The organism is Corynebacterium sp. KPL1814 (assembly GCF_000478175.1).
GTDB lineage: Bacteria > Actinomycetota > Actinomycetes > Mycobacteriales > Mycobacteriaceae > Corynebacterium.
The window spans coordinates 57223-114214 of sequence record NZ_KI515777.1 but is presented as its reverse complement, the minus strand read 5'-3'; the positions used below and the strand labels follow the sequence as shown (position 1 = coordinate 114214).

Below are 56992 nucleotides of genomic sequence, written 5' to 3'. Positions count from 1 at the left end.
AATAAACTCCTTCGCTACGGCGGCATTGCGGCGCTGATCCTCGTAGCGCTGTATGCCTTTACGTTCTTTAGCAACGAGACCCGCGGATATGTGGACACGGATACCTCCGTGGCCCTGAAACAGCTGCAGGATAAAAACGTTGACGAGGTAGAAATTGATGACCGCGAGCAGCGCCTGCGCATCAAGCTCAAGGACGAAATCACGGTAGAAGAGCGCGAGGGCGTACAAGAGATCGTGTCTCAGTACCCCGCGCGCGCCTCCGAGCAGGTCTTTGATGCGGTCAAGGATTCGGGTGCGGAGAAGTATCAGACCAATGTCACCCAGGATTCCTTCTTGGGCTCCATGCTCAGCTTCCTGCTGCCGATGGTCATCCTCTTCGCCCTGCTGTTCTGGCTCATGTCCCGCATGCAGCAGGGTGCAGGCGGCATGTTCGGCATCGGCAGCTCCAAGGCCAAGGAGCTGACCAAGGATATGCCGACCAATACCTTCGAGGACGTTGCCGGCGCCGATGAAGCCGTGGATGAGCTGCAGGAAATCAAGGACTTCCTTGATGATCCTTCCCGTTATTACGAGCTCGGCGCGAAGATTCCGCGTGGCGTGCTGCTTTATGGCCCTCCGGGTACCGGTAAGACCCTGTTGGCCCGCGCCGTTGCGGGCGAGGCCGGCGTGCCTTTTTATTCCATCTCCGGTTCGGACTTCGTGGAGATGTTCGTCGGTGTCGGTGCCTCCCGCGTGCGTGACCTGTTCAAACAGGCCAAAGAGCACAGCCCGTGCATCATCTTCGTGGACGAGATCGACGCCGTGGGGCGCCAGCGCGGATCCGGTACCGGCGGCGGGCACGATGAGCGCGAGCAGACCCTGAACCAGCTGCTGGTGGAGATGGACGGCTTTGGCGATCGCGAGGGCGTTATCCTCATCGCGGCCACCAACCGCCCAGATATTTTGGACCCCGCATTGCTGCGCCCGGGCCGTTTCGACCGCCAGATTCCGGTCACCAACCCGGATCTGGCCGGCCGTGAGCAGATCCTGCGCGTCCACGCCAAGGACAAGCCTTTGGCGGAAGAGGTCGATGTGGCGCAGCTGGCCAAGCGCACCACCGGCATGTCCGGTGCGGACCTTGCCAATGTGCTTAACGAGGCCGCGCTTCTCACCGCCCGCATCGGCGGCAATGTCATTACCTATGACGCGCTGGAAGAGGCCACCGACCGCGTGGTGGGCGGTCCACGGCGCCAGGGCAAGATCATCTCCGAGCACGAGAAGAAGGTCACCGCCTACCACGAGGGCGGCCACACCCTGTCCGCGTGGGCGCTCAAGGATATCGAGCGCGTGTACAAGGTCACCATCCTGGCCCGCGGCCGCACTGGTGGCCACGCCATGACCTCGCAGGAAGACGACAAGGGTATGTACACCCGCGACGAGCTGTTTTCCCGCTTGGTCTTTGCCATGGGTGGCCGCGCCGCCGAGGAATTGGTCTTCGGCGCTCCCACCACGGGTGCGTCCTCCGATATCGAGAACGCCACCAAGATCGCCCGCGCGATGCTGACCGAATACGGCTTTTCTCCTGACTTGGGCACCGTCAAGTACGGCCAGGAGCAGGGCGATCCGTTCAGCCAGATGGGCGGGGGTGGCGGCTCCATCGATTACTCGGATGACCTTGCCTCCAAGATCGACCAGCAGATGCGCTACCTCCTCGAGCGCGCGCACGAGCAGGCCTACGACATCCTGCGCACCAACCGCGAGTTCTTGGACAAGCTGGCCGAGGCCCTCCTGGAGAAGGAGACCCTGCGCCGACCGGATCTGGAGAGCATCTTCGACGGCATTGAGCCGCGCGATGCCTATGATGTCTTCCCCGGCGAAGACGATCGCTTCCCGCGCCAGATTGGTTACGCGCCGGTCAAGACCCCGGTTGAGCTGGCCAAGGAGCGCGGCGAGGAACTTCCCAAACGCATGACGCTTCTCGATGCCTCCCGGGCCGCCCGCAAGCGCCGCCTCGCCGGCGAAAAGATCGAGGGCGAGGTTGGCTTTAACTTTGGCCAGCACGCCGGCGACTACGTGAACCCCGAAACGGTGCGCGAGCTGCACGGCGGTGGCAGCAGCCACCGCGAAGACCGAACTGACCAGAGCGGCCGCAGCGATGGACGCAGCGGCCGAAACGACCAGAACGACCGCGCGGACCAGAGCGACCGCGGCGACCGCGCCGACCAGAGCGACCACGGCAGCAGCGACGGTGGGGAAGGGCGATCGGATTCGGCATCGGAAAGCAGGGGCAAGCACCACAAGCCAGAGGGAGAAACCAGCCAATGGTTCACCCCAGGCTGGAATGAGTCTTCCCGCCGCGATAACCCCTACGCGCGCGATGCGGAAAAACCGCGCGATGATAAAGAGTAAGAAGTACGTGCATGTCTGAAAATCACACTGATAACCAGCAGGTGCCCGCCCGCGCACCGTATGACCAGGAGCGGGCGGAGGCGGCCGTCCGCGAGCTACTCTTTGCCGTGGGCGAGGACCCTGATCGCGAAGGACTGCGCGAAACCCCGGCCCGTGTGGCCCGCGCTTACCGTGAGGTCTTCGCCGGCCTGCACGAGGACCCGACGGAGGTGCTGCACAAGACCTTCGCCGAGGACCACCAGGAACTGGTCTTGGTGCGCGATATTCCTATCTATTCCACCTGCGAGCACCACCTCGTGCCGTTTTATGGGGTGGCGCATATTGGCTATATCCCCGGCAAGGACGGTCACGTCACCGGGCTGAGCAAGCTGGCGCGCCTGGCGGATATGTACGCCAAGCGTCCGCAGGTCCAGGAACGCCTGACCCAGCAGATTGCCGATGCACTCGTGGATGTCCTCGAGGCCCAATCCGTCATCGTGGTCATCGAGTGTGAGCACCTGTGCATGGCCATGCGGGGCATCCGCAAGCCGGGCGCGACCACAACGACTTCCGCGGTGCGCGGCGGGTTTAAAAATAACGCCGCCTCCCGCGCGGAAGTGCTCAGCTTCATTCGTACGTAGCGCGTACGCAGTCGAGTTTGTCGAGCGAAAAGGAGAACGCAGTGCACCCGGCTTCCTCAGTTGGAGAATTGACCATCCCGAAGCGCACGCTCGTCATGGGCATCGTGAATGTTACGAAGGATTCCTTTTCCGATGGCGGGCGGTGGCTCGACTTCGACGCCGCCACCACTCATGCCCGTGAGCTGGTGGAACAGGGTGCGGACATGATCGATGTGGGCGGCGAATCCACCCGCCCGGGTGCGGTGCGCGTGGAGGCGCAGGAAGAGGCCGACCGCGTGGTCCCGGTCATCCAGGCGCTGCACGAGCAGGGCATTCGCACCTCGGTGGATACGATGCGCGCCTCGGTTGCCGCCGCGGCGGCTGCGGCCGGGGTGGACATGATTAACGATGTCTCCGGCGGCCTTGCCGATCCTGAAATGTATGCCGCCATGGCTGATGCCGGCGTGCCCGTTTGCCTCATGCACTGGCGCACTCTCCAGGAAGGCGCGTTCGGATCCGCGGCGGGCACGGCCGATCACGGCGGCGATGTGGTCCGCGACGTGCACGAGACCCTCGCCCAGCTGAGCCAAAACGCCCTGGATGCAGGCGTGAAAAAGGACAATATCGTGCTGGATCCGGGCCTCGGCTTTGCCAAGAGCCCACAGGATAACTGGGCGCTGCTTAAGGCCCTGCCCGAGTTCCTGGACGGCGAGTTCCCCATCCTGGTGGGCGCCTCGCGCAAGCGCTTCCTCGCCGCTATCCGGGAAGACCGCGGGGTAGAGGCGAGCCCTTTGCTTGCCGATCCCGCCACCGCCGCCGTGACCGCCATTTCCGCCCAGATGGGCGCGTGGGGCGTGCGCGTGCACGAGGTGGGCGTATCCCGCGATGCCGTCGACGTGGCCGCCGCGTGGAACGCCGGCGAGTCCTATGTAGGCGGCGCCAATGCCACCGGCAGCTACCGCAATGCCGCCACCGGCACGGGCACAGTGACCTCTACCGCGATGGGTACGGAAAGGAATTAACCATGGCAGATCGCATCGAATTAACCGGCCTGGAGTGCTTTGGCTACCACGGCGTCTTTGATGAGGAAAAGCGCACCGGCCAGCCCTTCATCGTCGATATCACCTGCTGGTCCGAGTTTGCCGAGGCCGCAGCTCACGATGATCTGACCAAGACCATCAATTACGCAGAGCTTGCCGATGTCACCGCCAGCATCGTCGAAGGCCCCTCCCGCGACCTCATTGAGACCGTCGCCAGCGAGGTGGCCGATACCATCATGGAATCCTTCGCCGACCTGCACGCGGTGGAAGTGACCGTGCACAAGCCCAAGGCGCCGATCCCGCGCACTTTTGCCGATGTCGCCGTCGTCGCCCGCCGCTCCCGCAAGCACGCGCGCACCGGAGCCCCACGGCCCGCTCCGCAGGTGGGAACTCCGCAGGGAGCCGACGCGCAGCGCCCCGGCACGAACCCCGGGAGTCAGTAATGCGCGCGGTACTATCCATCGGCTCCAATATGGATGACCGCGTGGAGCTTTTGCGCACGGTATTTACCGAGTTCCGCGAGGACATCGTGGCGGCCTCGCCCGTCTATGCCACCCCGCCGTGGGGAGTAACGGACCAGGATGAATTCTTGAATGCGGTGCTCATCGTGGACGTCGAGGAGAGCCCGCTGGAGCTCTTACGGCGCGGCCAGAAGCTGGAAGAGGCGGCTGAGCGCGTGCGCGTGCGCCACTGGGGCCCGCGCACCCTGGACGTGGACATCGTCGATATCGAGGGCTATAGCTCCTCCGATGCGGAACTTATCGTCCCGCATCCCTATGCCCACGAGCGCGCATTCGTGCTTATACCCTGGTTGGCCGCCGAGCCGGCTGCTAAGTTGAAGGGACAGGATGTCTCCGCGCTGGTTGCCGCGTTGGACCCGCAGGAAACCGTCAATATCCACCGCTTGGGCCTGATGGAGGAGTTATGAAACGGACCTCGCTCGGTGCGCTTATCGGTGTTGGGATATTCATGGCAGCCGCGGCGGCCATCCTCACCACGCGCTTTTATGGCTCCATGATGTCCATCCCGGTTACGGTATCTGCCACGCTATGGCTCATGGTGGTGGTGTGCTTGGGGCTTACCTGGAAAGTGGATAAGGCCACCGATGAGGATCACGGCATCGGGCTAGATAATTCGCAGCTTAATCCGATGACCATCGCGCAGTTCATGCTGGTGGGCAAGGCTTCGGCGTGGACGGGTGCGATCGTCGGCGGGCTCTATGCAGGGGTGGCGGTGTATGTCATCCCGAATGCGGGCACCCTTGTCGCGGCTTCCGATGATCTGGTGGGAGTGCTCGCATCCGCGATTGGCGGCATCGCCATGTCTGCGGCTGGCCTGCGATTGGAGCGACACTGTGAGACCCCGCCGCCACCGGACGGGCTTCAAGCGGTACATTAGGGAACATGACTCAGCCGCGCTCTTCTTCCAAAAACTCGTCGTCCTCGCCAGATTGGGGACAAATTGGGATTATCGCCCTCGTCATCTTGGCCGTTATCGCCAGCATCGTCATGCTCATTTCCGGCTCCGCAGCGGCGCTCAAGATTGCGCTGATTGCCGCCCTGTGGGCCGCAGTGGTGGGCTTTTTCTTGGTGATGCGCTACCGCCGCCAGGCCGAGGAATCCGTGACCAAGCTGGAGCTGCAGGAGCGCGCCCACCGCGCGGAGCTCAAGCAGGCCCGCGCAGCCGAAGGCAAGGAGCTGCCGGATCAGCAAATCCTCGATGAGATCCGCACCGAGCTGGCCTCTATCCGGAAGCAGATCGAGGATTTGTCCGGCCACGATTTCACCTACGAGCCAGCCGCCTTGCACGCGGAGGCGCGCCGCATCATGGAGCTGGAGGCGCAGACCGCCGCGGCGTCCCACCACAGGGAAGAAAACGTCGACTTTGAGCAAACGTCTACCGGCGCGCCGTCTGCCGATGCCATCGCTGGCCGCCTGGGCAATCAACCCTCCGGCGAGCACGCGGACTCTAACCCGCTCAATGACATCATCAGCGAAAACACCCGCGCGCAGCGCAGCTCTTCCCGGACCGATAATGCCGCTAAGCCCGCCCACTCCGAGCAGCTTGCCGATGCCCCCAAGCCCGCCACGTCCAGCGAGGCCGCGGGGGCGAAGGAGCCGAAGGACGTTTCCTTCGATACCGGCAGCTTCCAGGCCGTGCGCTGGGATTCGGGTGGGGACTCCAATATCAAGCGCCAAGGCTCTCGGCAGTCGGGCTCTGGCAACGCAGCTCACTCTGGCGCACGAGGTAGCCACCGCAAGCCAGAGGCTGATACCGCAGCCGAGCCCGCTTCCGATGCGGTGACCCAGAACATCCCGCAGCAAACCACAGGCAAGGATGCGCGCGAGGAATATAAGGGCTCGGGACACCACGTGGCCGCCGAGCAGAAGCAATCGGCCTCGCGCCGCCAGCAGCAGACCCGCGGCCGCCGCCGCAGCGATGAACAGCGCGATGGTTCCGTGTCCGTGTCGGAGCTATTGGCACAGATGAAGAAGGATAAATAAATGCGTCCACCGCGCATGCGCGTTGCCCTTTTCGGGCGCAGCCTCGCCGGGATCTCCCTGGCCACTGCCATGGAGCGCGCCGGCCATACCGTGGAGATGCTTGATGATCCGGCCGAGCTTGGCTCCTTCCAGGCACTGATTCTTGCCGTGGGTGAGGCACGGCTGGATGCTGCTGTAGAGCTTGTTGAGGACCACGTACACAAGGGTCTCATCGCTTTCCACACGTGCCTGTCCCGAGGCGTGCAAGGCCTTGACCCGCTGGAGACCCACGGCTGCATCGTGGCGTCCGTCGCACCCATGGCGGGCGGGCGCTGGGCAGTATCCACGCTAGATGAGCTGGGAGAAAACATCGCTGACTTCGTAGTGAGCGAATTCCGGGGGCAGGCAGTGCCGCTTTCCGATGCCGAACGTCCCGCCTTCGCCGCCCGCTCCTACTACATAGAAATGCTTAGCCGCCTGCACCTAGCAGCTGCCGTAGAAGCCAATTTCTTTGCCGAGTTTGATGAGATCCCACCGTCTGAATTCGACATCGATTCAGAAGACATCATCGCAGCCTATCGCGGTGCCACGGATCCCGGAATGCGCCGCCACTACTTAGAAACCGCTCGGCGCTTGGGTGAAGTAGAAGATCGCACCGAATTGGAAATGTGGGCCTTGCAGGAGGAATCCCGATGAGCTTGAAGATGGGACAAGCCACCGTCATCAGCGAGGTCGACCGCATCCGCATGGTGGGTAGCGCGCTGCGCAAGACCGGCCGCCCTGTGGCCTTCGTGCCATTGACCACCGGCGTGCATGCTGGGCATATCGCGCTGGTGCGTGCGGCCCGCCGCATCCGCGGCGCGGTGACTGTCGTGGCGCTCCAAGAACCTCGCGCCGAAGATGTAGACCTCCTGCGCGCCGAGGGCGTGGATGTCATCTGGGATTACACTCCCGAGAAGCTCTGGCCTCATGGTCGCCGGATTACTATCTCGGCTCGCGGCGTCGCCGTCGAACGCGACGCCGCGAACTCCGCCGCTGCCGAGCAGACGCCTGATGCTGAATCTGCACCTGAAGGCTTAGAGCCCGATCTATCAGGCGAGCTCACCCTCTACCTCACGCTGATGATGGCACTGTCGCCCACCGATGTCCTCATCGGGGAAAAAGACTACGAGCTGCTCTTGGCCATTCACCACGCGGTGCAGGACTGGCACCTCGGGGTTCGCGTGCAGGGCGTTCCCGCCGTGCGCATGCCCGATGGTGTGGTGATGAGCCTGCGCAATACGCGCGTGCCCGAAGATAAGCGCGAAGACGTAGCCGCCCTGTCCGCCGCACTCACCGCTGGTGCACACGCCGCAGAGGCAGGCGCGGATAAGGTTCGTGAGGTTGCCGCAGGTGTCCTAGAAGCCGCCGGCGTTGAACCCGAATACCTAGAAGTGCGCGGCCGCGATTTGGGTGAGCCGCCTGCCGAGGGCGATGCCCGCCTGCTGGTCGCTGCCACCATTGGCAGGGTCAGATTAATTGACAACGTTGGCCTGCCGCTGGGAATTGGTTTCACTAATATTGAAGAGCACGAGGCTAAGGCCGAACTCGAGCGCGAAAAGCAGCGCGAACAAGACCAATCCCCGGAGGACTAATGACCGAAATCCACATCCGCGACCTCGACCCGCGCGATGAGCCCAAGGCGATTGAGTTTGCCATCGAAGGCATGCACCTGCACTGGTTTGTAAAGAACCCGCGCTTCGAGCATGCCTACGGCCGCTACTTTTGGGATTTAGAGCGCGCCCAGGCCACCGATATCTTGGCAGCCTATGCCGATGATGGTCGTTTCCTCGGCGTGATTCTGGCATCGATTAAAGGCGAACCAGCGCTGCCGTATCCGTGGTGGCGCAAGGCCTATGTCAAGGCCGTGGATCTCTTCAACAGCCTGCGCCCTGGCGGTCACCGCGGTGACTACGATGCCGCGAACGAGGACATGTTGTTAAGCTACCTGGCTGAGAACACCGTGGACGGTGAAATCGGCTTCCTCGTCGCGGACCCAAACTCGGGTGTGAAGGGCGTGGGCACGGCGCTCATTGAGGCCTTTGAGGAGCGCCACCCCGGCAAGGATATTTACCTCTACACCGACGATGGCTGCACCTATCAGTTCTACGATTCCCGCGGTTTTGAGCGGGTGGGGGAGAAGGAAATCTCCATCGATAAGGACCGCGACCTTACCTGCATGCTGTACGTCCGCCACGTGGCGTGAGGCTACCGCGTCACGCCACGCAAACGAGCGCAGCTTCACGCTACGCAAACGAACGCCGCGTCACGCCACGCAATCGAACGCCGCTTCTCGTGGCGTGGGTCCTCCCGGCGCCGCGCCACATTAGTTCGCCAGTGCGCCCATCGGATCCCACGCCGGCAGGGTGGTGATCTCGGTGGACTTCAGCGCCTCCTGGTATTGCTCAGGCAGGCGGGACGGGTGGACGGCGATTTCGAAGACGTACTCGTCAAACCAGTCATCGGCCATGGTCCAAAAGCCCTTATCGCCCTTCTCGGTGCCCCAGGAATTTTCCACGCGCCAGCGGGTGACGTCGCCGCCCTCGGCAATGTCAGCGCCGGTAAAGACCATCGCGTGCGTCATCAGGGACTCGTGCAGGCGGAGGCGGTCCGGCTTCTCGATGCCCATTTCTACCCCATACAGTCCCTCATAATCGTGCAGGCGCTTGGCCCAGACGCCGCTATCGGCATCGGATTGCTGGCTGGTATCGCAGCCGAACCAGACGGGCTGGCCATCCTCGATGGCAGAGCGGGTGGCATCGCGCAATACCTCAACCGGGGCGTTGAGGTAGGTGACCTTTTCACCGGCGACGTTGCCTAGGTAGTCCACGGTATAGAGCTCACCGTAGGAATTGCGCGGGTCATTGACCACGCAGACATACTCGCCCAGGTCCTTGGGGAGGTACTCGCGGGCGAAGTCCTGCGGGGTAAAAGTGCCCTCGCGGTGGAAGTTATCGTCCTTATCGCGGTACTGCCACTGGAACTCTGTGGGCGGGAGGCCGAGGTTGGCGGTGAGGATGCGGTAGACATCGGCAAGCGCTTGCTCCTGCGCCCCAGATTTGCCCGCGCGGATCTGGTGGGCGGCGCGGCGCAGGACGGTCTGCAGGTTGCGGTTGAGCATGGCGCTGGACTCGGAGGATGCGGTCTCCGGCATGGCGTACTTGGGCACCACACCGTACTTTTCCACCAGCGAGACGAACATGGACCACTGGCCGCCATCGCCAATGGGGTCATCCATGAGCTTGGTCAAGGTGCGGTCCGTAATATCGCGGTCCTTGAGCTCATCTACCGCGGTGAGGAACCAATTGGCCTTTTCCAGCTTGTCGTAGAAGTACAGGTAGGTCTGCGAAAGCTCGAAATCCTTGATGTTGGTGCGGTCCATGATGTCACCGCGCAGGGAATTCAGGCCCGCAAAAATCCAGCAGCGGCCAGAAGCCTTCTGGTTGGCCGCGCCCCACTTATCGAGCTTGTGGCTGGTCGCCGTGGTGAGCTCGCGCACGAGGTCGCGGTCGATGCTCAGCTTATCGATGCCCTCCTGCGCCACCGCATTCCGCGCCGCCCTGATGGCAGGCTCGCTGGCGAGGGTGGCGTTGGTGGTGTGAACTTCCTGTGGATTAATCTCATTCATTTCTCGATACTCCTTAGTTCATCCGGTCCCAGAAGGGAAGCTCAATGGGCTCGGTCTCGAGTGCTTGCTGCTGCTGGGAAGTGAGGAATTCCTTGCGCACGGCGATGTGGAAGACGTTTTCGCCGAACCATTCATCCGACATCGTGGCAAAGCCCTTGCCCGGTACCTCGTCGGCGTCGTCCTTGCGTGGCGGCTTGGTGCCCCAGGAATTCTCCACGCGCCATGCACGGGGTGCACCATCGATACCGGTCAGCGCCATCGCGTGGGTGGGCGCAGATTCGCCGGAGATAAAGCGCTCCTCCTTGCTCATGGTGGAATCGATGCCGTAGAGGCCATCGGTATCGACGAGGCCTTCGTCCCACACGGCGTTCTGGAAGGAGAACTGGCGGGAGACATCGCAGCTAAACCACACCGGTTCGCCGGCCTCAATGCTGGCGCGTGCGGCGGCGCGCAGCTCGTCCACATCGACGTTGAGGTAACCGGCGGCCTGTCCACCGGCGAGGTTATTTACGCCGGCGCTGGTGTAGTAGCGGTGCTTGTCGTTGGTGGTACGGGGGTCATCGGCAAGCACGACGTACTCGTCCAACTTCGGCAGGTACTTATCCGCAAACTCGCGCGGGGTGGAGTGCACACGGAAGAATTGCTCGTCCTTGGTGCGGTAGCTCCACGTAAATTCCTCGGGCGGGGTGCCCAGGTGAATGGCGAGCACGCGTTGGATATCGGTGCGGGCTTGCTTGATAATGCCCCCGCGATCCCCCTCACCTTCCACCGCACGGTGCGCGGCGCGGCGGATGATGGTGGCGATATCGCGGTTCATCTGCGCGGTGTGGCCGGACGAGTGCACCTCCGGCATGACCTCGGCCGGGACGGCGCCGTACTTGTCCACGAGGTTGGTGAAAAATGACCACCAGCCGCCGTCGTCGCCTGTGAGCTCGAGGGAAGTAGCCACGTCGCGGTCATCCCAGTCGGTGCCGTCTTCGGTGAGATCCAGCAGCTGGTTGAGCGCGAAGTTGGCGCGCTCTAGTTTGTCGAAGTACTGCAGGTAGGTAAAGGAAAACTCAAAGTCATCGATATTGAGCTCTTTGGCCGCGCGGTGGCGGAATACGTTGAGCGCGGCAAACATCCAGCAGCGCCCGGAGCGCATCTGGTCGGTGACTCCGAGGTTATCGAGTTTTACCTCGGTGGTGGGGTAGAGGGCGGTAATGCGGTCGCGGTCGAGTGCCGCCTTGGCCACCCCTACGCTGGTAATGGCATTGCGCGCGACGCGCAGCTGGGAGTCCTCTGCAGCCTCCTCGCGCAATTGGGACAGGAAGTCATTGGTGAGCAAAGTCATATTCACCGTTTTAGCAGACGGCGATCTCTCCCGAGGCTGCTGGGTGCTGGATGGGCCGCTGGAGATCGCTATAGATGCTCCGCCAGCCGCGCCACGGCTTCGGGGCTTCCCACCTCTTCTGGGAGCCAGGGAATCTCGTGGACCGGGGTATCGGGAAGCTTATCGTGCAAGAGCGCTAGGGCCTCGTCCTCGGCGGCGCGCCGGGAGGCCAAGAACTCGCCTTGGTTCGCGGGCGTGCGGCGGTTGACCAGCATGGAGCCAACCCGCACGCCATTGCCGGCGAGATCCGCGTGGAACTCGGATGACTCCAGGACGGGCAGGCGCTCGGCGGTGAGCACGATGTGGAATACGGTCTGCTTAGAGGTCAGCGCAGCGCGCAGGTGCTCGAAGCGCTCGCGGCGCTGGAAGAGTGTGGCGCGGATTTCCTGATTGCGCCGGTCCACCGGGTCATTATCGGCACCGGAATCCGCGGACATACCGCGTACCAACGAGCCGAATTTATCGGACTTCTCGCGCCGGGCAAGCAGCCCATCGGTATAGGCGGCCATGATTTCCGGTAAGGCCATCAGCCGGGAGGTGTGGCCGGACGGGGCGGTATCGAAGATGAGGTAGTCATACTCGTTAGCGCTTGCGACCAAGGTGGCCATGCGCTCCAAGAGTGCCGCCTCCTGCGTGCCGGGGGATTGCCGGGCCAAACCCAGGTGCTTTTTAACCTCGTCGTGCAGGTGCTCCGGCATGAAACGGCGCATTGAGGCGCCCACGGTCGCGAGGTGTTCCTCGGTGGCGCGGGCCGGATCGAGCTCGATGGCGGAGAGGGATGGGGTGAGGTGAGAGGGGGCATCGGAAAGCGTGGCATCAAAGATATGCCCCAAGTTGTGCGCCGGATCCGTGGAGACCAACAGCACGTTGTGGTCCTGGGAAAGCGACAGGGCCGTGGCCGTGGCGAGGGTGGTCTTGCCCACGCCGCCCTTGCCACCAAAGAACATGATGGGCGCGGTTTCTAGCAGCATTGAATATTCTCCAGGGGTGATTTATCCATGCCCATGCGCGTGTGCCAGGCGTGGAAATCTTCGTAGACCAGCGGCAATAGCTCCAGCGTGTAGTAGCTGGCGGGGTTGGGGATGCCGAGCGCCTCCGAGGCCACCAGCATCATAAAAAGGTCATCTTCTTGCTGCTGGGCTTTGGCAAAGACGGCGCGGTACGGGGCTTGGTAGAACTCGTTGAGCCCCGCGCCGAAGGCCTTAAGCTTGTCGAGCATGCTGGGGAAGGGGAGCGTCGGTATCATCATCGGTCCACTCCAGCGGCGGTTCCTTGCGCGCGTTGGAGATGGCGCCGATCGACTCCACGATGACCCAGATGGAGGCGATGACGATGACGACGTCCATGCCAAAGAGCAGCCAGTTCTGATCCGCAAACAGGGATTTGAGCTGTAGCAGCGCTGCCCACAGCGACATGATGGTGACGAAGATGAGCGGGATGATAACCGGCAGGGTAGGCCGGCGCAGGTGGGTGAGGATGACCACGACGATGGCCAAGGACAGGCTGGCCATGAGCTGGTTCGTGGTACCGAAGAGCGGCCAGATGGTCATGCCGCCGGAGCCGTCCGCGCCCGCCGAGAAGGTCAGGCCGAAGGCCAGGCCCACCGCGATGATGGTGGAAACCAGCGCTGTGATGCGGATGCCCATGATCTCGCCAATTTCCTGGACCACGATGCGCTGCAGGCGCACGCCGGAGTCCATGGTGGTGGCGGCGAAGAGTACGGCCATGGTCGCCAGGATGGTGGCAGACAGTGAGGTGGGAATGCCCAGGCCCTCGTTCATCAACGCGCCGCCGCCCTGCACGAAGGCGTTGACGCCGCCGGCGTTCCACTCGGCGTAGATTTCCTCCCAATTCGCCAGGGTCTTAAAGCCGGCGGTGGTGGCGATGATGGTGCCGAGCGCCAGCAGACCCTCGCCCACCGCGCCGAAGTAACCCACGAAGCGAACGTCGGTTTCCTCATCAATCTGCTTCGACGAGGTACCCGAGGCCACGATGCCGTGGAAACCAGAGATGGCACCGCAGGCGATGGTGACAAAAAGCAGCGGGAAAATGCCTGGGGTCCCGTCAGGAACGTTCTCGCGCACGGCAGGGGCGGCGAGCTCCGGACGGGTGATGAGGAAGGAGCCGTACAAAATGATAAGACCGACGAAAAGCTGCAGGCCATTGATGTAATCGCGCGGCTGGAGCAGCACCCACACCGGCAGCAGCGAAGCGATGAAGGCGTAGATAAATAACAGGATGATCCACACGCCGTTGGCGGGAATCCCCAGGACTGTCTCCGGCAGCACGACCGGGAAGCGGTCCCCCAGGACCATCAGCGAATACAGCGCCACCACACCCACGAGGGACACCAGCGGCAGGTTCCAGTTCAGGCGGTAGATGGCCTGGCCAATCAGCAGCGCAACGGCAATGGCACCCCACGTGGGAATGACCGCCGAGGGCGTGGAAATAAGCAGGTTCGAAATCACCACGGCGAACGCAGCATTGACCATGAGCAGCAGCAAGAAGATCACGATGAGGAAGAGGTTGCGCCCGCGCTTGCCGATGTAGCGCCCCGACAACGTACCAATCGACTGACCCTTGTGCCTTTGCGAGGCCCACAGCGCACCCAAGTCATGCATGCCGGCGATGAAGAAGGTGCCTAACGTGACCCACAGGAATGCCGGGAGCCAGCCCCAAATGACGGCCACTGCCGGGCCGATAATCGGTGCCGCACCCGCCACGGAGGTGAAGTGGTGGCCCCACAGCACATATTTATTGGTGGGAACATAATCCACGCCGTCTTTGAGGCGGTGCGCCGGGGTGGTGTAGTTCTCAGATAACCGGAAGATGCTCTTGCCTAGGTATTTGGAATAGAGCAGGTAGCCGGCGGCCATCATCGCGATGCCGACAATGGCGAGGACAAGAGAGTTCATAGAGCGTGTCTCCTCATAGGCAGGAAGGTGTTGTGTCTCACACGTGCGGACAGTATGCCATAACTCACGTATGTATTCGCTTGTGGGGGAGACCGCTGGGCAGATTTATATTTGGCAGGCGGGTCGGAGTACACCTCCTGGTCCGGTCGCAGCGGATAGACGAAAAGCGCGGCCCCTGCTCCAAGAGGAACGAGGGCCGCGCGGTGGGTGCTTAAACCGAGTGGCGCTTAATTCTTATCGACGCCGATATTTCCGTCCTTCTTCCACACCACAACCACTGCTGGGCGTGGGGTGGACTTGCCGCCCTCTGGCCAGTGGGAGGTTTGCTTTTCAAAGGTGGCGTCATCGGTTTCGCCTGGGTGCTGGACGTTGACCATCACGCGCTCATCGGTGACGATGGGGCCGCAGGTCTCGGCGCCCGCCGGCACGGTCAGGAAGCACTTGAGTTCACCGCGGGTATCGCCCTCGGTGGTTACGGCGTAGAGGCCGTCGTTGGACTCGAGCGCGTTGCCGTCGGTGGAAATCCACATATTGCCGTGGTTATCAAAGGCCAGGTTATCCGGGCAGGAAATTGGGGATACCTTCTCCTTGTCAAAGCCACCGAAGTAGGTATTGGCCTCCTTTGGATCGCCACAGACCAGGAAGAGGTTCCAAGTGAACTTCTCGCCAGCATGGTCATCTTCAATCTCCATGACCAGACCGTTCTTATTTTCCTTGACGGGAGCCCACTCCATCGGCTCTTCCTTGTTCTTCTTGGCGTTTTCGCCGGTAGCGCCGCGGTAAGAGTTATTGGTCAAGGCCACGTAGACCTTCTCAGAGTCTGGGTGGACCTGCATATCCTCAGGGCGGTCCATCTTGGTAGCGCCCATCTTATCGGCGGCCTCGCGGGTGTAGACGGCAACCTCTTCGGCGGACATGCCATCGACGTGGGACTCGAATTTGTTGTTCTCCGTATCGGAGGTCAGCAACTTGATCCACTTACCCTCACCGTCGAAGGCGCCATCGTCTGGCAGTACGCCGGAACCGTCGATCTCATCTTCTGGGGAGTTGCCTTCCATCTTGGCCACGTACAAGGTGCCGTGGTCCAAGATGCTGAGGTTGTGCTCGATATTGCCTTCTTCGTACTTCTTGGTGGAGATGAACTTGTAGATGTACTCAAAGCGGGAGTCATCGCCGGAGTAGCACACGACGGTGCCATCGGAAGCGATGTGAATATTGCCGGCCTCGTGCTTGAAGCGTCCCAGCGCGGTGTGCTTGACCGGGGTGGACTCTGGGTCCAGTGGGTTAATTTCTACGATCCAGCCGAAGCGGTTGGGCTCATTCGGCTCCTTGGAGACGTCGAAACGCTTATCAAAGCGCTCCCACTTGCGCTCGGATTCACCGTCTTCCATACCGAAGCGCTCAAGGGATTCCTGTGCCTTCTTGTCATCCAGGTTGGCGTGAGCGAAGTACTGGTCAAAGTTCTCCTCGCCGGAGAGCATGGTGTTCCACGGAGTGATGCCGCCGGAGCAGTTATTCAGGGTGCCCTTGACCTTCTCGCCGGTCTTATCGGCGGAGGTCTTCACAAACTCGGAGCCGGCTGCTGGGCCAACCAGAGTGAACTCGGTCGTGGCGGTGATGCGGCGATTAAGCGGACCAAACTCGCGCTTGAGTTCACCGGTATTGCCCACCTTGGACACCTCCACGATGGAGTGGCCGTGGCCAGCCCAACCAATCTTGGCCTGCTCTTCGGTGGGGTTATCCGCATCGTAGTTGGGGAACATCTGCGGCTCGGTGGTGTACTCGTGGGAGCAGACGTAGATAAGGCGATTGTCATCATCCGGGTGCTCGATAAGCCCGGCGAAGTCGTTATTGAAGCCGAACTGCTTCTCGGCGGCCTCGGCCGTCTGGTTCTTATCATCGAACTCTGGCGCATCCTTGAACAGCGGGTCTCCCCAGGCGATGAGAACGGACTGCTTATAGCCATCCGGGATGACTACTTCGTCCTTTTCATTCGGCTCCACCGGGTCAAACTTCATACCCTCTGCGGAGGTGAGTTCTACATTGGCCTCGGAAGTCTTGCCACCCTTGGCCTCGGAGGAAGAGGCTTCAGTGGAGACATCATCCGGGTTGGAGCAGGCAGCCAGCGCGGCGCCGCCGCCGACGGTTACTACGGACAAGCTGCCCGCGCGCAGAGCGGTACGGCGGGAGAACTGGTCACCGAAGTATGGGTTATCAGACTTGTTCTCGCATTCACCGAAGCAGGCATTGCCGCACTTGTAGGTGCAGGTCAAGCTGGAACGAGAGGATGCGAAGAGACTAGAGAGAAGATTGCGGCCTTTAAGCGCCATTATTAATGCTCCAAAGAAGGTCGAAAATATTGATAAGAGATAGGGTCAGCCATTTATATAAGGCGACTTCAGCAACAGTGCGTTGGCCTTGAGGTGACAGCGAAGTGAACTATGCGTAAATATTTCCCGGGGTAGGGGGCGCTATGGGCTAAATCGCGTGCTGCAGTGGGGATCGACTACCCTAGGCTAACGTGAGCGAGCAGAAGAATAATGAAGTAAACGATGTCCCTGAGCAGCTGCGCATCCGCCGCGAAAAGCGCGACCGCCTGCTCGAATCCGGCGTGGAGGCCTACCCGGTATCCGTTGAGCGCACCATCGCGCTAAAGGATCTGCGCCATGATTTCCGCGTAGTGGCCGAGGGCGAAGAGCCGGGCAATGAAGAGGGCGTGACCTACCTAGCCGCTGGTGAGGAAACCGAGGTCACCCACGCCATTGCCGGCCGCCTTATCTTCATGCGCAATACCGGCAAGCTGTGCTTTGCCACCTTGCAGGACGGCGATGGCACCCAGATGCAGGCCATGCTTTCGCAGGCCAAGGTGGGCAAGGAGCGCCTCGATGCCTGGAAGTCCGATGTGGACTTGGGCGACTTCATCTCCGTTAGCGGTCACGTGGTTGCTTCCCGCCGCGGCGAGCTATCCATCATGGCTGAGGAATGGACCATGGCGGCCAAGTCCCTGCGCCCGCTGCCGGTGTCCTTCGCGGATATGGCTGAAGATACCCGCGTGCGCCAGCGCTATAACGACCTCATTATCCGCGAAGAGGCCCGCAAGAACGCCATGGTGCGCGTAAAGGTCATGCGCGCGCTGCGCAATTACCTGGAAAGCCAGGACTTTGTAGAGATCGAAACCCCGATGCTGCAGACCCTGCACGGTGGTGCGGCCGCTCGCCCGTTTATCACCCACTCCAATGCGCTCGATATTGACCTCTACCTGCGCATTGCCCCAGAGCTGTACTTGAAGCGCGCCGTCGTCGGCGGCATCGACCGCGTCTTTGAAATCAACCGCAACTTCCGCAATGAGGGCGTAGACCGCTCCCACTCGCCGGAGTTCGCCATGCTGGAGACCTACGCTGCTTGGGGCGATTACAACGATTGCGCTCGCATGACCCGCGAGTCCATCCAGTCCGTGGCCCGCGAGGTCTTTGGTTCCACCACCGTCACGCTTGCCGATGGCACCGATTTCGACTTCGGCGGCGATCAATGGCCCGAAATCGAGATGTATCCTTCCCTGAACGAGGCCTTGCAGCGCAAGTTCCCCGGCCAGCCGGAGGTCACCATCGAAACCGACGTGGAGACTCTGAAGGGCATTGCCAAGGTCATCGGCCTCGACGTGCCGCAGGGCGAAGGCTGGGGCCACGGCAAACTGGTGGAGGAAATCTGGGAGGTCCTGTGCGAGGACCAACTTGAAGGCCCCATCTTTGTGAAGAACTTCCCGGTCGAGACTTCCCCGCTAACCCGCCAACACCGTTCCGAGCCCGGCGTGACCGAAAAGTGGGACCTGTACGTGCGCGGCTTCGAGCTGGCCACCGGCTACTCGGAGCTTGTCGATCCCGTCGTCCAGCGCGAGCGCTTCGAGGACCAGGCCCGCCTTGCCGCCGGCGGCGATGAGGAAGCCATGGTCTTGGACGAGGACTTCCTGGCCGCGATGGAGCAGGGCATGCCGCCGACGGCCGGTACCGGCATGGGCATGGACCGCCTGCTCATGGCCCTGACCGGCCTCGGCATCCGCGAGACCGTGCTCTTCCCGCTGGTAAAGCCAGAACAGAAGTAGCCCATACCCGGCGCCCCTACTCGGTGCCCACCCACGCAGGCACCCGTTAGCGCCCCGACACCGGCTGCAGCCTTCCTTTGGCTGCAGCCTTTTTGTTTGCCCCATTGCACCCGCCGCGTGTGGCTCGCAGGCCGAGTCGCACGCCTACTTCTGCCTAGTTCTATCGGTTTCACAAAAGTGCAACCTCCTCGGTGATATCTGAGCGAAAAATGCTACATCTCAGGGCTGAGTTTGCTCAGTTATCACCGAGGACCTATTGCATCAGACGTTGTGCATCGGAGGTTGCACTTTTCTGGAGGAACAGAAGTAGCCCGCAACGCTGCTGCAATCACCGAATCCGCCGACTTCACGGGGGTGGCGGATTTTGTTTTCACAATCGCGAGAAGTGCTCGCTAACCCCTGAAGCGGTGCACATACTATGCGAAACTGAATATATGAAAAGAATCGTTTCTCTCCTTTCCATAAGCCTTTTGGCAGCCGGTCTCGCGTCGTGCTCTTCGCCCAATGATGAGGCTGAGAACCAGGCTTTTAGTTCGCCCACGACCCAAGCCTCCTCGGAAGAAACCTCCGCTCCTGAGTCAACGGAAGAGACAACCACAACGACTAAGCAGGCGGAGGAGGATAAAGATTCTCACGGTCTTAAACAGCGCGATGCTAAAGATTTCCTCGCGACCGGTCCCGCTTACGAGCAGATGAACTCCTGGGGAGTGAAAAGCCCCGATGGAAAGGTTCAGTGCTCCTTAAATGAGCAATCTGAAGGGCCGTGGTGCTCCGTGAACTTTTCCAATCCACCGATTTTGCCAGATCCGGAAATTCCGCAATGGGATGCCAATATGGTCAGCTACAAGAAGGGCGCAGGATTCTTCCCTTCGGCTGTAGTCGAGCCGGGCGATCTTGTTCCAGCACAACCACTCAAGGCCGGCGAAGAGGTAGAGATTAATGGCATAACCTTTTCGGCCCCACGCGAGGATGAATTTACAGTCACCGCCAACGGCCATCACTTCACTCTCAAAGACAACGGTCAGTTCTCCGCCGATACCTACCCATTAGAGCCGGATTCCAATGGCTATGCGGAGCAAGGCACCATCTGTGGACAGATGGACACTCGGTGGGGCCTTAAGAATGTTTATGCGCAGGTAGATGGAACCAACTGCCCCAAGGCAATGGAAGTGGTGGATTACTATGTGCACTATGACTTCAAGCCTGAAGAGGTCAATACGCGTGGCATCCTGAATATCGGCGAGTGGGAATGCAGCTTTGCAGCACCGAAGTTCCTCGATGACACTGAGCCAAGCAACAGATTGCCCAATTGTCAGGACCGGAGCGGAATTAGCCGCGTCGTGCTGCTCGATGCGTAACCTCGATTAGCCTGCCAGGGGCCCAGCGGAGGTATCGCCGCGCAGGCGCTTGATGATGTTTTCTGCAGAAATCAGGCACATCGGCACGCCGACGCCCGGCACGGTGGTCGCACCAGCGTAGTAGAGGCCGGACACCTTGCGCGAGGCATTGCGCCCACGGAAGAACGCAGATTGAAATAGCGTATGTGCTGGCCCCAAAGCTCCACCTGACCAGGAGTGATAGCGCTCGGCAAAATCGGCTGGTCCAAGGCTGCGCGTGATGGTGATTCGCTCGCGGAGGTCAGGAATATCGGCGGTGCGGGAAAGTTGGTCGAGGGCGGCATCGGCAATAGCAGCAACGCGCGGGGAAGCCTCGGGATGGTAGGCATCGCCGTGCCCGTAGGCTTCTGCAGCGGGTACTGGGATGAGGAAGAACAGGTTTTCGTGGTCTTCTGGTGCGACATCCGCGTCGGTGGCCGAAACCTTCGAAATGTAGATGGACTCAGACGCGCCGAGGGGACGTTCCGCTTCTGGTGCGGAAAAGACCGCGCGGAAATCGGGGTCCCAGTCCTGGCTGAACAAAAAGGTGTGGTGAGCTAGCTGCGGGAGCTTGCCCTGCACACCGGCAAGTACCACCACGGTGCCCAGCCCCGGATTGCGGCGGGCCCAGTAGCGCTCCGGATAGGTGCGCAGTTTCCGGGGAAGCAGCTGATTTTCGGTATGGTGCAAATCCGCGGCGGAGACCACAATATCGGCATCGATATGCCCGGTTGTCGTGCGGACGCCGGTGGCACGTGTGGAAGACCCGCTGGCGGTGGTGATGGCGGTGACCTCTTCGCCCAAGCGGAATGTGGCGCCGAATTTTTCTGCTTGGCGGTAAATGGCCTGCACCACTGCGTGGAATCCGCCGAGGGGGTAGCGCACGCCTTCCACCAGGTCGGTATGGCTTAAAAGGGAATACAGTGCTGGGGCCGCGGCGGGCTCGGAAGAGAGAAAAACTGCTGGGTAGCTCAGAATCTGGCGCAGGCGCGTATCCGAAAATTGCCCGTTGACGTGTTTTTGCAAGCTGGTAGTCAGCAGCGCTGCAATCCGCGCTAGCCGATGCCGAATATCTGCATGCACCAGGTTCAACGGCGCCGAAAATGTGGTGTACAAAAAGTGATCGAGCGCTACGTGGTAGGCGTCGCTGGCATCTGCTAAATAAGTGCGCACCTGGCTGCCGGCACCTGGTTCAATCGATTCGAAGAGGTGGGCAACGTTATCGGTCCCGGAATGTACATCCACGGGGGTGGGGCGCGCGGCGGTGCCAGGAGCGGACTCGCCGGGGCCGCCGGTATAGACGCGGTAATCCGGCGAGAGTCCCACCAGATCCAGTTCCTTTTCTGTCGAGGTACCGCAGAGGGAAAAGAAGTGGTCGAAGGCATCCGGCATGAGGTACCAGGACGGTCCGGTATCCCAGCGGAACCCCGCCTCCGTATAGCTGCCCGCGCGTCCGCCTACCTCGTCTAGGGAATCTACGACGGTAACCTCGTAGCCCTCTTTTCCCAGGAGGGCAGCGGTGGCAAGGCCGGCGATGCCGGCCCCGATGACGACAGCGTGCATGATGTTCTCCTTAGTATTCAGTCTTCGGCGGGGTCCTTTACCTACGCGCGGTGCGCTATCGCACCGCGCGCACCGCACGCACCGCACGCACCGCGCGGGCGGCCAGCCATGCCTTGGTGCGATTCGGCACGGATATGCGGGTGGTTTTTAACTCCGCGGCGGGGGTAGCGGCGAGCTGGTTGGTGAGCTCGGCAAAGATATCGGCGGCCGCGCGCACGCCAACGCGGGCGGATAACGGCAAGAGGTGTATGGCTTTTTCGGCGGCGGCGAGCTCGCGGCGGATTTCGGCGATGAGGGCGGACTTGGCGGCCTCGGAAAGCTCGCCACCAGCGGCCTGCGGGAAATAGGCCCGGCCCAGGACCGAGGAGTCCTCGCCCAGATCCCGCAGGAAGTTAATCTTTTGAAACGCGGAACCCAAGTAGCGCGCACCGCGGTCCATCGTGGCGCGATCGGCGGCGGAGACGGTCTCTTCCGCCAAGAAGACCTGCACACACAATAAGCCGATGACCTCGGCGGAGCCGTAGATATACTCGGCGAGCTCGGAAGCGGAATACTCCCGATGGGTGAGATCTGCGCGCATGGAATCGAAAAAAGCCACGAGATGATCGCGCTGGAAGCCGCAGCGCCTGGCGGTAATGGCATAAGAGTGCACGACGGGATCGGTGTGCAGCCTTTTCTCCGGCGCCGCCAAGATAGCGGCCTCGTAGGCATCGAGCGCGGCGGCGGCATCGATGCGGGCTTGATGTGCGGTGCCATCGACAAGCTCGTCCGCGATGCGCACCACGGCATAAAGGTGGCGGATGTCTTCGCGCACCCGCCCGCGCAACAGGCGCGTGGCCAGGGAAAAACTGGTGGAATACTGCCCCATAACCCGCGCGGCCGCGCGCGAGGCCGCCTGGTCATAGCGAGTCAACATACTTGCAAAAGTAGCACGCGCCCAAAGCGCCCTAGCGGTTGGTGGCCCGCGGCTGGCCCTCGGCAAAACCGGCTGCCGATTGCACGCCCACGGTGGCGCGCTCGTGGAAGCTAGCCAGCGAATCGGCCCCGGCGTAGGTGCAGGATGAGCGCACGCCCGAGATGATGCGGTCTACCAAATACTCCACGCCGCCGTGCTCCGGATCGAGGTAGATGCGCGAGGTGGAAATGCCTTCCTCAAACATCTCCCGACGGGCGCGCTCGAAGGCTTCGGTGGCGGAATTGCGCCCGCGCACCGCCCGGCGCGAGGCCATGCCGAACGATTCCTTATAGAACGAGCCATCAGCGTCCTTGTGCAGGTCACCGGGGGATTCAAAGGTGCCGGCGAACCAGGAACCAATCATCACATTGGACGCGCCCGCAGCCAGTGCTAGGGCCACGTCGCGGGGATCGCGCACGCCGCCATCGGCCCACACGTGCGCGCCGACCTCGCGGGCCGCGGACGCGCACTCCAGCACGGCGGAAAATTGCGGGCGGCCCACGCCGGTTTGCATGCGGGTGGTGCACATCGCGCCGGGGCCCACGCCGACCTTGATAATATCCGCGCCCGCCGCGGCCAGCTCGCGCACGCCGGCGGCCGTGACCACGTTGCCGGCGGCAATCGGTAGGCCCAGATCCAGGGCCTTGACCTTGCGCAGCGCCGCCAGCATGCTGTCTTGATGGCCGTGGGCGGTATCGATGACGAGGACGTCGGCGCCGGCATCGGCAAGCGCCCGCGCCCTGCCTTCAACGTCGCCATTAATGCCCACCGCGGCACCGATGTGCAGGCGCCCCTGCTTGTCGATGCCCGGCTTATACATCGTCGCCCGCAGCGCACCCTTGCGTGTCAAAATGCCGGCCAGCGTGCCATCCGGATTGACCACTGGGGCGAGCTTGCGCGAGGTTGCGCGCAGGCGGGTAAAGGCCTCCTGCGGGTCGATGCCCACAGGCAAAGTGACCAAATCAGTGGTCATGAGCTCGCCCACGGCGGTGAAATTATCCTGCCCGCGCAGATCCTTTGGCGTGATGATGCCTACCGGCAGCGCGCCGTCGACCACGATGGCCGCGCCGTGGGCGCGCTTGTGCAAAAGGTTGCTGGCATAGCCCACCGTATGGTGCGGCTTGATGGTGATAGGGGTGTCATAGACCAGGTCGGCAGCCTTTACCGAGGCGATCGTCTCCGCCGCGGCCTCCAGGCTGAGGTCCTGCGGCAGGATGGTCATGCCGCCGCGCCGGGCGATGGTCTCTGCCATGCGGCGGCCGGCCACAGCGGTCATATTCGCCACGATGAGCGGGATGGTATTGCCCGTGCCATCGGCCGCGGTGAGGTCGACCGCCTGCCGCGAGCCAACATCTGAGTGGTTCGGCACCATAAATACATCCGAGTAGGTCAGCTCGTAGGGCGGGCGGGAATCATTGAGGAAATGCACTGTGAGATTGCCTAACGTGAATCGAGGGTGCAGGAAAAGACATCTAAATCATACGCCCCAAGTTTTGCAGGTTTAGCCAAGTCAGTATCCTGATTTGGTGTCTCAGAATCCCGCTCCGAAAATCTCCGCAGAGGTCATAGTCAACCTCACCATCTTGGTGCTCTCCGCGATGGTGATGATTTTGAATGAAACCGCCCTTTCGGTGGCGCTGCCCACCATCATGGCGGATTTCTCCATCCCGGCGACCTCCGCGCAGTGGCTGCTGACCGGCTTCTTGCTCACCATGGGTGTGGTCATTCCCACCACCGGTTTCCTGATGGATAAATTCACCACCCGGCAGATTTTTGGCGCCTCCACCGGCGTTTTCCTCACGGGCACGGTGCTGGCGGCCCTCGCCCCGGCCTTTGGGTTGCTGCTTGCCGGCCGCGTGCTGCAGGCCGCCGGTACCGCGCTGATGATTCCTACCCTTATGACCGTGGCCATGACGCTCGTTCCACCGCAACGCCGCGGCACCGTCATGGGCATTATCACCGTGGTCATCTCCGTGGCGCCGGCCCTGGGCCCCACCGTCGGCGGGTTCATTTTGAGCATGGCGACCTGGCACGTCATCTTCTGGACCATGGTCCCGCTCATCGCCGCCATTTGCATCGCCGGCTACTTCCGCCTGGTCAACGTGGGCGAGCGCAGGGATACCCCGCTCGATATCCCGTCGGTATTCTTATCCGCCCTGGCCTTCGGCGGGCTCATTTATGGCCTATCGTCCATCGAGAAGATGGTGGAGGGCGGCTCGCTTGCCGATGCCCTCGTGCTCCTCCTCGGCGTCCTCACCCTCATTACCTTTACCGTGCGCCAACTCCGGCTGGCTAAGGTAAACCGCGCGCTTTTGGACCTGCGCCCGTTTAAAGTCCGCAATTTCACCCTCGCGGTCATCGCCATGCTGCTCATGTTCGCCCTGCTGCTGGGCACGGTGAATATCCTGCCCATTTATCTACAGACCTCGCTAGCGGTATCCTCGCTGGTCACCGGCCTCGTGGTGATGCCCGGCGGCCTTTTGCAGGGCGGGATTTCCCCGATTGTGGGACGGATTTATGACGCCCTTGGACCTCGGCCGCTGTTGATTCCCGGCGCAGTCATGTTTTCTACCGGCATCTGGCTGATGACCCTGCTGACAGAAAACAGCGAGGTGTGGATGGTCATCGGCATGCATATCCTGTTCGCCGTGGGCATCGCGCTCATGATGACCCCGCTGATGACGGTCTCGCTGTCCTCGCTTCCCGATGACCTCTACTCCCACGGCTCTGCCATTCTAAATACGCTGCAGCAACTCGCCGGCGCGGCGGGTACCGCCTTCCTCGTGGCCTTTTTGACCAGCGGCACCAAATCCGGCCAAGCCGAGGGGATGAGCGAGGCCGCCGCCACCGCCCAAGGCGCGCACTGGGCCTTCCTTTTCGCCGGCGTGCTCTCGCTTTTCGTGCTCGTGCTAGCGCCCCTGCTCAAACGCGTGCCCGCCGAAGACTAGTCCCCGTGCCGGGAAGCTGCACGTCGCCCGACGCGCCGACGGAGTGGCCTCCGCGCGGGCGTTCCGGGCCATCCCGCCGCCGGTTATCTTGCGACGCCTACTGCGCACACAGCGGCAGCTTTAGCCGCGCGGCTTCGGCATCGTCGCCCCACACCATGAAGATGGACTGAGTACCCTCCACGGCCATGACGTAGGTCTGCGGATCCGTTGAGGCCTCGTAGCTTTGGATGGTGCACCTATCGTTAGACAGCTCTACTGGGTCAGCGTCTGGGAGGACGGCATCGCGTTCTTCCACGCTGGGGTAGTAGGCGGCGGTGTAGTCGAAACCGTCTCCCGAGCAGGTGATCTTCGCTTCTTGACCATCCTCTGGGGCGCGGGAGGAACACTCCGCGCCGAGCGCGCCGTCTTGGCCGCTGCGCGAGCCAATCAGGCTCGGATAAGCATTCGCTAGGTTCTTTTCCTTGTCATCCCAGCTGGGGTAGGACAGGAAATACCACAACGCTCCCGCCGCAGCCACTGCGATGACGGCCAAAACAGAAATGAGCGCGATGAGCCCGCCCTTGCCCTTCTTCTTTGGCGGGGCCGCATTCATCGGTGGTACCGGCTGTTGCTGGTATTGCTGTTGATACTGCGGCTGATACTGGGGGCCCGCCTGGTTCTGCGGCGGGAACTGCTGCTGCGGTTGCGGTGGGAACTGTTGTTGCGGCTGGGACTCGGGCTCTTCGGCCTGCACCGGCGGGAACTGCGAAGTATCGAGATCGCGCTCGGGGCGCAGCGCTGCCACCACCTCTTTGGCGCTCGAGTAATCTTTGTCCGGCGTAAAGGAAGGGCACGTGGCGGCAACGAGTTTTTGGAAGGCGCGGACGGCATCGGCGCCGGTCACGCTCTCGGCCTTTTCTGGAGTTTTCTCGGCGGTTTCCTCCGCCGATTCCTCCGCCGTGCTGGCACCACCTGGACCCGCGGCGGCGAGGACAGCGACCTCCTTGTCCTCATCCACGAAAACGCGCTCGGCGTGAAGCCCATGGACGGCGAAATCCGGGTGGTTGCGGCTAATCAGGAAATCCACCGCGCCGGCCACGGGGGTGAGGATTTCTTGGGCGCGGTGAGTGGTGGGGGCATCGGCAAGCGCGGGCAAGGCTGTGCCTGAGCAGCCCTTGCGGACCAAAAACTCCTGGCCATCCGCAGTCGTTCCGGAGCCCACCAAGCCGGCAAGCGCAGGGTGGTGCAGGCCGTGCAAGGCGGTGGAGGCCTTGACTATGCCCGTAGTCCCCGGAGCGAAAATCTCCACCGTAAGTTCCTCGTTAGTGGAGCCATCCTCCACGGCAAAAAGGGTGGAATTAGGCGCCTCATCCAGCACTGCCTTTTCGTGCAAGTTGTGCAGGGAAGCAAAGAATTCGGGAAGGTGTGGCACGGTTGGTTTAGTCCTTTGCATCTATGGAACGACAGGGAGAATGAAGAAGATTCTAGGCCAAATGGGGCCTGTTCGCTACCGGCGTACACCCATGTGAGCTGCGAGTATGGGCAGTTTGGGCCGTGTAGAGGGCGCTGGGGGCCAAAAACAGGAAATCCTTTGGGGCGTGCGGCGTTACAGTGGGTACCACATTAGAAGCGAAATTTTAGGGGAGTCATGTTCGAGAGGTTTACAGACCGTGCTCGTCGCGTCATCGTCTTGGCGCAAGAAGAAGCACGCATGCTTAACCACAACTACATCGGAACCGAGCACATCCTGCTCGGCCTTATCCACGAAGGAGAAGGTGTAGCTGCCAAGGCTTTAGAGTCCATGGGCATTTCCTTGGAGGACGTGCGCCGTGAGGTAGAGGAGATCATCGGCCAGGGTAGCCAGCCGCACACCGGCCACATTCCTTTTACCCCGCGCGCCAAGAAGGTCCTCGAGCTGTCCTTGCGCGAAGGCCTGCAGATGGGGCACAAGTACATCGGCACGGAGTTCCTCCTGCTCGGACTTATCCGTGAGGGTGACGGCGTTGCCGCACAGGTGCTGACGAAGCTGGGTGCTGATCTGCCGCGCGTGCGCCAGCAGGTTATCCAATTGCTGTCTGGCTACGAAGGCGGCCAGCAAGAAGGCGGCGGCGACTCGAACCAGGGCCCAGGCCCCATCGGTGCGGGCGCAGGCTCCGGTGCCGGTGCCGGCGGGCGCGGTGGTTCCGGCGGCTCGGGCGAGCGCTCCAACTCGCTCGTGCTAGACCAGTTTGGCCGCAACCTCACCCAGGCAGCCAAGGACGGCAAGCTAGACCCCGTCGTGGGCCGCGAGTCCGAGGTTGAGCGCATCATGCAGGTGCTCTCGCGCCGCACCAAGAACAACCCGGTGCTCATCGGTGAGCCTGGCGTTGGTAAGACCGCAGTGGTTGAGGGCTTGGCGCTGGACATTGTTAACGGCAAGGTCCCAGAAACTCTCAAGGACAAGCAGCTGTACTCGCTTGACCTGGGTTCTTTGGTTGCCGGTTCCCGCTACCGCGGTGACTTTGAGGAACGCCTGAAGAAGGTTCTTAAGGAAATTAACCAGCGCGGCGACATCATCTTGTTCATCGATGAGATCCACACCCTCGTCGGTGCCGGTGCTGCCGAAGGTGCCATCGACGCCGCTTCGCTGCTAAAACCCAAGCTGGCCCGCGGCGAGCTGCAGACAATCGGTGCTACCACCCTGGATGAGTACCGCAAGCACATCGAAAAGGATGCCGCGCTGGAGCGTCGTTTCCAGCCGGTGCAGGTCGATGAACCTTCGCTGGATGACACCTTCCTCATCCTGAAGGGCCTGCGCGATAAGTACGAGGCGCACCACCGCGTGTCCTACACCGATGAGGCGCTGCACGCCGCCGCGCAGCTGGCGGACCGCTACATCAATGACCGCTTCTTGCCGGACAAGGCCGTCGACCTCCTCGATGAGGCCGGTGCCCGCATGCGCATTAAGCGCATGACCGCCCCGAAGGGCCTGCGCGAGGTCGATGACCGCATTGCCGAGGTTCGCCGGGAAAAGGAAGCGGCTATCGATGCCCAGGACTTCGAAAAGGCCGCCGGCCTGCGCGATGACGAGCGCAAGCTGGGCGAGGAGCGCTCCGAGAAGGAAAAGCAGTGGCGCTCCGGTGACCTGGAGGAAATCGCCGAGGTGGGCGAGGACCAAATCGCTGAGGTCCTGGCGCACTGGACCGGCATCCCCGTGCTGAAGCTGACGGAGAAGGAATCTTCCCGCCTGCTCAACATGGAAGAGGAGCTGCACAAGCGCATCATTGGCCAGGACGAGGCGGTCAAGTCCGTCTCCCGCGCCATCCGCCGCACCCGTGCAGGCCTGAAGGATCCACGCCGTCCTTCCGGTTCCTTCATCTTCGCCGGCCCGTCCGGTGTGGGTAAGACTGAGCTGTCGAAGTCGCTGGCTAACTTCCTCTTCGGTTCGGATGATGACCTCATCCAGATCGATATGGGTGAGTTCCACGACCGCTTCACCGCTTCCCGCCTCTTCGGTGCTCCTCCGGGATACGTTGGCTACGAAGAGGGCGGCCAGCTGACCGAGAAGGTTCGCCGCAAGCCGTTCTCCGTGGTGCTTTTTGATGAGATCGAAAAGGCCCACAAGGAGATCTACAACACCTTGCTGCAGGTGCTGGAAGACGGCCGGCTTACCGATGGCCAGGGTCGCGTCGTCGACTTCAAGAACACCGTCCTCATCTTCACCTCGAACCTGGGTACCCAGGACATCTCGAAGCCGGTGGGCTTGGGCTTTACCGGCGCCAGCGAGAACGATTCGGACGCCCAGTACGAGCGCATGAAGGCGAAGGTTAACGACGAGCTGAAGAAGCACTTCCGCCCCGAGTTCCTGAACCGTATCGATGACGTCGTGGTCTTCCACCAGCTCACCCGCGAGCAGATCGTGCAGATGGTTAACCTGCTCATTGACCGCGTGGGTACCCAGCTGGAAGAGCGCGATATGGGCATCGAGCTCACCGATAAAGCCCAGAACCTCCTGGCCCAGCGCGGCTTCGACCCGGTTCTTGGTGCCCGCCCGTTGCGTCGCACCATTCAGCGCGATATCGAGGACCAGCTCTCGGAGAAGATTCTCTTCGGCGAGATTGGCGCCGGCGAGATCATCTCGGTCGACGTCGAAGGCTGGGACGGCGAGTCCAAGGACGACTCCGGCGCTACCTTCACCTTCACCCCGCGCCCGAAGCCGCTGCCGGATGACATCGATGAGCCTTCGCTTGCCGATGCCTCCGTTCGCGACAACGATCCCTCCGACGGTTCCGATTCGGATAACTCCGACTCCGATTCCGACGGCGACAACGGCAACGGCCCCGACGATGGCGGGAACGGCGGCCCAGAAGGCAATGGTCCGAAGGACGGCGGTTCCGGTTCCGACAATGACGGCATCGACACCAACGGCGAGCCAGATGTCATTTCCCCGGACGTGCCTTCGGAAAAGCCAGGCCTAGGCAACTCCGACGACGACGGCAAGAACCCGCCACCGGCAGGCGCTGGCCAGCCGATGTAACTAATCGGCTCGGCTCGCCGCCGTTTCGGCCTACCCGAGCCTGCATAACCACCCACGGTTCCGCCGCGAACCCTGGGTGGTTCTTTCATGTCTGCGGCGCCCTAGCGTTCCAACCCGCGCTCGATATCGCTGGGCCCAAAAAGACCGCGGCGCGGGAATTTCTCTGTCCGGCGGTACAGCGGTCTGGTGGCACGGCGGTTCTGCGGCGCAGCGTGGTACACGGGGGTATTGCTAGAATGGCCGCCTATGGGACTTCAATATCGTTCACGCAAAAAGACCGGTAAGAATAGCTGGATAAACATTTCCGGATCCGGTGCCTCCATGTCCACGAAGATTGGGCCGGTGACCTTTAATTCTCGTGGCGGCATGTGGGTCAACCTCCCGGGCGGGCTCAACTTCCGCGGCCGCTGGCGTTAACGGCTCGCTGCGCCTTATCGCTAACGAGCCCGGCGGGCGGTTAAACCGGCAGGTGGTTAGACCGGCAGGTGGAAGAGGCCGGCGGAGTTTTGCTCGGCGAGGCCATCGTCAAGCAGCGAAGCCAGCGCGCGGGAACGCTGCGCGGCATCGGGCCAGACTACGTCGATAGCGGACTGCGGCACCGGGTGATCGGCGGCGCGCAGCACATCTAGAATCTTGCCGCGCACCTGCCTATCGGTGCCGGCAAATTTTTGCACGCGCTTTTTCGCGCGGGTTTGTTCCGCGGCGGAAGGCTCGGGGCACCCGGCGAGCTGCCAGGCACACGTCGCGCGCAGGGGGCAGCGCTTACAATCGGGATTTTTCGCAGTACACACCAGCGCGCCGAGCTCCATGAGTGCGGCAGAAAACCGCGGCCCGTTGCGCTCGGGCAAGAGGGCGGCCACAGCGGCGAGCTCGCGCTTGGAGGGCGACGGGGCGAGGAAATTCCCGTCCTCGGCGCGGGCATAGACGCGGCGCACGTTGGTATCGACCACCGGCACGTTCTGGCCAAAGTGAAAGCACGCCACGGCGCGGGCGGTGTAGTCGCCGATTCCAGGCAGCGCGAGCAGCTCATCCACGTCCGCCGGAACCTCGTCCATTACCCCCGCGCACTCCCAGAGCCGCAGCGCGCGCCGCGGGTAGCCGAGCTTGCCCCAGGCGCGCAACACCTCGGCGCGGGAGGCTTGGGCGAAGTCCGCGGGGGTGGGCCAGCGCCGCATCCATTCCTCCCACACGGGGGCGACGCGGGCGACGGGGGTCTGCTGGCTCATGACCTCGGAAAGCAGCACTCCCCAGGCGGAGGTACCGGGGCGCCGCCAGGGCAAATCGCGTTCATTGGCGTCAAACCAGGAAAGAAGTGCGTGCGTATCCATCTCGCAGGACAGTCTAGGGCATTAAAATATACTTCATGCCATTAAGTAACGTTGCCCATAATCCGCAGGCGGTCTGGGAGGCCCTCCAGGCCGGAAACCAGCGCGTCATCGACGGCACCATCATGGATCTCAACAAGATTTATGAGCGCGACGGGCTCACCCAGGGCCAGGATCCCCGCGTGGTGGTCCTGGCTTGCTCGGATTCCCGCGCGCCCATCGAACACATCTTCAATATCGGCTTTGGCGATGCCTTCGTCATCCGCACCGCCGGCCACATCCTGGACGCCTCCGTGCTGGCTTCCTTGGATTATGCGCTCGACCACCTACACCCCAACCTGCTGGTGGTCTTGGGCCACCAGTCCTGCGGTGCGGTGGCGGCCGCGGTGGATTTTGTGCGCGGCGGCGAGCTGCCCATCGGTCTGCAGCGGCCCATCATCGAGAAGGTCGCGACGTCCGCTTGGACTGCGGGCCCAGATGCCACGCTTGCCGATGTCGAGCGCCAACACACCCTCCAAACCGTCACCCAGGTCGTGGCCAGCATCCCAAATGTGCGCAAGCAGCTTGACGATGGCTCCTTCGGCATCGTCGGCGCCCGCTACCTCCTCGAGGATTCGCGCGTGGAGCCATTGCACTCCTACGGCGTCGAGTTGACACGCGGTGCCGGCTTAGCGGATCCAGGCGCGTCTACCACTTAAAATTAAGTGCGTGAACCAGAATAAGCCCCTTCCAGAAGAGATCTATAAGCGCCGCCGGGTTGCCGCGCTTATCATCGTGATCGTCCTGGCCGTGGTGCTGATCTGGGCGGCGGTGGCAGCCTTTGGCGGCGATAGCGACGATTCCGTTGCCGCGTCCTCAGAGTCTTCGGCGGCAACCACCTCCGCTGAAACCACCAGCGAATCCTCCACCACGTCCGCGGATTCGACGAGCGAATCCGAATCGGAGTCTGCCTCTGAATCGGAGTCCGAGGCGGAAGCTAAGGATGGGGCATCGGAAAGCAAGGAGCCCGAGGAATCCGTGCACGCCGCGAAGGACACCTGCTCGCTTGAGGACTTGGAGGTGCGCACCTCCATGCTCAATTACTCCGTGCCGGACGGCGAACTGCCGAAGTTCTTCATGACCGTCACCAACCCCACCGCCGCGGATTGCAAGATCGACCTAGATGAGAACTCGCTGCGCTTCGAGGTCTACAAGATGGCCGATAACCAGCGCGTATGGTCCGATACCGATTGCTACGCCTCCGTGCAGACCGGCGAGCAGACTTTCCCCGCGGGCGAGGAACTGAAATTCGAGGCCGAATGGTCCCGCCAGGCCTCCGAACCGGGCAAGTGCACCGACCGCCCGACCGCCGAGCCGGGCGCCTACTTCGCCCACACCGTTATCGGCGATAATTCCTCTCCGCCGCAGGACTTCACCCTCCGCTAGCCGCGCGGAAGTTCGCGCCGCGGGAACGCCCGCCCCCTCGTCACCAGCCGGGCTAGAACCGGCCACCGGTTACGGTTGGTCTACGGCTGGGCTGCGGCGAGGGCCTCGCCAAGCGTCGCGACTTGGCGCACCTGCATGCCGTCCACGGGGTTGATTTCCCCGCGGGGGACAATGGCCCGCTTATATCCCAGCCGGGCCGCCTCCTGCAGGCGCCGCTCGACATTGGGCACGGGCCGCAGCTCGCCGGCCAAGCCCACCTCGCCGATGACCACCGTCTTCGCCGGCAGCGCCTGCTCGTGCAGCGAGGACCACGTGGCTAGCGCCACCGCGAGGTCGGTTGCGGTTTCGGTAATCCGCATGCCGCCCACCGTGGCCACATAAGCATCCTTATCGTTCGTGCGCTGGCCGGCGCGCGCCTGCAGTACGGCCAGCACCATGGGCACACGGTTGGCATCGAGTCCCGTGACCACGCGCCGCGGGTTCTTCGCCACGGGGTCCACGGTCAGCGCCTGGACCTCGGCGAGGATGGGTCGCACGCCGTCCATGGCAACGGTTACCGCGGAGCCATCCGGCGTCGTACCGCGGTGGGAGAGGAAGAGCCCCGACGGGTCCGCGACCTCCCGAATACCCCCGGCGGTTTGCTCGAAACAACCCACCTCATCGGTGGCGCCGAAGCGGTTTTTCATCCCGCGCAGCATGCGCAGGCTGGACTGGCGGTCGCCCTCGAAGTTTAAGACGACATCGACAAGATGCTCCAAAACCCGCGGTCCGGCTACGTTTCCGTCCTTGGTCACGTGCCCCACCAGCAGCACGGGGATGCCGGTAGATTTCGCCAGGGAGGTCAGCGCCGCGGTCACGGCGCGCGATTGCGCGACGCCGCCGGGCACGCCTTCTACCCCCACTGCATGCATGGTCTGCACGGAGTCCACGATGATGAGCCCGGGTTTGACGGCATCGACATGCCCAAAGACGGCGTCCAGGTTGGATTCGGCCGCGAGGTACAGCGATTCTTGCAGTGCCCCGGTGCGCTCAGCGCGGGCGCGGACTTGGCCGGCGGATTCCTCGGCGGTGGCGTAGAGGACGGTGCGGCCGAGCTGGGCCCAGCGGGAGGCGACCTCGAGAAGCAGCGTGGATTTACCCACGCCGGGCTCGCCGGCCATGAGCACCACCGAGCCCGGCACGATGCCGGAGCCCAGCACGCGGTCAAGCTCGCTGATGCCCGTGCGCACCGTCTTCGTCGCCTGCGCGCCCACCCGTGTGATGGGCTGTACCGGGCTCGTCGGCGCCACGCCCTTATGCCCACCGCTTGCCGATGCCCCCGCCACCACCGGCGCCTTTTCCTCCATCGTCCCCCACGAACCGCAATCCGGGCAGCGCCCGAGCCACTTGGGGGAGACATAACCGCATTCGGAGCAGGTGTGGATGGGGCGAGATTTTTTGGCCATGGTGTAGAGCCTAGAACGTGGCGGCAAAAACGACGAACGCGCCCGTACTCCGTGGAAAGAGTAGGGCGCGCGTGCCGTGGGCTATTAGTGGTGCGAGTTGCCTGTGTTTGCGTCGGTGGTGTAGCCCTCTGGGGATTCCACGTCGCGGTCGTACTTGCCGGACTCCATCTGGGAGGCGGCGACGGTGGCGTCGACCTCGATGGAGCCGTTGGAGAACTCGAAGGTAACCGGGCGGTGGCCGGCGTAGCCAAAGTCATCGTTATCCAGGTGGGTGGCTACGTACTGTACGGTCTCAGAATCGTGATCCGGGGTGGCGTCCAAGTTCTCCTGGGAGTCCGCCACGATGGAGTGATCGCGCTTGAGCGGCTGGGTCTGCTTCATCTCGACGGTTTGGCCGTCGACCTTCACGGACTTCAAGGTGATGACATCGGTTTCATAGCCCTGGTTGACGGCGTTGAACTTCAACGCGGCGCCACCGTCAGGCTCTGTCAGGATGGTGACATCGCGGACGGCAATCTTATCGTCATCGGTGCTGGCAGAAGCGCCATCAACCGCAGCTACCTTCTCTGCGGTCTGGGCGATGTGGCCTGCCGAGCACGAAGCCAGCGCCAAAGCGGAGACGGCGGTAACGGAAATAATGGCACCGCGGCGGGCGGCGGACTTCAGGGACTGCACGTTGAGCATCCTCCATCAATTGCGATCTCAGGGCTTATCAAATCTTTAGCCTAGTCCCTTTTGATATAAAGTACACAGTTTCTCGCTAACCTAGCGGGTAGTCCGTGGGGGTAATCGGGGGCATCCGGTGGCGGGCAGGCCGCGCGTGATAAAATGGCGACCTTAGTTATCGGCATATTCACGGGATTATAAGGAGTGGCAATGGAATATAAGGTCGGCGAGGTCGTCGTCTACCCGCACCACGGCGCGGCGGTCATCGAGGACATCGAAACCCGCGAAATGGGCGGCGAAGAGCTGGAATACCTCGTGCTGCACATTAACCAGTCCGATCTCGTCGTCCGCGTGCCCAAGAAGAATGCGGATAACGTCGGCGTGCGCGATGTCGTGGGCAAGGAGGGCCTGGAAAAGGTCTTCTCCGTGCTGCGCGATGAAGACGTGGAAGAAGCCGGCAACTGGTCTCGCCGCTACAAAGCTAACCAAGAGCGCCTAGCTTCCGGCGATATCAACAAGGTCGCAGAAGTGGTGCGCGATCTCTGGCGCCGCGACCAGGACCGCGGCCTGTCCGCCGGCGAGAAGCGCATGCTGGGCAAAGCCCGCACCATCCTGGTGGGCGAGCTGGCGCTGGCGCAGCCGGTCGATGACAAAAAGGCCGATACCATGATGGAAGAAATCGACGCCACCATCGAGCGCCACCGCGCCGCCGGCCTGGTCGATGACCAGTCCATTACCACCGATATCGACAACGACATCGATCTCGATGACCTCTCCTTCGACGACGAAGACTAATCCCCGCGTTATCGCCTTAATCGCCGCGGCCGGGCAAGGCACCCGCCTCGGCGCGGAGGTGCCCAAGGCCTACGTCGATCTGCACGGACGCACCCTGCTGGAGCGATCCGTGCGCACCATGGCCAACTCCGGCCTCGTGGACGAGGTAATCGCGGTGGTGAGCCCGGCTATGGAGGGGGAAGCTGGGGGCATCGTCAAGCGCGTGGGCGCAGAAATCCCGGTGCGCCTCGTGCATGGGCGTGGCGAACGCGCCGATTCCATATGGGCCGGGCTGCAGGCAATTCCGGACGAGGACGCCGTGGTGCTCATCCACGATGCCGCCCGCGCGCTCACGCCCACCGCGATGGTCGAGCGCGTGGCGCGGCACGTTCTTGCTGGCGCGCCCGCCGTTGTGCCGGTGGTTCCCGTGACCGATACCATCAAGGAGGTCGCCGGCGACACCATCATCGGCACCCCCGATCGCGCCCGCTTGCGCGCCGTGCAGACCCCGCAGGGTTTCCGCCTCGCAGCGCTGCGCCAGGCCAACCTGGATTATTGGCGCAAGCAGCCGGATTTCATCGCCACGGACGATGCCAGCCTCATGGAATGGCACGGCCAGCGCGTGGAGACCGTGCCGGGCGATATCCTCGCCTTCAAAATCACCACCCCCACGGACCTGACCCTGGCCCGCGCCCTTGCAGAGGAGCAGCATGACTGAGCCCATCATCCCCCGCGTCGGCATCGCGACCGACGCCCACCAGATTGAAGCCGGCAAGCCCTGTTGGATTGCCGGGCTGCTTTTCGATGACACCCCCGGCTGCGAAGGCCACTCCGACGGCGACGTCGTAGCCCACGCGCTTGTCGATGCCCTCCTCTCCGCCTCCCACCTCGGCGATCTCGGCTCTTTCGTGGGGGTGGGCCGGCCCGAATACGACGGTGTGTCCGGCGCCCAGCTCCTGCGCGAGTGCCGTGAGCTGCTGGAAGCGGAAGGTTTTATCATCGGCAATGCCGCCGCCCAGCTCATTGGCCAGACGCCGAAGATGGGCCCGCGCCGCGAGGAAGCCGAGGCCGTGCTTTCGGAAATCCTCGGCGCTGATGTGTCCATTTCCGCCACCACGACCGACCATTTGGGCTTTACTGGCCGCAAAGAGGGCCGCGCGGCGGTGGCAACGGCCGTTGTCTGGCGGCGCCAACACTAACCCCGCGCACGGGTGATTTAGACTGGGGGCGTGAGTACTTTGCGCATTTTTGACACAGCCACCCGCAGCCAACGCGACTTCGAGCCGATCCGCCCCGGCCACGCCTCCATCTACTTGTGTGGCGCCACTCCGCAGGCGCAGCCGCATATCGGGCACCTGCGCTCCGGCGTGGCTTTCGATATCCTGCGCCGCTGGCTGCTCGCGCAAGGCTATGACGTCGCGCTCGTTCGCAATGTCACCGATATCGATGACAAGATCCTCACCAAGGCCGCCGAGAATAATCGCCCCTGGTGGGAGTGGGTGTCCACCTACGAGCGCGAGTTCACCAAGGCCTATAACCTGCTCGGCGTGCTCCCGCCGTCCGTGGAGCCGCGCGCGACGGGGTTTGTCACCCAGATGGTCGAGTACATGCAGCGGCTTATCGACGCCGGCTTTGCCTACCCCGTTCCCGCCCAAGACGCCGAGGCCACCCCGCAGACCGATGGCGCGGCCGGATCCGTGTACTTTGACGTCGAGGCCTGGACCAAGGCGGAGGGATCCGACTACGGTGCGCTGTCTGGCAACCGCGTCGAGGAGATGGAACAGGGCGAGTCAGACAACGCGGGCAAGCGCAGCCCGCTCGACTTCGCCCTGTGGAAGGCCGCCAAGCCGGGCGAGCCGAGCTGGCCCACCCCGTGGGGTCGCGGCCGCCCGGGCTGGCACCTCGAGTGCTCCGCCATGTCGACGTACTACCTGGGCTCCAATTTCGATATCCACTGCGGCGGTTTGGACCTGCAATTCCCGCACCACGAAAACGAGATCGCGCAATCGCACGCGGCAGGCGATAAGTTCGCCAATTACTGGATGCACAACCACTGGGTGACCATGGCCGGCGAGAAGATGTCGAAATCGCTCGGCAACGTGCTTTCCATCTCGAACATGCTGGAGCTCGTGCGCCCGGTGGAGCTGCGCTACTACCTGGGTTCTGCGCATTACCGCTCCGTGCTGGAATACTCCGAATCCGCCCTGACGGAGGCGGCGGCGGGCTACCGGCGTATTGAGGGCTTCGTCAAGCGCTTTGCAGGCGTCGAACGTGGCGACTGGACGCCGGACTTTGAGGACGCCATGAACGATGATATCGCCGTGCCGAAGGCTTTGGCCGCTATCCACACCACCGTGCGCGCGGGCAATAAGGACCTGGCCGCCGGGGACGAGGACGCCGCCCGCGCGAAGGCCGCTCAGGTGCGCGGGATGGCGCACGTACTTGGATTTGACCCGCTGGAGTGGGAAGATGGAGGCGAAGCTAGCGGAGCAGACGCGGCGCTCGATGCGCTGGTCCAGGCAGAACTGGAACGGCGCACGCAGGCCCGCGCGGAAAAAGACTTCGCTACTGCCGATGCCGTGCGTGACCGCCTCACCGCCGCCGGCATCACCATTACCGATACCCCAGACGGCCCCACGTGGTCGTTGACCCAGCGCTAGACAGCTTTCCGCTGTTATTTTCGCTGGTTATTGAACGGTTTCCTCGAAAGGACTGAAACGATGGCACGAACCCATGGCCGCGGTGGCGCGGGCATCCGCAAGACGAATAAGAAGGGCGCTACCAAAGGCTCCGGCGGGCAGCGTCGCAAGGGCCTAGAAGGCAAGGGACCCACCCCGAAGGCCGAGGACCGCGTCTACCACGCCAAGCACAAGGCGAAGCTGGAGCGCGAGCGCCGCAACTCTGGGCGCCACCAGAAAGAAACCGCAGAGATGGTGGTGGGCCGCAACCCGGTCATCGAGTGTTTGCACGCCAAGGTGCCGGCCACCACGCTCTACATCGCTGCCGGAACGCGCAACGATAAGCGGCTTTCTGAGGCCGTGTCCATGTGCAATACCCGCAATATCCCCATCATCGAGGTCCAGCGCCACGAGATGGACCGCATGACGGGAAATGGCATGCACCAGGGCATCGGCTTGCAGATACCGCCATATAAGTACGCAGCGGTGGAGGATTTGATTGCCAACGCCGCCGAGAACCCGCGCCCCGGCATGTTCGTCATCCTGGATAACATCACCGACCCGCGCAACCTGGGCGCCGTCATCCGTTCCGTGGCCGCTTTCGGCGGCGATGGCGTGATCATTCCAGAGCGCCGTTCGGCTTCTGTCACCGCGGTGGCGTGGCGCACCTCGGCTGGCACCGCTGCCCGTTTGCCGGTCGCCCGCGCAACGAATATCACCCGCACCGTGAAGGAATTCCAGAAAAACGGCTACCAGGTCGTCGGCCTCGATGCCGGTGGCGATCACACGCTGGATACCTATGAAGGCGGCACGGATCCCGTCGTCATCGTCATCGGCTCCGAGGGCAAGGGCATTTCGCGTTTGGTCAGCGAGACCTGCGACGTCCTCATGTCCATCCCCATGACCGGGTGGGTTGAGTCCCTCAACGCCTCCGTCGCTGCGGGTTCGGTGCTATCCGAGTTCGCGCGCCAACGCCGCGCAGCCGCAAAATAACCCATCTTCGCCTAGCCGGCTCGCTGCGCCGGACTAGCGCCAGCGGCCATACTGGTCATGTTTCGAGCGCTCAGAATCACCGGCGCAGGTGCAAGCCCAGCGTCAAAAGGCGCGCTGGGTCCTTTGCGGGCACAACGTACTGGGTGTGAAGCGTTGTGGGCCGCAATAATTAAGCGTTATCTGCCCAGGGCGGCAGCCATCGGATGGTTCCGTTGACCCGGGCTAAGTGCCCGCGCAAGGGCGGGGCGTTGGGATCGTCGTCGTTCACGCCATTGTGGTACGGACAGGCGATGGTCAGGTTTCGGGGGTTGGTCTCGCCACCATTTTTCCAGGCATTGAGGTGGTGCACCTGGCATTCATCGGCGGGGTAGCGGCACTCCGGCCATGGGCAGACCGGGTTTTCGGCCGCTGCCATCAGGCGTTGCTTTGCAGAGGCAAAGCGCGAGGTGCGGTAAAGGTTTACCGGGCCGTCTACTGGATGAATGAGGGTGACGTAGCCGTGCTCGGTAAACGCCCGTCGCACCAGCTCCGCGCCGGTCATTGTGGCGCCATTGGTCAACTGGACCACGACATCGCCATCAGAGTCAGAACCATGGGCAGAGTCAGGGCCAGCAGCGGCGTTGGAGCCGGAATCGGCGCTGGGTTTCGAGTTTGTGCCTGAGGATGAGCCGGCGCGGGCGTTGGAGCTCGAGCCGGACTGAGGGCTAGCGTTAGAGCCAGGCTTGTGGCCAGTGGCAGGCTGGGAGCCAGCGGCGGGTTTGGGGCCGGAGCCGAACTCGACGATGCGGTCGAGCTCGTCGAGGCGGAGCACGACATTGGTCGTCACGCTGGGACGGGCGGCGGTCTCGCCGTGGAAGATATTCTGCACGGAGGCAAGCGGGGCATCTTTATCAATGGCGGCATGCATATCGGCGATATCGGCGGACGGGCCGGTAATGGACATGGTCCACGGGCCGTCGGCGCGGCGGTAAATCTTCACGCCGGGCTGGCGCTTGACGGGGCCCTTGAGCTCTTTGACGCGGGCGCGGCCCCGCTTATCAATATCCGAGACCTTCCCCTCCATCCCGCACAATTCGCGTCGCAGCGCCCAGGCATCGCGCTTCTTCTTCAGCTTGGCGGCGTGGCGCTCGATGGTGAGCAGAGCCGTGAGGCTGTGCCCATTGGCGCGGCTTGCGGCGATGGATTCGCGCTGTTGGCGGCGAAAGGCGGTGGTGCCGAAGTAGGTTTCGGCAAGCGTGAGCAGGCGGGTGGCGGTGGTATCGGGGCACCCGGCCGCAATCAGCGCGCGCACAGACAGGCCGCGGCAGTCGGCGATGATATCCATGCCGGGTGCCAGGCCCTTGAGAAATGTCTGCAGCGCATTCATGACCCAGAGACTAAGGAGGCCGGCAAGCCCGCGCTAGCCGATGCCCCACCTCCCTGTGGACAACTATCCTTAAGCGTCACCTAAACCAAAGAATTCGCGGACTTTATCCACAGCATTGAAGGAATCCGTATTTGGCCCTATGCTCAGCGGCGTTTCTTTGCTAGAGGGAATCACGTGCCCGAGGCCTTCCATGGTCCACAGTTCCACGGGGTAGTCGCCGTCGTAGTAAGTGGACGTTATCCCGGGGATGGGCTGGGTTTCGCGGGGCGGGCGGCAGCCATTGGCAAGGGCGAAGTGCTCCGCGGTGGCGGGAGCAGAAAGCACGCACCCGCGGGTTTGTTGCCCATCGATGCCGGCTAGCCCGCCAGCATAGGGCGCAATCGGATCTTCGGTGCCGTGGATAAAAAGCAGCGGGGTAGGCCGGTAGCCATCGGGGTGGGTGGGCGCGTGATTGGAACCTTCGCCCAGCGTTGAGGCGAAGACGCAGGCGCCGGTGAGGGTGAAGGGGGCATCGTAAAGCAGGCGCAGCACCATCTGTCCGCCATTGGAATAGCCGGCGGCGAAGGTGCGCGCGGTGGAGTACTCGCGCTGCATGGTCTCGATGAGGAAGGTGCTAAAGGCAACGTCATCGATCCCGAGCTCGCGGGCGCGGACCGGCAGATCGGCGCGGGTGTCGTTGAAGTGATGGTCGATGCCGTCGGGGTAGACGACGAGGGTATTGGTGGCATCGGCAAGAGCGTCGACCGTGCCGTTGGTAAAACGGCGAATGACGTTGGCGGACTGGTGGGAGCCGTGGAAAAACAGCAGGAGGTCCGGCTGGGGCCCGAGGTGCTCGGGCTCGATGACGATGAAGCGGCGGGTGTGGCCATCCACATCCGCGGTGCGACGATTAATATGCATGCCCGCCGAGTTTAGTCGGCGTGGTGGGCCTCTGCGGCGGTGCGGTTATCGGCGGGGAAGTGCTTGGCCGCTACCTCATCGCGGATGGCGCGCTTGCCCTGCCGCCAGCCGATGAACCGGCACACCAGGTAGATCACAAAGGAAATGGTGGTCACGAAGACGGAGACCGGCAGGCCTGGCGCCAGCGAAAGGATGAAACCGCCCACGGCGGAGACTTCGGCGAAGATGGTGGACCACAGCACCGCGCGCAGGGGCGAGGAGGTGATTTGTACCGCCGCCGCGCCGGGGGTGATAAGCAGCGCCATGACGAGCAGCGAGCCGACGATTTGCACCGACTGCGCCGCGGCGAGGCCGACAAGGACTGCGAAGGCGACGGAGATCGCGCGGGTGGGAACACCGGCGGCGCGGGCCATATCAGGATCGGCGGAGGCAAAAAGCATGGGCCGCCAGAGGAAGCCGACGGCGGCGACGATGATGACCGTGGTGGCGGCCAGCAGCCACACTGAGGCGGAGGATACGCCGACGATTTGGCCGGTTAAAAGCGTCATCGCCGTATTGGAGTTGCCGGGGTAGAGGTGCAAAAACAGCACCGAAAGGCCCAGGCCAAAGCTCATGACCACGCCGATGGCGCTGTCTTGCTGGCCCTTAAAGCCCAGCATGGCCAGGATGATAGCGGCGACGATGGCGCCAGCGACCGCGCCGAAGCCCAGGTTGAGGCCGAAGAGGAGTGCCGCGGAGGCACCCATAAGCGCCAGCTCAGAGGTGGCGTGGACGGAAAAAGACATCTGGCGCAGCACGATGAGCGAGGTCATCACGCCAGACAGGATGCCCAGCAGCGCGGAGGCGATGAGCGAGGACTGCACGAAGTCCACGCTGAGCAGGTATTGGGTATCTTCCCAGTAATTAGACAACGATGAGCCTCCCGTCGACGTTTAAGACATTGACCTTGGAACCGTAGAGCTCCGAGAGGACCTCGGAGCGCATGACCTCATCGACCGGGCCGAAGGTGTGGCCATTGGGCGCGATGTAGAGGACCTTATCCGTCACCCCGAGCACGGGGTTGATGCCGTGGGTGACAAAGACGATGGAGGTACCGCGCTCGCGGCGCAGCGAGTTCAGCTTGTTAACCGTGGCATTTTGCCGGGCGGGGTCGAGGGAGAGGAGGGGCTCATCGGCAAGAATAAGGTCCGGGTCATTGGCCAGGGCTTGGGCCTGGCGGATGAGTTGTTGCTGGCCGCCGGATAGCAGGCCGACGCGCCGGTCCCGCAGCCCCGTGGCACCCACCTCTTCCAACAGCTCGTCCACCTGTCCACGGGGTGGGTGCCGGTGGCGGAATACCCCGTGCGCCACGGAGAGCGACACGAGGTCGCGGGCGCGCAGGGGAAGGTCAGCGGGGAACATGCGCTGCTGGGGGATGAACCCGACCCGGCAGTTGACGTCGACGCGGCCGCTGGTCAGCGTGCGGGTGCCGAGGATGGTGCCCAGCAGGGTGGACTTGCCCACGCCATTGGGGCCTAAAACGGCGATAAACTCGCCGCGGTCCACGGCGAGATTAAGCTGCGACCACAGCGGGTCTACTGCGGCCTCATGGAATTCAACGAGCACTAGTGCTTCCCCAGCTTGCTCGTGACTTCGTCGTAGTATTCCCAGAACTTCTTGCCATCCGGCGGGGTTTCGCCGATTTCTACGATATCGACGTCGTTGTCCTCTGCGGCGGACTTGATGCGGCCGGCGGTATCGGTTTCGGTCTGGGGGTTGAAGATGAGGAGATCGACCTCGCCATCGTCGATGGCCTTGATGAAGGCGGCGACATCGGCAGTAGCGGGCTCGCCCTCGGAGATGGTGGCCTTGCGGTAGCCCTCGGGGGTGACGTCCTTGCCGTCGGTGTACTTCATGAGGTAATCGGCGATGGGCTCGGTTTGGGCGTAATTCAGGCCATCGGGAAGCTCCTTGAGCTTATCGCGCAGCTGGTCCACGTGGGAGTCGATCTTCTCGGTGGTGGCACCGGCGTCGGAGTACTTCTCGTTGATCTGGTCCGCGATGGATCCGGCCACCTCCTCCAGGGCGGCGGGGTCGTACCAGATGTGCTCGTTGCCCTCGATATTAGTGACCTTGTCCGGGTCATCCTTGGCGGTGGCCTTCGCGGCATCGATGGTCATGACATCGGGGTCCTCGTCCAGCTTGCCGTGGTCCGTCAGCGGCAGGGCGGAAATGATGTTGTCCTGATCGGAGACGGCCTGGTAGATCCAGGCGTCGTAGCCGCCGCCGTTGACCACGAGCATGTCGGCGTCGTTGGCCTTGGCTACATCGGCCGCGGTGGGCTCGAAGTGGTGGGGGTCGGTGTCATTGCCCTCCACGATGGGCTCGACCTCGATGTCGATGCCGGAGGCGGTATCGGCCACGGCCTGGGCAACATCGGCCCAGATGGAGGTAGAGGCGACGATGGAAATCTTCTTATCACCGGAGTCGCCGGAACCAGAGTCGGTTCCGGATCCAGAATCGGAATCTGTAGAGCATGCGGCGGTAAATAGGAGGCCACTTGCTGCGAGTAGGGCTGTTGTTGCGCGTAGTGACGTGTGCATACCCTCCAGTGTGCGTTTGCTGGCAATCATTGTCAATTGAACATGCATTGAAAATCCGGCGCCAGGGCGCAGGGTAAGGTAACAGGCATGGTTAAACGCAGCCCCACCCGGAAGACACTGGCCTCCCTCGCCGCGGAGTTGGGGGTTTCGCGCACAACCGTATCCAATGCCTATAGCCGCCCTGACCAGCTCTCCCCGGCAACGCGGGAGCGCATTTTGGCCGCGGCCAAGGCGCGCGGTTACCCGGGGCCTGATCCCACGGCGCGCAGCCTGCGCACCCGCCGCGCTGGGTCGGTAGGCGTGCTGCTGACCGAGCACCTGTCCTACGCCTTCGAGGACATGGCGTCGGTGGATTTCTTGGCGGGCATGGCGGAGGCATCGGCAGGCGCGCAGACTACGCTGACGCTGATTCCCGCCGGCCCAGAAGGCGAGGCGGAGGCGACCAGCCTGGTGGGTTCGGCTGCGGTCGATGGCTTCGTGGTCTATTCGGTCGCCGCGGGCGATGCCTACCTCGCGGCCGCGCGGGGCCGGGGCCTGCCGCTGGTGGTCTGCGATCAGCCCACGGACGCGGGCCTGCCGTTCGTGGGCATTGATGATCGCGCGGCGATTGCCCCGGCGGCGCGTGCGCTTATCGATGCCGGGCATCGCCACATCGGCATCCTCGCCATCCGCCTGCGCCTGCAGCGCCACGACGGCCCGATTTCCTGGCAGGAAGTCCAGGACGCGGAGATGCACGTGCAGCGCTCGCGGGTGATGGGCGCGCTCGACGTCTTCGCCGAGGCGGGCATCGCGCCCGAGTCCGTGCCCGTGGTCACGCAGCACATTAACGATGCCCATACCACCCGCGCCGCCGCCGAGCTCTTGCTCGACGCGCATCCGGAGCTTACGGCCGTGCTGTGCACGACCGACTCCATGGCGCTCGGCGTGCTGGCCTATGCCCGCGAGCGCGGGCTGAGTGTGCCAGAAGACCTATCCGTGACCGGCTTTGACGGCATCGATGCGGCGCAGCGCCTCGACCTGGCTACCGTCATCCAGCCCAATAAGGCCAAGGGGGCCGCGGCCGGGCACATGCTGGAAAAGCTCATCGCTAGCGCGACAAGTGATTCTGCCGGTGCAGGCAGCGCGAAGGTCGGCGCCGAAGGAGCGGAGGAGGTGCCGCGGCGGGTGTTGCAGACGCGGTTCGCGCCGGGGAAATCGGTTATTGCACCGCGGCCGCGCGGGCGGTAGCGAGCTCGGTGAGGAAGTGGGCGACGGCGTCGACATCGGCAAGCTGCACGGCGGCGATGGAATCGCCCTCGCCCACCTTGACGCCCACGTCCGGCGGCTGGTGGAGGGCACGGAAGCCGTGCTCATCGGTGACGTCATCGCCTAGAAAGACCATGGCGGTGGCGACGGTGCGCTCGCGGAGGGTCTCCAGCCACGTGCCCTTCGTGGCGGTGGTGGCGGAAAACTCGATGACGGACTTGCCGGCGGTGCGCGGGAAACCGGCGGTATCGAGCGCCAGGCCCGCCTCATAGGCGGCCGCGCCCTGCTCCGGGCTGTCCAGCTCGAGCGAGCGCAGGTGCAGCACGCGTTGGAAGGGCTTGACCTCGAGCTCCGCGCCGGGGAAGCGGTCTATGATGCCGCGGATTTCTTCCTCCTTGCGCGCAAGGTGCTCGCGCATGGCGGGGGTGAGCTCGGTCTGCTGCCAGGAGGACTCGGCGCCGTGGGAGCCACCGAAGAGGACGGGCTCGCGCAGGGGACACACGCGCTGCAGACCCTCGAGGTGGCGCCCAGACAGCACCGCGGCCGTGGTGCGCGGCAGGTGGGCCAAGTGGTTGAGGGCGCGGGCGGCATCGGCGTTGATTTCCACGTCATAAATGTCGGCGGCAATCGGGGCCAGCGTACCGTCAAAATCAGAAACCACGGCGAGCTCTTCTGCCGCGGCCAAGGCCTTAATGGTGGTAGAAAGCGTCATGGCATCCCATGCTACGCGCGGGAGACCAGCTTGATGGAGGGCGAATCTACCTCATTGGTATCGAGCTCCAAGATGAGCTGGTTATTGCTATTTACGGTGTAGATAAAATCATTATCCGAGGTAATGAGGTTGCGCAGCAGGTTATCAGCCCACACGGAACTGCCCTCGCAGTCCTCATCGGTGTCGTCGTATTTAACCTCATCGAAGTGCAACTTATTGCCATCGCGGATATTTTCGCGCTCATCATCGGCGGTGTAGCTCAGCCGGGCCGCAAGGCGGGTGCAACCGGTGGTGCCCACCATGGTGGACTCGCCGAAGCTAAATTCCGGCGCGTGAGGAATCGATTCCGGGATGGTGGATGCTGCGTCCGGCGCAGTATTGATGGAGACGACCTGCCAGTGTTTGTCCACAATCCGGTCATCACCCGCGGGCCGTGGGGCATCGTCCTCGGAACCGCAGGCAGCAAGCAGCGTGACGGCACCCAGTGTGGCCACGGCTGCGGCATGCCTGCCGATGCCTTTGTTCACAGCGGGTGTACCCGCACCGGCCGCTCCGGCCGTGCGTACGCGGGGGAGGGAAGGAGGCATTAGGAGTCCTTTCCGAGTGAGTCGGGAGCTTGCGAGGCGGTTTCGGTCCGAACGGCGCGCAGGCAGCCCAAAAAGGACTGCGACCACAGCCGCACATCGTGGCTTATGACCTGGTTGTGCATGGTGAGCATGCGCTGGGTCATAGTGGAGGGGGCATCGGAAAGCGCGCGCACGGCATTGAGCAAGGCGCGTTTGACGGACTCGATATCGAAGGGGTTGCACAGGTAGGCCTCATCCAGCTCCACGGCGGCGCCGGCGAATTCCGAGAGTACCAGGGCACCGGAACCGTCATCGTGGCAGGCCACGAACTCCTTGGCCACGAGGTTCATGCCGTCTTTAAAGGGCGTGACCAGCATGATATCGGCCATGCGGTAGTAGCAGCGCAGCACGTCCTTGGGCACGCCGCGGTGCTGGTAGTGCACCACGGGGTGGCCCATGCGGGAAAAGCGGCCATTGATGCGGCCGACGGCCTCTTCCACCTGGGAGCGGGTGGCCTTGTAGTGGTCGAGGCGCTCACGCGAGGGCGTGGCCAGCTGCACCAAGGTGACCTCCTCCGGATCCAGGGCGCCGGTTTCCAAGAGCTCCTCGAAGGCGGTCAGGCGCTGCAGGATGCCCTTGGTGTAATCGAGGCGATCCACGCCCAAAATGATGCGCTTGGGGCTGCCCAAATCCTTGCGCAATTGGGCCACGCGGCGTTTATCCTCGTCGCTAAACTGGCCGAAATCCTGCGCGGCGATGGAAATGGGGAACGCGCCCACGCCCACGGTGCGGCCACCGGGGAGGCGGATATGGGCGGTGACATCGCGGGTGGTGGCCTCGCCACGCACCTCGAGGCCCTGGCGGCGGGCCAATTCCAAGAAATTGCGGGCATTGGCCTCCAAGTGGAAGCCGATCAGGTCTGCCCCCAAGATGCCGCGCACCGTTTCCTCCCGCCAAGGCAGCTGCCGGAAAAGATCGGGGGAGGGGAACGGGATGTGCAGGAAGAACCCAATGGTGAGATCGGGGCGCATTTGCCGCAGGATGCCCGGTAATAATTGCAGCTGATAGTCCTGCACCCAGACCGTCGCGCCTTCTGCGGCCACGTGGGCTACCTCGTCCGCGAAGCGGAGGTTGACCTCGCGGTAGGCATCCCACCAGTCGCGGTCATAGGTCGGGGTGACGATGAGATCGTGGTAGAGCGGCCACAGCGTGGCATTGGAAAAGCCTTCGTAAAAGGCCTCAAAATCGGCCTCGCTAAGCCTGACCGGGTGCAATAACACCCCGGCCTCGGTGCGGAAGGGCTCGGGCGCGGCATCGGCAACGCCGGGCCATCCCACCCAGCAGCCCTGGTGCGCTTCCAGCACCGGTGAGAGCGCGGTGACCAGACCGCCAGGCGAGGGCGTCCACTCCTGACTGCCATCGGCCGCGGTAGTTAAATCTACCGGCAGGCGGTTTGCCACTACTACGAAGTCATTGCCGCGCTCACTCATAGTCCAAGACTAGCTTAAGACTTCTTGGTCGACTTCTTTGTTGCTTTCTTTGTCGACTTCTTGGTGGACTTTTTGGCCGCTTTGGTGGTCTTCTTCGTCGACTTTTTAGTGGACTTCTTCGATGCCTTGGACGTCGACTTCTTGGTGGCCTTCTTCGTGGATTTCTTCGGCGCGGCATCGGCTTGTTCCGCCAGCACCTTCTTGTGCACCAAGCCCTTGGGCTCGACACCCAGCATGGACATCAAGGTCACGCCGTCCAAGAAATCTTGGGAGTAGGTGGCCACCACGCGGCGGGCGGCGCGGGCGGTTTCCTCTGCCAGGGCAATATCTTGTTCTGCCTGTGGGTGCGTGTCTTGGACCTTGGGTGGCACGGCGAGTCCTCCTGAATGTTGGGAAAGCTATCAGGCTAAATATTGTACGCTACCGGCGGCGTTTAGGGCTCCTCGGGTTCCTCCCCGTCGGGCTTGGTGTGATCGGATTCTTCCGGCGTGGGTGATTTCTGGCCGGGCACCGTATAGGTGGTGCGCTCAGTTTCTTGCGGCTGGGCCGGCCACTGGGAATCTGCCGGCCACAAATCTTCCGCCGGAGTGGTCCCCGGCGCGTGCTGCTGAGCCTGCGCGTGTTGCGGTGGCTTTGGCCCCAGCGTGGGCGGCAATTCGGGGCGGTTGACGCGTGGGGCAAAGGGGGACATCGGCACGCGCGGGATGCGCGGGGCCTTGCGAGCCAGGTGAGTTGCCTTGTGGAAGGAGAACCGGCCGATGCGCTTGAAGGCGGAGTACGGGCGGAAGTACTTCGGGCGGCGCAGGCGGCGCGCGACGCGCTCGCCAAAAACGACGCCGGCTGCTAGCGCGCCGGAGATGGCCAGCGCGGTAGCCAGGTTGGTAAAGCCGGTAATCATCTGCTCGTTGATGGAGGCATACATGCCGCGGTACAGCATGAGGCCTGGCAGCATGGGCGTATAGCCCACGATCATCGTAATGAGCGGCGGGATGCCCCACCGGCGCGACATCAAACCGCCGGCTAGGCCCACCACGATGGCGGATAGGCCCGAGGCAATCACCGGGCCGACGCCGAAGGGCACGACCACGAAGTAGTAGAAGACCATACCGGCGGCCGCCGTGAGGCCTGAGAGGGTAATTTCTATCCAATTAGCCCCGCAGGCCAGCGCGAAGGCGGCCGAACCCGTGCCGCCGAGCAGCACCAAGAGGGGAATCTTGTGATAGACCGGCGGCGCCAAGGTACCCATTGGGGGCAGGTCAAAGCCCATAGCGGAGGCCAGCTGGATGCCCACACCCACGCCGGCGATGATCGCGCCCGTTGATAACAGCGCGGAGAAAAAACGCGCGGAAGAGGTTACGGGGGAGCGGGTGATGCCATCGACAAGCGATTGCACCAACGTCAGCCCCGCCACCAGCACGATGATTCCGGACGCAATAATCTGCGCCGGCGACATACTAATGCCAAAGGCGGCGGCTACGTTATACAAAATCGCGGCCGGGAAGACGGCCAAGAAGCCGCCGACGACGTTTTGATAAAAGGGCGGCAGGCGGTAATTGGCCAACCAGTCATTCAGCCCCATAATCAGTGCGGAGACCACGAAGGCAACGACACCAACGAGGAGATCGCCGCCGAGCATCATGGAAATCAGGCCACCCATGCCGCCCCAGCCAAGCATTACCGTGGACGGCTTATAAGGCGCTGGCATGCGGTCGATGTCATCCAGGCGCTTTTCCGCCATCGCGGGTGGCACCTTACCGGAGTGGATATCGCGGATGAGGCGGTCTACTTCCGAAAGCTTGGAAAAGTTCACGCCCACATCCGGCACCACGCGAAATACGTGGAGGTTCTGGCGTTTATCGCCGGTGCCGATCGCGGTGTGGATGGTGATGGTATTCATCAAGATATCCACGTGGCAGTAGTGCAAACCATACGATGACGCCGCTAGGTGCACCTGCGCGCGGGCATCTGAGTTGGCGGATCCGGCGCCAATGAGCTGCTCGCCGATGCGCGCGGCAATTTCCATCACACCCGTGACTTGGGCGGCATCGGTCAGATCGACCGGGGCGAGTGGCGATGGTGGGGGTGCGGCTTTGGCCGCGTCAATGATGGCGACTTGGCCTGCGGATACGCGGAGGCGCTCCCGCATAGCGGACAGTAGTGACACGAAAATAACCCTCGAAAAAGCGGTGGGACACTAGTAATAATTTCAGCCTGAACTTTAACCCTTGTGGGGCGCAAATGCATACAAGGGGGACCGGCTTTCCACTTGGGCGTGGTACTCGGGTACCATGCAACGAGCGGAAGAAATTCCGCGGTGCTGGAGTGGCGCAATTGGTAGCGCAACGCACTTGTAATGCGTAGGTTGCGAGTTCAAGTCTCGTCTCCAGCTCAAAAAACTACCCCCCTAGCTGCACAAACAGTTAGGGGGTAAAAGTTTACAAGTCAGCCAGGTGGCTATTTACCCGCTACTTTGCGCAGACAGCGCCCCGGACTTCGGGTTATCGCGGAAGCACCAGGCGGTTAGTACCGCGAAGATGAAGGTGGTGCAGGCAAGCCCGCCGACGGTGAGGAAATACGCGGAATCATACGCCGCCGCGGCGGTGTCGTGCGTGGCGGGTGATAGGAGTGCGTCGGTGCCTTGCGGGGCGAGGGCATCGGGAAGCTTGTGCGTCATCAGTAGCGGCACGAGGGAGCCGGTTATGGCGATGGAAAGCAGCGTGCCGAATTCGTAGGAGACGGCTTCCACGCCAGAGGCCATGCCCGCCCGGTGGGAGGGGGCGGCATTGATGATGGCGGTGGAAGAAACAGACATCGAGGAGCCAGCACCTAAGCCGGTAAGGATGAGGCCGGTAATAAATACCGCGAGGTTATCGGCGCGGTCGGCCCAGATGATGCCCAGCATGCCGATGGACATGCTCAGGAAACCGCCGCTGATGATGGGCAAAAAGCCCACGCGGTGCAAGATGGTGCCGCCCACAATGGCGGTGGGGATGGCCGCAACCGCCATGGCGGAGATGAAAAGGCCGGCGTCGAGGGGCGAGAGGGCATCGACAAGCTGGAGCTTTTGGGTGGTAAGCAGTTCAAGCCCCGTAAGGCCAAACATGGCGCCACCGGCGGTAAGCACGCCGCCGGTAAAAGTGGGTGAGTGGAAGATGTCAAAGGTCAAAAGCGGATCATTAAGCCGGCTTTGCCGGTGGGCAAAGGCTGCGGCGCCGAGTAAGAAAGCGGCAATGGAACAGACCAGCAGCGCGACATTGATCTGGGTGGCCGCCGCCGTCTTAATAGCTAGGACCAGGCTGGACAGGGTGATAAGCGCATAGAACGAGGAGGGGAAATCCCAGTGCTTGTGCGGATTCGGCAGGTTGGGTGGGCCAAGGAGGAAGGTAAGGATGATGGCGAGGGCCACGATGGGCACGTTGATCAAAAAGACGGAGCCCCACCAGAAATGCTCTAGGAGGAATCCGCCCACGGTGGGCCCAGCGGCAGCGCCCACGACGGCGACAGAACTCCAGATACCGATGGCTTTATTGCGCTCTACCTCATTGGGGAAGGTCAGGCGGATAAGCGCCAGGGTAGAAGGCAGCATGATGGCAGCGCCCAAGCCCAATAAAGCCCGGCCGGCGATGAGCAACCAGGCATTGGGCGAATAAGCCGCAACGAGGGAGGCGGTGCCAAAGGTGGCCAGGCCAATGAGGAACATCAGGCGGTGGCCAATGCGATCGCCCAACGTGCCGGTACCGAGGAGCAAGCCCGATAAAACCAGCGTATAGGCATTGATGATCCACAATTGCTGCATGTCTGTCGCGTGCAGCTGCTGCGTTAGCTGAGGCAGTGCCGTATAAAGGATGGAATTATCCAGGCCCACCATGAGCAGCCCCAAGGACACCACGGCAAAGAAGGACCACCGCTGTGCTGGGGTGGAGGGCGCCGCGGCCGCGCGGTGCGGGGGCTTAGTGGCAGTATCAGGTGACTCGATGCTCATCGCTAGAAACCGTAGCGAATCAGTGTGTGATAATTCAGGTTAGTATTGCCTTCCTCACAGATAGGCCGGTGGTGTGAGTATGCAGGAATTGCTGGACTTTCCTGCACGTTTAGTAGCACAGTGGTACTAGAACAGTTAAAGAGTTAAGGATGATGTTTAATGGCACGCAATTACGCAGAACAACTTGTTGAGACGCTAGAAAAGCGGGGCGTCGAGCACATTTATGGCCTCGTGGGAGACTCCCTCAACCCGATCGTGGACGCGGTGCGCCGCTCCTCCATCGAGTGGATCCACGTGCGCAATGAGGAAGCAGCGGCCTTTGCCGCCGAGGCGGACTCGCTGACCACCGGCAAGCTGGCCGTTTGCGCGGCCTCCTGTGGCCCGGGCAATACCCACCTCATCCAGGGCCTTTATGATGCCAACCGCAATGGCGCCAAGGTGCTGGCCCTGGCATCGCACATTCCTTCCCGCCAGATTGGTTCCCACTTCTTCCAGGAAACGCACCCAGAGCAGATCTTCCAGGAGTGCTCCGGTTACTGCGAAATGGTCATGTCCGGTGACCAGGGCGGGGTAGTGCTCCACCACGCCATCCAGTCCACCATGGCCGGCAACGGCGTGTCCGTGCTGGTTATCCCTGGCGACGTTTCTACCGAAGAGGTTGATGATGACACCTTCGTAGAATCCAAGATCTCCTCCGGCCGCCCCGTGGTCTACCCGGACCCGGCCGAGGCCGCAGCGCTGACCCAGGCCATCAATGAAGCCGAGTCCGTCGCCTTCTTTGTCGGCGCCGGCGCGAAAAATGCCCGTGAGCAGGTGCTGCAGCTGGCGGAAAAGGTCAAGGCCCCCATCGGTCACGCGCTCGGCGGCAAGATGTACATCCAGTACGATAACCCGTTTGACGTGGGCATGTCCGGCCTTTTGGGTTACGGCGCCGCGCATGAGGCCACCCATGAGGCAGACCTGCTGATCCTCTTGGGCACGGACTTCCCATATAACGACTTCCTGCCTAAGGGCAATGTGGCACAGGTGGATATCAACGGTGCCCATATCGGCCGCCGCACCAAGATCTCCTACCCCGTGACCGGTGACGTTGCCGCCACCATCGACAACATCCTGCCGCACGTGGAGGAGAAGAAGGACCGCTCCTTCTTGGATAAGATGCTGAAGAAGCACTACGACAAGCTGGAGCACGTCGTGGAGGCTTATACCTCCAACGTGGAAAAGCACACCCCGATCCACCCCGAGTACATTGCGGATCTCATTGACCAAGAGGCCGACGATGACGCCATCTTCACCGTCGATACCGGCATGTGCAACGTTTGGGGCGCGCGCTACATCACCCCGAATGGCAAGCGCGAGCAGATCGGCTCCTTCCGCCACGGCACCATGGCAAACGCCCTGCCGCAGGCCATCGGCGCGCAGCAGGCTAATCCTGGCCGCCAAGTCATTACCTTCTCTGGCGACGGCGGGCTGTCCATGCTCATGGGCGAGCTGCTGACGGTCAAGCTGCACCAGCTGCCGGTCAAGATGTTCGTGTTCAATAACTCCTCGCTGGGCATGGTCAAGCTGGAGATGCTGGTAGGCGGCATCCCAGAGCACGAGACCGACCACGAGTCCGTGGACTTTTCCAAGATCGCAGAAGCCGCCGGCATCAAGACCTTCCGAATCGAGGATCCGAAGCAGGCTCCGAAGCAGATCAAGAAGGCCTTGGCTTATAACGGCCCTGCGCTTATCGATGTCGTCACTGACCCCAACGCCCTGTCCCTGCCACCGACGCTGACCTTCGATCAGCTCCTGGGCTTCTCCAAGGCCGCTACCCGCACCGTCTTCGGCGGCGGCGTGGGCTCCATGCTGTCCATGGCCAAGTCCAACCTGCGCAATATCCCGCGCCCGCAGGACTTCTAAGCTATAACTGCCAAATAGCGCGCTAGCCACGCTTCCTTTTTCTTACCGCGGATTCCGTTCCACGGTTGGGAAGGGGAAGCGTGGCTTTTTTGCTTTCACAGGTTTCAGTCAGAAACTTATCAGTAGGCTAGAAACTGGGTTTGCCATGATGGTTTAGTGAAGCTTGCACGCACGCAGGTGTGCAGATGACAGGAAGTAATAGGAGCTACAGGACGCATGGAAGACAATAAACTTGCCAAAGTCCTCGTCGTTGATGACGAGCCGAATATCGTGGAGCTTTTGACGGTATCGTTGAAGTTCCAAAATTTTGAGGTCTACAGCGCCAACTCGGGCAATGAGGCCCTGCGCGTGGCGCGCGAGGTCAACCCGGATGCCTACATTTTGGACGTCATGATGCCGGGGATGGACGGTTTTGAGCTCTTGGGCAAGCTGCGCCAGGAAGGCCTGGATGGCCCAGTGCTGTACCTGACCGCCAAGGACGGCGTGGATCAGCGCATTCACGGCCTGACCATCGGCGCAGATGATTACGTCACCAAACCCTTTAGCCTCGAAGAGGTCATCACCCGCCTGCGCGTGATCATGCGCCGCGGCGGTGCCGCCGAGGAGTCTTCTAACGACGCCACCATGAGCTATGCCGATCTGACCTTGAATGACGATACCCACGAGGTCACCAAGGGCGGCGAGCTCATTGAGCTTTCTCCCACGGAATTCAACCTCCTGCGCTACCTCATGCAAAACAAGGAAGTGGTGCTCTCCAAGTCCAAGATCCTGGACAACGTCTGGCACTATGACTTCGGCGGCGATGGCAACGTCGTGGAATCCTATATTTCTTACCTGCGCCGCAAGATCGATACCGGCGATACGCAGCTTATCCACACCGTGCGCGGCGTTGGCTATGTGCTGCGCACCCCGCGATCCTAAACTGACGTTTTATAATGGCAGATTCACAGGAGAACCCCGCTGCGGGAAGGACCGCGCAGTCCCAGCCCCAGCAGCCGCAGCAGCCGCCAAAGAAGTGGCATGAGCAGCTGGATCAGCTGCCACAGCAGGGGCAGGGAAAGAAAAAGAAGCGCTCCAAGCGCGACTACATCAAGCAGATTCCGCAGGCGATGCCCCTGCGCACCTGGCTTGTGGTTCTCCTCGTGGTCATCTCCGGCCTCGGGTTGACGGGTTCGTCCTTTGCCGTGAACTCGATCATGCGCAACGTGCTGTATAACAACGTCGATAGCGAACTGCGCTCAGCGTCGTCTTCCTGGGCACGCGATGTGGGCAATGACTTCTTTTTAGGTGATCACACCAAGCGCCCGCCCACGGAATACGTGGTGCTCAATTACCTTCCGGATGGCACCATTCGCTATTCGGGGCCCACGTCCACCACCCCGGACGTGGAGGGCGTTCCCTTGGGCGGGTACCCCACGACGGTGGGCTCGATTGAAAATAACACCAAGTGGCGCGCGCTGGCCTTTGCGGATTCCAATGGCGTTATCACCGTCATTGCCAAGGACATGACCCATGAAAAGGAGATCCTGCACGGCCTTGCCATGGTGCAGGTATCCATTGCAGCGATTGCCTTGGCAGCCATGGCCGGCGTGGGCTTCTGGTTTATCCGTAGGGCGTTGCGGCCGCTGCGGGTGGTGGAATCGACGGCATCGGAAATCGCGGCCGGCGATCTGGACAAGCGCGTGCCTGAATGGCCGCTGCATACGGAGGTTGGCCAATTGGCCGCCGCGCTCAATATCATGCTGGGCCACCTGCAGCGCTCGGTCGTTACGGCGCAGGAAAAAGAGGAACAGATGCGCCGCTTTGTCGGCGATGCCTCCCACGAACTGCGCACCCCGCTGACCAGCCTGCGCGGTTACACGGAGCTCTATCGCTCCGGGGCGACAAACGATGTCGATCTGGTCTTTTCCAAGATCGATAAGGAATCCAAGCGCATGTCGCTGCTGGTAGAGGATCTGCTTGCGCTTACCCGCGCGGAAGGAACGCGTCTAGACCTGCGGCCGGTGGACCTTCTGGAACTTTCCCTTTCGGTGGGATCGTCCGCGCGCGCTGCCTTCCCCGAGCGCGAGGTCAAGGTGGTCAATAATGCGCAGTCCATCCCCGTGGTCAATGGCGATGCAGACCGCCTCCACCAAGTTCTGCTCAACTTGATTACCAATGGGCTGCGCCACGGCGGCGAGGATGCCACGGTCACCCTGCAGTTGCGCCGCGACAACAAGGACATCCTTGTGGATGTCATCGATGACGGCAAGGGAATGTCGTCCGAGGACGCCGCCCACATCTTCGAGCGCTTCTACCGCGCGGATTCCTCGCGCACGCGCGATACCGGCGGATCCGGTTTGGGCCTTGCCATCGTGCATTCCTTGGTGGAACAGCACGGCGGCAGCATCAGCGTGGACTCCAAGTTGGGCCAGGGCACCACCTTTACGGTGCGCCTGCCCGCGCTGGAGGAACCAGAGGATTAGTCCTCGCGGTAGCCATCCTCGTTGGTGCCTAGGTGCTGGCGGATGCGCGCGGCCGCCTCATCCATGGCGGCATCGTCGGTGTCCTCGGCGGCATAGGCCTTGGAAAAGTCGTACTCTTCCATCTTCTCGGTGGGGAAGAGGTGGATGTGGGTGTGCGGCACATCGAAGCCGGCGATGACGTAACCGGTGCGCGGGGTGTCGTACGCGTTCTTGATGGCCTCACCGATTTCCAGGGCCACCTCGTTCAGGTGCGCCCAGGTCTGCGGATCCAGGTCGGTCCACTTATCCACTTCCTCTACGGGCACGACCAGGGTGTGGCCGTAGCGCAGCGGCTCGATGGAGAGAAATGCCACGCAGGTCTTATCGCGGTAGACAAAGCGGGCGGGTAGGTCACCAGTGATGATTTTGCTAAATACAGAAGCCATAGCTGCCAGGCTACCCCCAGCTATGATAGTGGGCATGCGCATTCTCGTAATTGGCTCGGGCGGCCGTGAACACGCCCTCGTGAAAGGACTGCACGCTGATCCACAGGCTACGGAGATCCACGTCGCGCCCGGCAGCGCGGCCATGGAA

51 protein-coding genes, 1 tRNA gene and 1 pseudogene (2 of these 53 running past the window's edge) are annotated in these 56992 nt (G+C 62.5%); 28 read left to right on the top strand and 25 right to left on the bottom strand.

Going from position 1 to position 56992, the window contains the following annotated elements; all coding sequences use genetic code 11:
* The 10 genes and pseudogenes from ftsH to HMPREF1257_RS08570 form a co-directional block, all read left to right on the top strand.
* On the top strand, nt 1-2388 hold the 3' portion of the coding sequence (gene ftsH, locus HMPREF1257_RS08615; protein WP_023023961.1) for an ATP-dependent zinc metalloprotease FtsH. 9 nt of this gene lie to the left of the window's left edge; the window shows 2388 of its 2397 coding nt (coding positions 10-2397); the start codon falls outside the window, past its left edge; its stop codon occupies nt 2386-2388.
* An 11-nt stretch (nt 2389-2399) separates the two neighbouring features.
* Nucleotides 2400-3008, top strand: coding sequence for a GTP cyclohydrolase I FolE (folE, locus tag HMPREF1257_RS08610; protein WP_023023959.1), 609 nt, complete (start codon nt 2400-2402; stop codon nt 3006-3008).
* Between the two features lie 41 nt (nt 3009-3049).
* A complete protein-coding gene (gene folP / locus HMPREF1257_RS08605) occupies nt 3050-4009 on the top strand; it encodes a dihydropteroate synthase (protein WP_023023957.1) in 960 nt (319 codons plus the stop codon).
* Between the two features lie 2 nt (nt 4010-4011).
* Nucleotides 4012-4386 (top strand): annotated as a pseudogene (folB, locus tag HMPREF1257_RS08600) (dihydroneopterin aldolase); the annotation flags it as partial.
* Between the two features lie 83 nt (nt 4387-4469).
* Nucleotides 4470-4955 carry a 2-amino-4-hydroxy-6-hydroxymethyldihydropteridine diphosphokinase gene (folK, locus tag HMPREF1257_RS08595; RefSeq protein ID WP_023023952.1) on the top strand — a complete coding sequence of 162 codons (486 nt, stop codon included), beginning with the start codon at nt 4470-4472 and terminating at the stop codon, nt 4953-4955.
* Nucleotides 4952-5425, top strand: a complete 474-nt coding sequence (locus tag HMPREF1257_RS08590; protein WP_023023950.1) for a DUF3180 domain-containing protein — start codon at nt 4952-4954, stop codon at nt 5423-5425. Before folK ends, HMPREF1257_RS08590 begins: the two co-directional genes overlap by 4 nt.
* A 5-nt stretch (nt 5426-5430) precedes the next feature.
* Nucleotides 5431-6531, top strand: a complete 1101-nt coding sequence (locus HMPREF1257_RS08585) for a DUF6779 domain-containing protein (RefSeq protein WP_023023949.1) — start codon at nt 5431-5433, stop codon at nt 6529-6531.
* Entirely contained in the window at nt 6532-7206 is a 675-nt protein-coding gene (locus tag HMPREF1257_RS08580; protein WP_023023947.1) for a hypothetical protein, read from the top strand. It abuts the gene before it with no gap.
* Entirely contained in the window at nt 7203-8144 is a 942-nt protein-coding gene (locus tag HMPREF1257_RS08575; RefSeq protein ID WP_023023945.1) for a pantoate--beta-alanine ligase, read from the top strand. Before HMPREF1257_RS08580 ends, HMPREF1257_RS08575 begins: the two co-directional genes overlap by 4 nt.
* Nucleotides 8144-8755, top strand: a complete 612-nt coding sequence (locus HMPREF1257_RS08570) for a GNAT family N-acetyltransferase (RefSeq protein ID WP_023023944.1) — start codon at nt 8144-8146, stop codon at nt 8753-8755. The genes HMPREF1257_RS08575 and HMPREF1257_RS08570 overlap by 1 nt, the downstream gene beginning before the upstream one ends.
* Before the next feature lie 120 nt (nt 8756-8875).
* On the opposite strand, the gene HMPREF1257_RS08565 is transcribed toward HMPREF1257_RS08570, so the two are convergent.
* From HMPREF1257_RS08565 to HMPREF1257_RS08540, 6 genes are all read right to left on the bottom strand, one after another.
* Nucleotides 8876-10177 carry an aminopeptidase C gene (locus HMPREF1257_RS08565; protein WP_023023942.1) on the bottom strand — a complete coding sequence of 434 codons (1302 nt, stop codon included), beginning with the start codon at nt 10175-10177 and terminating at the stop codon, nt 8876-8878.
* A 13-nt stretch (nt 10178-10190) separates the two neighbouring features.
* Nucleotides 10191-11510, bottom strand: a complete 1320-nt coding sequence (locus HMPREF1257_RS08560) for an aminopeptidase C (RefSeq protein WP_023023940.1) — start codon at nt 11508-11510, stop codon at nt 10191-10193.
* A 68-nt stretch (nt 11511-11578) separates the two neighbouring features.
* The gene (locus HMPREF1257_RS08555) at nt 11579-12520 is read right to left on the bottom strand and encodes an ArsA family ATPase (RefSeq protein WP_023023938.1); all 942 of its coding nucleotides are present in this window, start codon (nt 12518-12520) and stop codon (nt 11579-11581) included.
* Nucleotides 12511-12768, bottom strand: a complete 258-nt coding sequence (locus tag HMPREF1257_RS08550; RefSeq protein WP_023029243.1) for a cory-CC-star protein — start codon at nt 12766-12768, stop codon at nt 12511-12513. The genes HMPREF1257_RS08555 and HMPREF1257_RS08550 overlap by 10 nt, the downstream gene beginning before the upstream one ends.
* Nucleotides 12752-14464: a carbon starvation protein A gene (locus HMPREF1257_RS08545; RefSeq protein ID WP_023023934.1), complete on the bottom strand. Its 1713-nt coding sequence runs from the start codon at nt 14462-14464 to the stop codon at nt 12752-12754. The genes HMPREF1257_RS08550 and HMPREF1257_RS08545 overlap by 17 nt, the downstream gene beginning before the upstream one ends.
* Before the next feature lie 227 nt (nt 14465-14691).
* Complete coding sequence (locus HMPREF1257_RS08540; protein ID WP_023023932.1) at nt 14692-16794, bottom strand: PhoX family phosphatase; 2103 nt, start codon at nt 16792-16794, stop codon at nt 14692-14694.
* A gap of 191 nt (nt 16795-16985) precedes the next feature.
* Here HMPREF1257_RS08540 and lysS point away from each other — a divergent pair, with 191 nt between their 5' ends.
* Both lysS and HMPREF1257_RS08530 read left to right on the top strand, forming a co-directional pair.
* Nucleotides 16986-18563, top strand: a complete 1578-nt coding sequence (gene lysS / locus HMPREF1257_RS08535) for a lysine--tRNA ligase (RefSeq protein ID WP_023023930.1) — start codon at nt 16986-16988, stop codon at nt 18561-18563.
* Nucleotides 18564-18997: 434 nt separating this feature from the next.
* Nucleotides 18998-19921, top strand: a complete 924-nt coding sequence (locus HMPREF1257_RS08530) for a hypothetical protein (RefSeq protein ID WP_023023928.1) — start codon at nt 18998-19000, stop codon at nt 19919-19921.
* A gap of 6 nt (nt 19922-19927) precedes the next feature.
* On the opposite strand, the gene crtI is transcribed toward HMPREF1257_RS08530, so the two are convergent.
* The 3 genes from crtI to HMPREF1257_RS08515 are packed head-to-tail and all read right to left on the bottom strand — an operon-like array spanning nt 19928 to nt 23886.
* On the bottom strand, nt 19928-21502 hold the full coding sequence (gene crtI, locus HMPREF1257_RS08525; protein WP_023023926.1) for a phytoene desaturase family protein: 1575 nt from the start codon (nt 21500-21502) through the stop codon (nt 19928-19930).
* Between the two features lie 55 nt (nt 21503-21557).
* Nucleotides 21558-22418 (bottom strand): squalene/phytoene synthase family protein, encoded by an 861-nt coding sequence (locus tag HMPREF1257_RS08520; RefSeq protein ID WP_023023924.1) that lies wholly within the window; start codon nt 22416-22418, stop codon nt 21558-21560.
* Nucleotides 22419-22449: 31 nt separating this feature from the next.
* Nucleotides 22450-23886 carry a GuaB1 family IMP dehydrogenase-related protein gene (locus tag HMPREF1257_RS08515; protein ID WP_023023922.1) on the bottom strand — a complete coding sequence of 479 codons (1437 nt, stop codon included), beginning with the start codon at nt 23884-23886 and terminating at the stop codon, nt 22450-22452.
* A gap of 97 nt (nt 23887-23983) precedes the next feature.
* On the opposite strand from HMPREF1257_RS08515, the gene HMPREF1257_RS08510 reads away from it, so the two are divergent.
* On the top strand, nt 23984-25405 hold the full coding sequence (locus HMPREF1257_RS08510; RefSeq protein ID WP_023023920.1) for an MDR family MFS transporter: 1422 nt from the start codon (nt 23984-23986) through the stop codon (nt 25403-25405).
* Between the two features lie 97 nt (nt 25406-25502).
* Here HMPREF1257_RS08510 and HMPREF1257_RS08505 read toward each other — a convergent pair whose 3' ends face one another.
* Nucleotides 25503-26816, bottom strand: coding sequence for a hypothetical protein (locus HMPREF1257_RS08505; RefSeq protein WP_023023918.1), 1314 nt, complete (start codon nt 26814-26816; stop codon nt 25503-25505).
* 216 nt (nt 26817-27032) lie between these two features.
* On the opposite strand from HMPREF1257_RS08505, the gene HMPREF1257_RS08500 reads away from it, so the two are divergent.
* Nucleotides 27033-29900: an ATP-dependent Clp protease ATP-binding subunit gene (locus HMPREF1257_RS08500; RefSeq protein WP_023023916.1), complete on the top strand. Its 2868-nt coding sequence runs from the start codon at nt 27033-27035 to the stop codon at nt 29898-29900.
* Between the two features lie 246 nt (nt 29901-30146).
* Nucleotides 30147-30317: a DUF4236 domain-containing protein gene (locus HMPREF1257_RS12265; protein ID WP_081443674.1), complete on the top strand. Its 171-nt coding sequence runs from the start codon at nt 30147-30149 to the stop codon at nt 30315-30317.
* Nucleotides 30318-30373: 56 nt separating this feature from the next.
* Here HMPREF1257_RS12265 and HMPREF1257_RS08495 read toward each other — a convergent pair whose 3' ends face one another.
* Complete coding sequence (locus tag HMPREF1257_RS08495; RefSeq protein WP_023023914.1) at nt 30374-31228, bottom strand: A/G-specific adenine glycosylase; 855 nt, start codon at nt 31226-31228, stop codon at nt 30374-30376.
* Nucleotides 31229-31263: 35 nt separating this feature from the next.
* On the opposite strand from HMPREF1257_RS08495, the gene HMPREF1257_RS08490 reads away from it, so the two are divergent.
* Nucleotides 31264-31923: a carbonic anhydrase gene (locus HMPREF1257_RS08490; RefSeq protein ID WP_023023912.1), complete on the top strand. Its 660-nt coding sequence runs from the start codon at nt 31264-31266 to the stop codon at nt 31921-31923.
* A 10-nt stretch (nt 31924-31933) separates the two neighbouring features.
* Nucleotides 31934-32650, top strand: coding sequence for a hypothetical protein (locus HMPREF1257_RS08485; RefSeq protein ID WP_023023911.1), 717 nt, complete (start codon nt 31934-31936; stop codon nt 32648-32650).
* Nucleotides 32651-32730: 80 nt separating this feature from the next.
* Here the strand turns inward: HMPREF1257_RS08485 and radA are convergent, their stop codons facing one another.
* Together radA and HMPREF1257_RS08475 are read right to left on the bottom strand one after the other, a co-directional pair.
* On the bottom strand, nt 32731-34095 hold the full coding sequence (gene radA, locus HMPREF1257_RS08480) for a DNA repair protein RadA (protein ID WP_023023909.1): 1365 nt from the start codon (nt 34093-34095) through the stop codon (nt 32731-32733).
* A gap of 84 nt (nt 34096-34179) precedes the next feature.
* Nucleotides 34180-34779: a hypothetical protein gene (locus tag HMPREF1257_RS08475; RefSeq protein WP_034659561.1), complete on the bottom strand. Its 600-nt coding sequence runs from the start codon at nt 34777-34779 to the stop codon at nt 34180-34182.
* A gap of 192 nt (nt 34780-34971) precedes the next feature.
* On the opposite strand from HMPREF1257_RS08475, the gene HMPREF1257_RS08470 reads away from it, so the two are divergent.
* From HMPREF1257_RS08470 to rlmB, 5 genes are read left to right on the top strand one after another with little or no spacing between them, the layout of a single operon-like run.
* A complete protein-coding gene (locus HMPREF1257_RS08470) occupies nt 34972-35556 on the top strand; it encodes a CarD family transcriptional regulator (RefSeq protein WP_005279544.1) in 585 nt (194 codons plus the stop codon).
* A complete protein-coding gene (ispD, locus tag HMPREF1257_RS08465) occupies nt 35528-36253 on the top strand; it encodes a 2-C-methyl-D-erythritol 4-phosphate cytidylyltransferase (RefSeq protein WP_023023904.1) in 726 nt (241 codons plus the stop codon). Before HMPREF1257_RS08470 ends, ispD begins: the two co-directional genes overlap by 29 nt.
* Nucleotides 36246-36734 (top strand): 2-C-methyl-D-erythritol 2,4-cyclodiphosphate synthase, encoded by a 489-nt coding sequence (gene ispF, locus HMPREF1257_RS08460; RefSeq protein WP_023023902.1) that lies wholly within the window; start codon nt 36246-36248, stop codon nt 36732-36734. The genes ispD and ispF overlap by 8 nt, the downstream gene beginning before the upstream one ends.
* A gap of 30 nt (nt 36735-36764) precedes the next feature.
* Nucleotides 36765-38195 carry a cysteine--tRNA ligase gene (gene cysS, locus HMPREF1257_RS08455; RefSeq protein WP_023023900.1) on the top strand — a complete coding sequence of 477 codons (1431 nt, stop codon included), beginning with the start codon at nt 36765-36767 and terminating at the stop codon, nt 38193-38195.
* Nucleotides 38196-38255: 60 nt separating this feature from the next.
* The gene (gene rlmB, locus HMPREF1257_RS08450; RefSeq protein WP_023023899.1) at nt 38256-39206 is read left to right on the top strand and encodes a 23S rRNA (guanosine(2251)-2'-O)-methyltransferase RlmB; all 951 of its coding nucleotides are present in this window, start codon (nt 38256-38258) and stop codon (nt 39204-39206) included.
* Between the two features lie 169 nt (nt 39207-39375).
* Here rlmB and HMPREF1257_RS08445 read toward each other — a convergent pair whose 3' ends face one another.
* The 5 genes from HMPREF1257_RS08445 to HMPREF1257_RS08425 form a co-directional block, all read right to left on the bottom strand.
* Entirely contained in the window at nt 39376-40572 is a 1197-nt protein-coding gene (locus HMPREF1257_RS08445; RefSeq protein ID WP_023023897.1) for an HNH endonuclease signature motif containing protein, read from the bottom strand.
* Nucleotides 40573-40641: 69 nt separating this feature from the next.
* Nucleotides 40642-41472 carry a PHB depolymerase family esterase gene (locus HMPREF1257_RS08440; RefSeq protein ID WP_023023896.1) on the bottom strand — a complete coding sequence of 277 codons (831 nt, stop codon included), beginning with the start codon at nt 41470-41472 and terminating at the stop codon, nt 40642-40644.
* 11 nt (nt 41473-41483) lie between these two features.
* Nucleotides 41484-42383 carry a metal ABC transporter permease gene (locus HMPREF1257_RS08435; RefSeq protein ID WP_023023894.1) on the bottom strand — a complete coding sequence of 300 codons (900 nt, stop codon included), beginning with the start codon at nt 42381-42383 and terminating at the stop codon, nt 41484-41486.
* Entirely contained in the window at nt 42376-43077 is a 702-nt protein-coding gene (locus tag HMPREF1257_RS08430; protein WP_023023891.1) for a metal ABC transporter ATP-binding protein, read from the bottom strand. The genes HMPREF1257_RS08435 and HMPREF1257_RS08430 overlap by 8 nt, the downstream gene beginning before the upstream one ends.
* The gene (locus HMPREF1257_RS08425) at nt 43077-44102 is read right to left on the bottom strand and encodes a metal ABC transporter solute-binding protein, Zn/Mn family (RefSeq protein WP_023023889.1); all 1026 of its coding nucleotides are present in this window, start codon (nt 44100-44102) and stop codon (nt 43077-43079) included. Before HMPREF1257_RS08425 ends, HMPREF1257_RS08430 begins: the two co-directional genes overlap by 1 nt.
* A 39-nt stretch (nt 44103-44141) precedes the next feature.
* On the opposite strand from HMPREF1257_RS08425, the gene HMPREF1257_RS08420 reads away from it, so the two are divergent.
* The gene (locus tag HMPREF1257_RS08420) at nt 44142-45281 is read left to right on the top strand and encodes a LacI family DNA-binding transcriptional regulator (RefSeq protein WP_023023887.1); all 1140 of its coding nucleotides are present in this window, start codon (nt 44142-44144) and stop codon (nt 45279-45281) included.
* On the opposite strand, the gene otsB is transcribed toward HMPREF1257_RS08420, so the two are convergent.
* From otsB to HMPREF1257_RS08395, 5 genes are all read right to left on the bottom strand, one after another.
* Nucleotides 45253-46011: a trehalose-phosphatase gene (otsB, locus tag HMPREF1257_RS08415; RefSeq protein ID WP_023023885.1), complete on the bottom strand. Its 759-nt coding sequence runs from the start codon at nt 46009-46011 to the stop codon at nt 45253-45255. The genes HMPREF1257_RS08420 and otsB overlap by 29 nt on opposite strands.
* Before the next feature lie 11 nt (nt 46012-46022).
* Nucleotides 46023-46598: a hypothetical protein gene (locus HMPREF1257_RS08410; protein WP_023023883.1), complete on the bottom strand. Its 576-nt coding sequence runs from the start codon at nt 46596-46598 to the stop codon at nt 46023-46025.
* Nucleotides 46598-48067, bottom strand: a complete 1470-nt coding sequence (locus tag HMPREF1257_RS08405; RefSeq protein ID WP_023023882.1) for a trehalose-6-phosphate synthase — start codon at nt 48065-48067, stop codon at nt 46598-46600. The genes HMPREF1257_RS08410 and HMPREF1257_RS08405 overlap by 1 nt, the downstream gene beginning before the upstream one ends.
* Before the next feature lie 14 nt (nt 48068-48081).
* Nucleotides 48082-48438, bottom strand: a complete 357-nt coding sequence (locus HMPREF1257_RS08400) for a hypothetical protein (RefSeq protein ID WP_023017948.1) — start codon at nt 48436-48438, stop codon at nt 48082-48084.
* Between the two features lie 62 nt (nt 48439-48500).
* Complete coding sequence (locus tag HMPREF1257_RS08395) at nt 48501-50231, bottom strand: threonine/serine exporter ThrE family protein (RefSeq protein WP_023023880.1); 1731 nt, start codon at nt 50229-50231, stop codon at nt 48501-48503.
* Nucleotides 50232-50383: 152 nt separating this feature from the next.
* Here HMPREF1257_RS08395 and HMPREF1257_RS08390 point away from each other — a divergent pair.
* Nucleotides 50384-50456: transfer RNA gene (locus tag HMPREF1257_RS08390), tRNA-Thr, on the top strand.
* Nucleotides 50457-50525: 69 nt separating this feature from the next.
* Here the strand turns inward: HMPREF1257_RS08390 and HMPREF1257_RS08385 are convergent.
* Nucleotides 50526-52049 carry an MFS transporter gene (locus HMPREF1257_RS08385; protein ID WP_023023878.1) on the bottom strand — a complete coding sequence of 508 codons (1524 nt, stop codon included), beginning with the start codon at nt 52047-52049 and terminating at the stop codon, nt 50526-50528.
* 159 nt (nt 52050-52208) lie between these two features.
* Between HMPREF1257_RS08385 and HMPREF1257_RS08380 the strand changes: the two genes are divergently transcribed.
* The 3 genes from HMPREF1257_RS08380 (at nt 52209) to HMPREF1257_RS08370 (ending at nt 56419) form a co-directional block, all read left to right on the top strand.
* Nucleotides 52209-53954, top strand: a complete 1746-nt coding sequence (locus tag HMPREF1257_RS08380) for a pyruvate dehydrogenase (protein ID WP_023023877.1) — start codon at nt 52209-52211, stop codon at nt 53952-53954.
* Nucleotides 53955-54170: 216 nt separating this feature from the next.
* A complete protein-coding gene (locus HMPREF1257_RS08375; protein ID WP_005279568.1) occupies nt 54171-54875 on the top strand; it encodes a response regulator transcription factor in 705 nt (234 codons plus the stop codon).
* 14 nt (nt 54876-54889) lie between these two features.
* Nucleotides 54890-56419, top strand: coding sequence for a cell wall metabolism sensor histidine kinase WalK (locus HMPREF1257_RS08370; protein ID WP_023023874.1), 1530 nt, complete (start codon nt 54890-54892; stop codon nt 56417-56419).
* Here HMPREF1257_RS08370 and HMPREF1257_RS08365 read toward each other — a convergent pair.
* Nucleotides 56416-56844, bottom strand: coding sequence for an HIT family protein (locus tag HMPREF1257_RS08365; RefSeq protein WP_023023872.1), 429 nt, complete (start codon nt 56842-56844; stop codon nt 56416-56418). The two genes, HMPREF1257_RS08370 and HMPREF1257_RS08365, sit on opposite strands and share 4 nt — an antisense overlap.
* 34 nt (nt 56845-56878) lie before the next feature.
* Between HMPREF1257_RS08365 and purD the strand changes: the two genes are divergently transcribed.
* Nucleotides 56879-56992: the beginning of a phosphoribosylamine--glycine ligase gene (gene purD / locus HMPREF1257_RS08360; RefSeq protein ID WP_034659601.1), read on the top strand. It continues 1161 nt past the right edge of the window; the window shows 114 of its 1275 coding nt (coding positions 1-114); it begins with the start codon at nt 56879-56881; the stop codon falls past the right edge of the window.

Coding starts and splice junctions, on each gene's coding strand:
- ispF (WP_023023902.1), top strand. CDS start 36,246: ATGACTGAGCCCATCATCCCCCGCGTCGGCATCGCGACCGACGCCCAC.
- HMPREF1257_RS08585 (WP_023023949.1), top strand. CDS start 5,431: ATGACTCAGCCGCGCTCTTCTTCCAAAAACTCGTCGTCCTCGCCAGAT.
- HMPREF1257_RS08520 (WP_023023924.1), bottom strand. CDS start 22,418: ATGTTGACTCGCTATGACCAGGCGGCCTCGCGCGCGGCCGCGCGGGTT.
- HMPREF1257_RS08420 (WP_023023887.1), top strand. CDS start 44,142: ATGGTTAAACGCAGCCCCACCCGGAAGACACTGGCCTCCCTCGCCGCG.
- HMPREF1257_RS08555 (WP_023023938.1), bottom strand. CDS start 12,520: ATGCTGCTAGAAACCGCGCCCATCATGTTCTTTGGTGGCAAGGGCGGC.
- HMPREF1257_RS08425 (WP_023023889.1), bottom strand. CDS start 44,102: ATGCATGTTCAATTGACAATGATTGCCAGCAAACGCACACTGGAGGGT.
- otsB (WP_023023885.1), bottom strand. CDS start 46,011: ATGACGCTTTCTACCACCATTAAGGCCTTGGCCGCGGCAGAAGAGCTC.
- HMPREF1257_RS08500 (WP_023023916.1), top strand. CDS start 27,033: ATGTTCGAGAGGTTTACAGACCGTGCTCGTCGCGTCATCGTCTTGGCG.
- HMPREF1257_RS08565 (WP_023023942.1), bottom strand. CDS start 10,177: ATGAATGAGATTAATCCACAGGAAGTTCACACCACCAACGCCACCCTC.
- rlmB (WP_023023899.1), top strand. CDS start 38,256: ATGGCACGAACCCATGGCCGCGGTGGCGCGGGCATCCGCAAGACGAAT.
- HMPREF1257_RS08590 (WP_023023950.1), top strand. CDS start 4,952: ATGAAACGGACCTCGCTCGGTGCGCTTATCGGTGTTGGGATATTCATG.
- folE (WP_023023959.1), top strand. CDS start 2,400: ATGTCTGAAAATCACACTGATAACCAGCAGGTGCCCGCCCGCGCACCG.
- HMPREF1257_RS08470 (WP_005279544.1), top strand. CDS start 34,972: ATGGAATATAAGGTCGGCGAGGTCGTCGTCTACCCGCACCACGGCGCG.
- crtI (WP_023023926.1), bottom strand. CDS start 21,502: ATGCACGCTGTCGTCATCGGGGCCGGCATCGCCGGCCTTGCCACCGCT.
- folK (WP_023023952.1), top strand. CDS start 4,470: ATGCGCGCGGTACTATCCATCGGCTCCAATATGGATGACCGCGTGGAG.
- HMPREF1257_RS08495 (WP_023023914.1), bottom strand. CDS start 31,228: ATGGATACGCACGCACTTCTTTCCTGGTTTGACGCCAATGAACGCGAT.
- HMPREF1257_RS08575 (WP_023023945.1), top strand. CDS start 7,203: ATGAGCTTGAAGATGGGACAAGCCACCGTCATCAGCGAGGTCGACCGC.
- HMPREF1257_RS08380 (WP_023023877.1), top strand. CDS start 52,209: ATGGCACGCAATTACGCAGAACAACTTGTTGAGACGCTAGAAAAGCGG.
- HMPREF1257_RS08385 (WP_023023878.1), bottom strand. CDS start 52,049: ATGAGCATCGAGTCACCTGATACTGCCACTAAGCCCCCGCACCGCGCG.
- HMPREF1257_RS08370 (WP_023023874.1), top strand. CDS start 54,890: ATGGCAGATTCACAGGAGAACCCCGCTGCGGGAAGGACCGCGCAGTCC.
- HMPREF1257_RS08570 (WP_023023944.1), top strand. CDS start 8,144: ATGACCGAAATCCACATCCGCGACCTCGACCCGCGCGATGAGCCCAAG.
- HMPREF1257_RS08410 (WP_023023883.1), bottom strand. CDS start 46,598: ATGCCTCCTTCCCTCCCCCGCGTACGCACGGCCGGAGCGGCCGGTGCG.
- HMPREF1257_RS08440 (WP_023023896.1), bottom strand. CDS start 41,472: ATGCATATTAATCGTCGCACCGCGGATGTGGATGGCCACACCCGCCGC.
- HMPREF1257_RS08550 (WP_023029243.1), bottom strand. CDS start 12,768: ATGCTCGACAAGCTTAAGGCCTTCGGCGCGGGGCTCAACGAGTTCTAC.
- HMPREF1257_RS08530 (WP_023023928.1), top strand. CDS start 18,998: ATGAAAAGAATCGTTTCTCTCCTTTCCATAAGCCTTTTGGCAGCCGGT.
- HMPREF1257_RS08540 (WP_023023932.1), bottom strand. CDS start 16,794: ATGGCGCTTAAAGGCCGCAATCTTCTCTCTAGTCTCTTCGCATCCTCT.
- HMPREF1257_RS08580 (WP_023023947.1), top strand. CDS start 6,532: ATGCGTCCACCGCGCATGCGCGTTGCCCTTTTCGGGCGCAGCCTCGCC.
- HMPREF1257_RS08365 (WP_023023872.1), bottom strand. CDS start 56,844: ATGGCTTCTGTATTTAGCAAAATCATCACTGGTGACCTACCCGCCCGC.
- HMPREF1257_RS08545 (WP_023023934.1), bottom strand. CDS start 14,464: ATGAACTCTCTTGTCCTCGCCATTGTCGGCATCGCGATGATGGCCGCC.
- HMPREF1257_RS08490 (WP_023023912.1), top strand. CDS start 31,264: ATGCCATTAAGTAACGTTGCCCATAATCCGCAGGCGGTCTGGGAGGCC.
- HMPREF1257_RS12265 (WP_081443674.1), top strand. CDS start 30,147: ATGGGACTTCAATATCGTTCACGCAAAAAGACCGGTAAGAATAGCTGG.
- HMPREF1257_RS08445 (WP_023023897.1), bottom strand. CDS start 40,572: ATGAATGCGCTGCAGACATTTCTCAAGGGCCTGGCACCCGGCATGGAT.
- HMPREF1257_RS08475 (WP_034659561.1), bottom strand. CDS start 34,779: ATGCTCAACGTGCAGTCCCTGAAGTCCGCCGCCCGCCGCGGTGCCATT.
- radA (WP_023023909.1), bottom strand. CDS start 34,095: ATGGCCAAAAAATCTCGCCCCATCCACACCTGCTCCGAATGCGGTTAT.
- ispD (WP_023023904.1), top strand. CDS start 35,528: ATGACCTCTCCTTCGACGACGAAGACTAATCCCCGCGTTATCGCCTTA.
- HMPREF1257_RS08560 (WP_023023940.1), bottom strand. CDS start 11,510: ATGACTTTGCTCACCAATGACTTCCTGTCCCAATTGCGCGAGGAGGCT.
- HMPREF1257_RS08375 (WP_005279568.1), top strand. CDS start 54,171: ATGGAAGACAATAAACTTGCCAAAGTCCTCGTCGTTGATGACGAGCCG.
- HMPREF1257_RS08405 (WP_023023882.1), bottom strand. CDS start 48,067: ATGAGTGAGCGCGGCAATGACTTCGTAGTAGTGGCAAACCGCCTGCCG.